General features: G+C 52.1%; 51 protein-coding genes and 1 pseudogene (1 of these 52 running past the window's edge). 27 read left to right on the top strand and 25 right to left on the bottom strand.

Annotated features, from left to right (window positions below; genetic code table 11):
- Both Q1A69_RS10305 and Q1A69_RS10300 read left to right on the top strand, forming a co-directional pair.
- Nucleotides 1–656: the 3' portion of a ferredoxin--NADP reductase gene (locus Q1A69_RS10305; protein WP_299584878.1), read on the top strand. Its footprint begins 121 nt before the window's first position; the window shows 656 of its 777 coding nt (coding positions 122–777); the start codon falls outside the window, past its left edge; it ends in the stop codon at nt 654–656.
- 183 nt (nt 657–839) lie between these two features.
- Entirely contained in the window at nt 840–1,400 is a 561-nt protein-coding gene (locus Q1A69_RS10300) for a lipocalin family protein (protein WP_299584877.1), read from the top strand.
- Here Q1A69_RS10300 and Q1A69_RS10295 read toward each other — a convergent pair.
- From Q1A69_RS10295 to Q1A69_RS10255, 9 genes are all read right to left on the bottom strand, one after another.
- A complete protein-coding gene (locus tag Q1A69_RS10295; protein WP_299584876.1) occupies nt 1,392–3,083 on the bottom strand; it encodes a hypothetical protein in 1,692 nt (563 codons plus the stop codon). The two genes, Q1A69_RS10300 and Q1A69_RS10295, sit on opposite strands and share 9 nt — an antisense overlap.
- Nucleotides 3,084–3,085: 2 nt before the next feature.
- Nucleotides 3,086–5,320, bottom strand: a complete 2,235-nt coding sequence (locus tag Q1A69_RS10290; protein ID WP_299584875.1) for a hypothetical protein — start codon at nt 5,318–5,320, stop codon at nt 3,086–3,088.
- Nucleotides 5,313–6,503 (bottom strand): BatA domain-containing protein, encoded by a 1,191-nt coding sequence (locus Q1A69_RS10285; RefSeq protein ID WP_299584874.1) that lies wholly within the window; start codon nt 6,501–6,503, stop codon nt 5,313–5,315. Before Q1A69_RS10285 ends, Q1A69_RS10290 begins: the two co-directional genes overlap by 8 nt.
- A 1-nt stretch (nt 6,504) precedes the next feature.
- The gene (locus Q1A69_RS10280; RefSeq protein ID WP_299584873.1) at nt 6,505–7,407 is read right to left on the bottom strand and encodes a DUF58 domain-containing protein; all 903 of its coding nucleotides are present in this window, start codon (nt 7,405–7,407) and stop codon (nt 6,505–6,507) included.
- A gap of 5 nt (nt 7,408–7,412) precedes the next feature.
- Nucleotides 7,413–8,423 carry a MoxR family ATPase gene (locus Q1A69_RS10275; RefSeq protein ID WP_299584872.1) on the bottom strand — a complete coding sequence of 337 codons (1,011 nt, stop codon included), beginning with the start codon at nt 8,421–8,423 and terminating at the stop codon, nt 7,413–7,415.
- A 2-nt stretch (nt 8,424–8,425) separates the two neighbouring features.
- The gene (locus Q1A69_RS10270) at nt 8,426–9,151 is read right to left on the bottom strand and encodes a DUF4159 domain-containing protein (RefSeq protein WP_299584871.1); all 726 of its coding nucleotides are present in this window, start codon (nt 9,149–9,151) and stop codon (nt 8,426–8,428) included.
- A gap of 211 nt (nt 9,152–9,362) precedes the next feature.
- Nucleotides 9,363–10,994, bottom strand: a complete 1,632-nt coding sequence (locus Q1A69_RS10265; RefSeq protein WP_299584870.1) for a TldD/PmbA family protein — start codon at nt 10,992–10,994, stop codon at nt 9,363–9,365.
- Between the two features lie 25 nt (nt 10,995–11,019).
- On the bottom strand, nt 11,020–12,351 hold the full coding sequence (locus Q1A69_RS10260; RefSeq protein WP_299584869.1) for a TldD/PmbA family protein: 1,332 nt from the start codon (nt 12,349–12,351) through the stop codon (nt 11,020–11,022).
- 38 nt (nt 12,352–12,389) lie between these two features.
- On the bottom strand, nt 12,390–14,021 hold the full coding sequence (locus tag Q1A69_RS10255) for a TldD/PmbA family protein (protein ID WP_299584868.1): 1,632 nt from the start codon (nt 14,019–14,021) through the stop codon (nt 12,390–12,392).
- Nucleotides 14,022–15,094: 1,073 nt separating this feature from the next.
- Here Q1A69_RS10255 and Q1A69_RS10250 point away from each other — a divergent pair.
- The 8 genes from Q1A69_RS10250 (at nt 15,095) to Q1A69_RS10215 (ending at nt 21,250) form a co-directional block, all read left to right on the top strand.
- Complete coding sequence (locus Q1A69_RS10250; protein ID WP_299584867.1) at nt 15,095–15,553, top strand: hypothetical protein; 459 nt, start codon at nt 15,095–15,097, stop codon at nt 15,551–15,553.
- Between the two features lie 147 nt (nt 15,554–15,700).
- Nucleotides 15,701–16,363, top strand: coding sequence for a PspA/IM30 family protein (locus Q1A69_RS10245; protein ID WP_299584866.1), 663 nt, complete (start codon nt 15,701–15,703; stop codon nt 16,361–16,363).
- On the top strand, nt 16,363–17,016 hold the full coding sequence (locus tag Q1A69_RS10240; RefSeq protein WP_299584865.1) for a YqiJ family protein: 654 nt from the start codon (nt 16,363–16,365) through the stop codon (nt 17,014–17,016). The genes Q1A69_RS10245 and Q1A69_RS10240 overlap by 1 nt, the downstream gene beginning before the upstream one ends.
- On the top strand, nt 17,017–18,726 hold the full coding sequence (locus Q1A69_RS10235) for a flotillin domain-containing protein (RefSeq protein ID WP_299584864.1): 1,710 nt from the start codon (nt 17,017–17,019) through the stop codon (nt 18,724–18,726). It begins immediately after the preceding gene.
- An 89-nt stretch (nt 18,727–18,815) separates the two neighbouring features.
- On the top strand, nt 18,816–19,214 hold the full coding sequence (locus tag Q1A69_RS10230; protein WP_299584863.1) for a DUF4019 domain-containing protein: 399 nt from the start codon (nt 18,816–18,818) through the stop codon (nt 19,212–19,214).
- A gap of 170 nt (nt 19,215–19,384) precedes the next feature.
- Nucleotides 19,385–19,753 carry a hypothetical protein gene (locus Q1A69_RS10225; protein WP_299584862.1) on the top strand — a complete coding sequence of 123 codons (369 nt, stop codon included), beginning with the start codon at nt 19,385–19,387 and terminating at the stop codon, nt 19,751–19,753.
- A gap of 217 nt (nt 19,754–19,970) precedes the next feature.
- A complete protein-coding gene (locus Q1A69_RS10220) occupies nt 19,971–20,924 on the top strand; it encodes a DnaJ C-terminal domain-containing protein (RefSeq protein WP_299584861.1) in 954 nt (317 codons plus the stop codon).
- 2 nt (nt 20,925–20,926) lie between these two features.
- The gene (locus tag Q1A69_RS10215) at nt 20,927–21,250 is read left to right on the top strand and encodes a chaperone modulator CbpM (RefSeq protein WP_299584860.1); all 324 of its coding nucleotides are present in this window, start codon (nt 20,927–20,929) and stop codon (nt 21,248–21,250) included.
- A gap of 6 nt (nt 21,251–21,256) precedes the next feature.
- On the opposite strand, the gene Q1A69_RS10210 is transcribed toward Q1A69_RS10215, so the two are convergent.
- Complete coding sequence (locus Q1A69_RS10210) at nt 21,257–22,243, bottom strand: glycerophosphodiester phosphodiesterase family protein (RefSeq protein ID WP_299584859.1); 987 nt, start codon at nt 22,241–22,243, stop codon at nt 21,257–21,259.
- Between the two features lie 140 nt (nt 22,244–22,383).
- The gene (locus Q1A69_RS10205) at nt 22,384–23,364 is read right to left on the bottom strand and encodes a calcium/sodium antiporter (protein ID WP_299584858.1); all 981 of its coding nucleotides are present in this window, start codon (nt 23,362–23,364) and stop codon (nt 22,384–22,386) included.
- Nucleotides 23,365–23,711: 347 nt separating this feature from the next.
- Here Q1A69_RS10205 and Q1A69_RS10200 point away from each other — a divergent pair, with 347 nt between their 5' ends.
- From Q1A69_RS10200 to Q1A69_RS10185, 4 genes are all read left to right on the top strand, one after another.
- Nucleotides 23,712–23,966: a hypothetical protein gene (locus Q1A69_RS10200; RefSeq protein ID WP_299584857.1), complete on the top strand. Its 255-nt coding sequence runs from the start codon at nt 23,712–23,714 to the stop codon at nt 23,964–23,966.
- A 277-nt stretch (nt 23,967–24,243) separates the two neighbouring features.
- Nucleotides 24,244–25,323 (top strand): 4-hydroxyphenylpyruvate dioxygenase, encoded by a 1,080-nt coding sequence (gene hppD / locus Q1A69_RS10195; RefSeq protein WP_299584856.1) that lies wholly within the window; start codon nt 24,244–24,246, stop codon nt 25,321–25,323.
- Nucleotides 25,324–25,337: 14 nt separating this feature from the next.
- Nucleotides 25,338–25,898: a VOC family protein gene (locus Q1A69_RS10190; protein ID WP_299584855.1), complete on the top strand. Its 561-nt coding sequence runs from the start codon at nt 25,338–25,340 to the stop codon at nt 25,896–25,898.
- On the top strand, nt 25,895–26,902 hold the full coding sequence (locus Q1A69_RS10185; RefSeq protein ID WP_299584854.1) for a fumarylacetoacetate hydrolase family protein: 1,008 nt from the start codon (nt 25,895–25,897) through the stop codon (nt 26,900–26,902). Before Q1A69_RS10190 ends, Q1A69_RS10185 begins: the two co-directional genes overlap by 4 nt.
- Nucleotides 26,903–26,965: 63 nt before the next feature.
- Here the strand turns inward: Q1A69_RS10185 and Q1A69_RS10180 are convergent, their stop codons facing one another.
- Complete coding sequence (locus Q1A69_RS10180) at nt 26,966–27,823, bottom strand: carbon-nitrogen hydrolase family protein (RefSeq protein WP_299584853.1); 858 nt, start codon at nt 27,821–27,823, stop codon at nt 26,966–26,968.
- Nucleotides 27,824–28,607: 784 nt separating this feature from the next.
- Between Q1A69_RS10180 and Q1A69_RS10175 the strand changes: the two genes are divergently transcribed.
- From Q1A69_RS10175 to Q1A69_RS10165, 3 genes are all read left to right on the top strand, one after another.
- Nucleotides 28,608–29,432 carry a hypothetical protein gene (locus Q1A69_RS10175; protein WP_299584852.1) on the top strand — a complete coding sequence of 275 codons (825 nt, stop codon included), beginning with the start codon at nt 28,608–28,610 and terminating at the stop codon, nt 29,430–29,432.
- Between the two features lie 345 nt (nt 29,433–29,777).
- Nucleotides 29,778–30,131 carry a YopT-type cysteine protease domain-containing protein gene (locus tag Q1A69_RS10170; RefSeq protein WP_299584851.1) on the top strand — a complete coding sequence of 118 codons (354 nt, stop codon included), beginning with the start codon at nt 29,778–29,780 and terminating at the stop codon, nt 30,129–30,131.
- A 205-nt stretch (nt 30,132–30,336) separates the two neighbouring features.
- Nucleotides 30,337–32,121 carry a DUF885 family protein gene (locus tag Q1A69_RS10165; RefSeq protein WP_299584850.1) on the top strand — a complete coding sequence of 595 codons (1,785 nt, stop codon included), beginning with the start codon at nt 30,337–30,339 and terminating at the stop codon, nt 32,119–32,121.
- Between the two features lie 102 nt (nt 32,122–32,223).
- On the opposite strand, the gene Q1A69_RS10160 is transcribed toward Q1A69_RS10165, so the two are convergent.
- The 3 genes from Q1A69_RS10160 to rtcR form a co-directional block, all read right to left on the bottom strand.
- A complete protein-coding gene (locus Q1A69_RS10160) occupies nt 32,224–33,003 on the bottom strand; it encodes a TSUP family transporter (protein WP_299584848.1) in 780 nt (259 codons plus the stop codon).
- Nucleotides 33,004–33,136: 133 nt separating this feature from the next.
- Nucleotides 33,137–34,618, bottom strand: coding sequence for a C13 family peptidase (locus Q1A69_RS10155; RefSeq protein WP_299584846.1), 1,482 nt, complete (start codon nt 34,616–34,618; stop codon nt 33,137–33,139).
- A 61-nt stretch (nt 34,619–34,679) separates the two neighbouring features.
- Complete coding sequence (gene rtcR / locus Q1A69_RS10150) at nt 34,680–36,278, bottom strand: RNA repair transcriptional activator RtcR (protein ID WP_299584844.1); 1,599 nt, start codon at nt 36,276–36,278, stop codon at nt 34,680–34,682.
- A gap of 226 nt (nt 36,279–36,504) precedes the next feature.
- Between rtcR and Q1A69_RS10145 the strand changes: the two genes are divergently transcribed.
- From Q1A69_RS10145 to Q1A69_RS20360, 3 genes and pseudogenes are all read left to right on the top strand, one after another.
- Nucleotides 36,505–37,737 (top strand): RtcB family protein, encoded by a 1,233-nt coding sequence (locus Q1A69_RS10145; RefSeq protein WP_299584842.1) that lies wholly within the window; start codon nt 36,505–36,507, stop codon nt 37,735–37,737.
- Between the two features lie 557 nt (nt 37,738–38,294).
- Nucleotides 38,295–39,455 carry a slipin family protein gene (locus Q1A69_RS10140; protein WP_299584840.1) on the top strand — a complete coding sequence of 387 codons (1,161 nt, stop codon included), beginning with the start codon at nt 38,295–38,297 and terminating at the stop codon, nt 39,453–39,455.
- 683 nt (nt 39,456–40,138) lie between these two features.
- Nucleotides 40,139–40,378, top strand: a pseudogene (locus Q1A69_RS20360) (hypothetical protein); the annotation flags it as partial.
- Nucleotides 40,379–40,650: 272 nt separating this feature from the next.
- Here the strand turns inward: Q1A69_RS20360 and Q1A69_RS10135 are convergent.
- Together Q1A69_RS10135 and Q1A69_RS10130 are read right to left on the bottom strand one after the other, a co-directional pair.
- Nucleotides 40,651–41,328 (bottom strand): CHRD domain-containing protein, encoded by a 678-nt coding sequence (locus Q1A69_RS10135; RefSeq protein ID WP_299584838.1) that lies wholly within the window; start codon nt 41,326–41,328, stop codon nt 40,651–40,653.
- 402 nt (nt 41,329–41,730) lie between these two features.
- Nucleotides 41,731–43,581: a histidine kinase gene (locus Q1A69_RS10130; RefSeq protein WP_299584836.1), complete on the bottom strand. Its 1,851-nt coding sequence runs from the start codon at nt 43,579–43,581 to the stop codon at nt 41,731–41,733.
- Nucleotides 43,582–43,912: 331 nt separating this feature from the next.
- Between Q1A69_RS10130 and Q1A69_RS10125 the strand changes: the two genes are divergently transcribed.
- Genes Q1A69_RS10125 through can form a run of 6 tightly spaced genes read left to right on the top strand, consistent with a single transcriptional unit; the run spans nt 43,913 to nt 52,209 of the window.
- Nucleotides 43,913–47,683, top strand: a complete 3,771-nt coding sequence (locus Q1A69_RS10125) for a nitrate reductase subunit alpha (RefSeq protein WP_299584834.1) — start codon at nt 43,913–43,915, stop codon at nt 47,681–47,683.
- Between the two features lie 2 nt (nt 47,684–47,685).
- On the top strand, nt 47,686–49,233 hold the full coding sequence (gene narH, locus Q1A69_RS10120; protein ID WP_299584832.1) for a nitrate reductase subunit beta: 1,548 nt from the start codon (nt 47,686–47,688) through the stop codon (nt 49,231–49,233).
- A gap of 19 nt (nt 49,234–49,252) precedes the next feature.
- Nucleotides 49,253–49,987 (top strand): nitrate reductase molybdenum cofactor assembly chaperone, encoded by a 735-nt coding sequence (narJ, locus tag Q1A69_RS10115; RefSeq protein ID WP_299584830.1) that lies wholly within the window; start codon nt 49,253–49,255, stop codon nt 49,985–49,987.
- 4 nt (nt 49,988–49,991) lie between these two features.
- The gene (gene narI / locus Q1A69_RS10110) at nt 49,992–50,681 is read left to right on the top strand and encodes a respiratory nitrate reductase subunit gamma (protein ID WP_299584828.1); all 690 of its coding nucleotides are present in this window, start codon (nt 49,992–49,994) and stop codon (nt 50,679–50,681) included.
- A gap of 54 nt (nt 50,682–50,735) precedes the next feature.
- A complete protein-coding gene (locus Q1A69_RS10105) occupies nt 50,736–51,560 on the top strand; it encodes a peptidylprolyl isomerase (protein WP_299584826.1) in 825 nt (274 codons plus the stop codon).
- Between the two features lies 1 nt (nt 51,561).
- Nucleotides 51,562–52,209, top strand: coding sequence for a carbonate dehydratase (can, locus tag Q1A69_RS10100; protein WP_299584824.1), 648 nt, complete (start codon nt 51,562–51,564; stop codon nt 52,207–52,209).
- 266 nt (nt 52,210–52,475) lie between these two features.
- Here the strand turns inward: can and Q1A69_RS10095 are convergent, their stop codons facing one another.
- The 6 genes from Q1A69_RS10095 to Q1A69_RS10070 all read right to left on the bottom strand — a co-directional run bounded on the left by Q1A69_RS10095 (nt 52,476) and on the right by Q1A69_RS10070 (nt 56,107).
- Complete coding sequence (locus Q1A69_RS10095; RefSeq protein ID WP_299584822.1) at nt 52,476–52,757, bottom strand: hypothetical protein; 282 nt, start codon at nt 52,755–52,757, stop codon at nt 52,476–52,478.
- A gap of 245 nt (nt 52,758–53,002) precedes the next feature.
- Nucleotides 53,003–53,371 (bottom strand): GNAT family N-acetyltransferase, encoded by a 369-nt coding sequence (locus tag Q1A69_RS10090; protein WP_299584820.1) that lies wholly within the window; start codon nt 53,369–53,371, stop codon nt 53,003–53,005.
- Nucleotides 53,372–53,459: 88 nt separating this feature from the next.
- Nucleotides 53,460–54,290, bottom strand: coding sequence for an MBL fold metallo-hydrolase (locus Q1A69_RS10085; protein ID WP_299584818.1), 831 nt, complete (start codon nt 54,288–54,290; stop codon nt 53,460–53,462).
- A gap of 275 nt (nt 54,291–54,565) precedes the next feature.
- On the bottom strand, nt 54,566–54,955 hold the full coding sequence (locus tag Q1A69_RS10080) for a VOC family protein (protein ID WP_299584816.1): 390 nt from the start codon (nt 54,953–54,955) through the stop codon (nt 54,566–54,568).
- A 153-nt stretch (nt 54,956–55,108) separates the two neighbouring features.
- Complete coding sequence (locus Q1A69_RS10075) at nt 55,109–55,741, bottom strand: class I SAM-dependent methyltransferase (protein ID WP_299584815.1); 633 nt, start codon at nt 55,739–55,741, stop codon at nt 55,109–55,111.
- A 102-nt stretch (nt 55,742–55,843) separates the two neighbouring features.
- Nucleotides 55,844–56,107, bottom strand: coding sequence for a hypothetical protein (locus Q1A69_RS10070; RefSeq protein WP_299584813.1), 264 nt, complete (start codon nt 56,105–56,107; stop codon nt 55,844–55,846).
- Between the two features lie 161 nt (nt 56,108–56,268).
- On the opposite strand from Q1A69_RS10070, the gene Q1A69_RS10065 reads away from it, so the two are divergent.
- Nucleotides 56,269–56,406, top strand: a complete 138-nt coding sequence (locus tag Q1A69_RS10065) for a hypothetical protein (protein WP_299584811.1) — start codon at nt 56,269–56,271, stop codon at nt 56,404–56,406.
- A gap of 316 nt (nt 56,407–56,722) precedes the next feature.
- Here Q1A69_RS10065 and Q1A69_RS10060 read toward each other — a convergent pair whose 3' ends face one another.
- Together Q1A69_RS10060 and Q1A69_RS10055 are read right to left on the bottom strand one after the other, a co-directional pair.
- Complete coding sequence (locus Q1A69_RS10060) at nt 56,723–56,956, bottom strand: DUF5062 family protein (RefSeq protein WP_152452014.1); 234 nt, start codon at nt 56,954–56,956, stop codon at nt 56,723–56,725.
- A 121-nt stretch (nt 56,957–57,077) separates the two neighbouring features.
- Nucleotides 57,078–57,542, bottom strand: coding sequence for an N-acetyltransferase (locus tag Q1A69_RS10055; protein WP_299584809.1), 465 nt, complete (start codon nt 57,540–57,542; stop codon nt 57,078–57,080).
- Between the last annotated feature and the right edge of the window lie 129 nt (nt 57,543–57,671).

Below are 57,671 nucleotides of genomic sequence, written 5' to 3'. Positions count from 1 at the left end.
GTCTGCAGCAGGACAATGGCCGTCCGCTGCTGCGCGCCTATTCCATTGCCAGTGCCAACTACGAGGATGAGCTGGAATTCTTCAGCATCAAGGTACCCGATGGCCCTTTGACCTCGCAGTTACAGAAGATCAAGCCGGGTGATGAGATCTATGTTAGCCGCAAGCCCACCGGCACTCTGGTTGCGGATCATCTGTTGCCGGGTAAGCGCCTGTGGCTGCTCTCTACTGGCACCGGGCTGGCGCCTTTCATGAGCATTATCAAAGACCCTACCGTCTACGAGCGCTTTGACCAAGTGATTCTGACTCATGGTGTCCGCTATGTGTCCGAGCTCGCTTATCAGGCGCATATCGAGCACGAACTGCCCGAGCACGAGTACTTCGGCGAAATGGTCAGTGAACAGTTGCTCTACTACCCGACAGTGACCCGTGAGGCCTACCGCAATACGGGCCGTCTGACCGACCTGATGCTGTCGGGGAAACTCTTTGCCGATTTGGGTGTGCCCAAGCCCAATGTCGAGGAAGACCGCTTTATGCTGTGCGGCAGCCCGGCCATGCTGAAAGACCTCACGAATATCCTCGATGACTGGGGGTTCAAGGAAACCCGCGCGGGTGTGCCTCACGAGTATGTGATCGAGCGCGCTTTCGTAGAAAAGTAAGTGTGAACCGATAGCTAAACTGCGATCTGTAAAAAACCACCTTTTCGGTGGTTTTTTTATGGGGGAAAAGTACTGGCCGGAAACTATCCTGATCTTGGGGGAGAGGTCGCTGTATCCCGGTTAATTTCGGGCTGTACAATGGGTAGCTTTCCAATTGGAATTACCCCAAGGGAGACGACGCCAGTGAAGCTGCTTTCCATGTGTTTGCTGTTATTTCCACTTATGTTGCTAAGCGCCTGCACCCGAGTACCGGAAGGGGTTGAGCCGGTGCAGAATTTTCAGCTGCAGCGCTACTTAGGTCATTGGTATGAGATCGCCCGTTTGGACCACTCCTTTGAACGGGGCCTCACCCTGGTGACGGCGGATTATAGCCTCAACCCCGATGGCTCTGTGGCGGTCGTCAATACCGGTTATTCGAAAGGGCGCGATGCCTGGCAAATGGCGGAGGGGAGGGCAAAATTTGTCGGGGCTGAGGATGTGGCGCACTTAAAAGTCTCTTTCCTCGGGCCTTTTTATTCATCCTATATCGTCATCGCATTGTCGGATGACTATAAATATTCGATGGTATCTGGCTACGATAAATCCTACCTGTGGATATTGTCCCGCACGCCTACGATGCCCAAGCCAGTTTTGGATGAATTTCTACAAAAAGCCAAGGCGATGGGATTCCCTGTAGACCAGCTGATCTTCCCCGCACAGGAAGCCCAGCCGGGGAATAAACCTTCAGTGCAACCCTCAACGTAATAAGGTGCGCTCCCGCCACCAGCTTAAGCACACCAGTAACAGCAGAATTAGGGCGGGCCATTGGCGCCCGATTGGTAACTTGCTTGATTGGGCATTATCGATAGGCCCCAGACGTGCGGTGGTCATCTGTAGGGTTTCAGCAGCGCTTAGAGACTGTTGCCAGAGGGCCCAGTCTTCTTTGGCGAAGATATAAAAATCCAATGCGGGCTCTCTCGCATTTTTCGTTTTTAGCTGGTGCCAGCCAGTACGGCGCGGCCAGAAACTGTAGCACGGGCCTTGGGCGTTGGTACCTGCAGAGACGCCGGTTATGGGCTGAGTCCTATTCCGAGTATCCAACAGATTTGGGCTGCTGTCGGAAAACAGTGGGCTGCATAAGGTGATACGCTCCTGCGTGCGCGGTAATTTACTGGAAAGGGTAATGGCCTGCTGTGTTCCCAGGTGCTTGAGTTGGTAATCGATAATAGATTTCCAGAGGCTTGCGAATTCTGTGGCGAAACCACCGGTTAGCCAGCGGTGGCTGTCGTTAAACAGGATAAATCCAAGGTGCTGCTCTTCGCTCGAGCGCCCCCAGAAAAGAGGGGCTTCTCGGTCGCCCAGTAAGAAATCGTCGCGGCTCAGCGATGCTACTTTTAAGCTGGGAGTTCGCAAGGAGGGAATGGCTGGGTTGCCGGTTTTTTGATAGCTAAAGCTGGCCGAGCTTTTTACATCCGGTTCGGTATTTCCCACTCTTTGCAGTGGCATGGATTGGGTGGCAGTGTATTGGATATAGTCTTCAGAGAGATCGCTGCTCACCAGCCACAAGAGAGATTTTTTTGAGGCCAAAGAATGGAGTTGACGCTTCTGCTGGGGAGAAAGTTGTGGCCACAAATCGCTATCGAGAATCACTAAATCGAAGGGGCTCACCTCGGCAAGTAGATCTTCGGGCTCGGTAACTGGCAGTCCGTTGAGCGTCTCCTTTCTTATAATTTCAGGTGCCAACTGGGTCATCACCTGTGCCGCTACGCCGGACTGGCGCAACCAGCGGGATAGGGCAGCTGTTTCGAAAGAGGGGCGTGCAAGCCACACTAACACCTTGGGTTGGCGCGGTTCCTGCACCAGGGTTGGCAGTGGTTCGGAACGATTGCCACTGAGAGTGCTTTCAATCCGCACGCGGTAGAGCTGGGGGCCAGCACGTTTCGGGGTGACACTGAGTTGTGCCTGCACTCTCTCCCCCGCTTTCAGCTCAAGGCTTTCCTCGATATCGCCGAAGGGATTTAACAGGCTGAGCCGGAAGTTTTCCGCTAATGGTTGATCGCTGTGAATCTGTAATCGCAGAGGATCACCCAGGGTAATTGCTTGCGGCCAGTCGAATTCCCAGCCCGCATTGGGAACCTGGTTATCCGACAGTTCCAGGCGCATCGGAGACAGGTCTCGCAAGGCATCGCGGCTGAGTGGGATTCCATCGAGGGAGATATTTTCCACCCCGGTAAGAGTTACAGGTAGTGCGCTCGCCAACTCTTTGCTATCGAGAGAGATATGGCGCTCGGCTGGAACGATTGCCGGCGATTGCCAGAGTATCCAGGCACTGAGCCAGATGGTCAGCTGCAGACCGTAGTCGAGCGCTTTGGCGTGGCGGCGTCGCCACATTAGAAAAATGGAAGCGGCACAGGCCAATAAGCACAGGCCGGGTATCACTAATTCCATCACTACTGGCTCTCTCCTTGCCCGCGCAGCCAACGGCTGAAATGATTATTTTCTTCAATTTGCAAAGGCAGTGAAGGCGTGGCTACGGGTGTGGGCAGCAGCTGATAGAGCAGCCGATTGAGGGATTGTTCACAGTCGCTACACTCAGGATGTTGGGCTTGCTCTTGCTGGTAGAGACGCAGTTGTTTTGAAAGCTCTAATCCGAGATCTGCTGCCTGTGTTGTGGCGAGCTTGTTTATCTGTCTCACCTGATTGGTGTCGAGCTTGGCACCAGTGTGTACCTGCTCCATCAGCGCGAGCACCTGTGCTCTTTGCGCCTGCTCAAATTCAATACTCACGGTTTCCGGGGCCACGGCTTCCCGTTCACCACTGAGGCGGCGGCCCTCGTCTAAAGGCGGTGCCTCGAAGCCAACTCTCTGCAAGTAAATACGCGAGGCCTGCTGCACTTCCTTGATAAAGCGTAGGGCCCGGTGTTGGTGGGGTAGGGAGGCCTGGGGTTCGATCACCGACAGGTCGCGCCAGGAACGCCACATGGCATTCAGCGCATTGCGCAGCAGCTCCTTGGTTTGCGGGTCGAACAGGGTGGCATGCTCCGAGCTGTCGTGCAGGTGCCCAGCGGAAGCGGCTATGCGTGCTGCCTGCTCGAAGTGGGAATCGCGCTGAGCAAAGGGGGTGGCAATTTCCTCGCTGTGTGCCTCGTGCTTATTCTGCTCTGAATGGTGGCGAGTATCGCTGTGTTCAGCTGCAGAGTGTTGCTCGTCCTCACCCTCAAGGTGTTCTGCTTCGGAGTCCTCCTCACCGAGGAAGCGTCCGTAGCGCATGCGCAGCAGGTTCTGCTCATAGGCGAGGCCTTCGGAGCGCTTGCGAAATTCCCCTGGCTCCAATTGCTCGCGTTCGACCAGCAGGGCTTGGGTATCAATAATCAGCTGGCGCTGGCTGCGGAAATACTCCGGCAATACTTTGATGGCCATACCCTCGCTGTCACTCAGGCCGAAAATTTCTTCCTGCGGCCAGCGCAGAATAAAGTGTTGGCTCTTGGCTGTATTGGCGTTGGGCTCACGGTTATCCCTGGCCTCCAGGTACCAGTAGAGTTCATCACCGGCCTCCATGGAAAAACGGTCGATGGGCAGGATGAAATCGTAGTGAACTTCTTTGCCGTCTGTTGTGGGCGGAGTGGTTGAGGGGTCTGTTGTTAAGGTGGATGAGGGCAAGCTGGCGAGCGCAATGCGCTCCTCGCGAAAGCGCAAATTCTCCCCGGTGCCGCTGGCGAGAGTTACCAGTAAGTCTGCCGAGCTTACCTGGTAATCATCATTAATCGTCACTTTCACTGGAATACTTTTGCTACTCTCAGAAATCGTATCTATACGCAGGCTCGGTGCGGTAAAGGCAAACTCCGGAGCCTTGTCTTTTTGCACACGGATATTGTGAATTTCCGGCAAGAGCTCGAGGGTATCCGCGACTTGTACGGAGAGCTGGTAAAAATCTGCCTTATCGAGAGTGCGCTGTAACTGCCATTTTTTGCTGGGGATATTCCCCTCCGGGCTAAAGGCAAAGTTGTGCGTTTCGGCCAGCATTGTCAGGCCGTCTACCGGCCTATTAAATTCAATAGACCAGTGAACCTGGGCTTGCTCTGGGGCATCGACTTGTAGGGTCTGTTGGTAGCCGGCAAGGCCGGTGTAGGCGGGGGGTTGAATATGGCTTTCTGCTCGCGTTATGGCGAGCTTCTCCGTTGCGGCAATAACGGGGTTTTGTCGAGAGCTGTTAATGTTGCCCTCAGTGAAAAAAGTATCGCTGAGGACCAACAGTAAAAGACCCAGGCAGGCACCAAAGGCGTGTGCCAGGGAACTGCGCAGACGGGGTGGACCGAAGCGCGTTTTATCTCGGTGTTGCAGTAATTGTCGCAGCTCTTTATCGATACGCGCCCGCTGTAGTTTTTGTACAGGGCTGAGCTCGGATTCTCGTTGCCTGAGCAGCTGGCTGCTGTCTTGCAGCCGTGGATATTGCCGATCCAGCTGCCGACACAGGCTGTCCCCGTAGGGGCGCCAGCGGCGATCCAGCAGCAGCGCCAGCACAATAATCCCAAGCCAGGCAGGTAACAGCCACTGTGGCCAATCGAGTACGAAAATGCCCAATCCGGCCAGCAGGCTGAGACCTGTGCCCAGCCAGAGGTAAGGCCGCAGGGCAGTCAGTTGCCAGCGCCTGCGCATGGCGTTGATGGTTTGCTGGCCCCTATCCATGGTGCACCTCCCCAGTTCTGCTGCGTGGAGATCGCGACAGGGCAATCAGGCGCTCAAGGGTCAGCAGTACCAGCAGAGCGGTGATCAGCCAGGGTTGCAACGGTTGGCGTCGGCGGTTTTCCACAGCACTGTCTGCCACAGGGAAACCCATAGCACTTGTGCCGGACCACAGCCCGCGGTTGCGGTGTTGCAGTGGCCAGTCCTGCGTCGACCACTGTTGCCATAAGTCTTTAGGCAGATTTGCACCGCGATAAAATGCTGCGCTGTGCCAATCGCTTTCGTAGCGAAGCCAGCTTCCCCTCTCTAGGGGAGCCGCCTGCACAGAGGGGCTTTTATCTACCCTAGCGAAGCTCAGGTGATCAGGGGGCTGAATACTATGGTCGGTGATCAACAAGCCACCGTCGGCAACAAAATCCACCACTGCCTGGGGCAGGGGCGCGGGGCCTGCGTAAATCAGCCAGTCTGCTTGCTGAGTATTTAGCGCTTCTTCCTGCTCAACAATGTGTACGGATAACCCCGGCATGGTGTTGCGCCAGTCTTCCAATACCGGTGTCCACCAACTGGGCGCACTGCCCATGACTGCGATACTCGGTAATACCGGGTTCTGTGCAGTGACGGGCTTTTTGAGGCTGTGCCACTGCCAGTGGGGACTGGTGCGGAGTGCGCTGTGGGATGTGGGGAATGTATTATTTATCAACAGGATATGGGCCCGACGTAAATCAGCGCGACCAGACAATAATGACAGAGTTTTCCACAGGTCGACATTTTGTGGTGGTGGTGAGGTTACAGAATGTGTTTCTGGGGATAACCACAGGATGTTGGCATCGGCACTAGCAAGTTGTGGCAGGACGTTGTGGATAAATGCATTCGCCGCTTTTGCCTCAATCCGGGGGTCTACCAGTATCACTGCTTTCTGGGGATAAATATCCCGCTCTATCAGTGGCTGAGCCAGTAAAAATGCCAGTAACGCGACAATGAGCAGGCGCAACAACAGCAACCATTTGTTATCCACAATCGGCCGGCGCGCGCGACTCTGTGAATATCTTTGTACCCACTGCAGCGCAGCAAAGGAAATTTTCTGTGGATTACTTCGTCGCAGCAAATGAATGGCAATGGGAAGCGCCAGGGCGGCAAAAAGCCACAACCACTGTGGAGATTGAAAAACACTATTTATCCACAACACCTCAGCACAACCTGCCGTGCAGCTGAATAAATTGGCTCAATGACTTTTCCACAGGCTGCTCGATAAGATCGCTCTGCAGTAAACATTCCTGTACGGCGAAGCGCGCTTTGAGCTCGGCCTGCGCTCGGGCAAAAGCATCCAGGTACGATTGGCGCTGTCGCTCGGCGTCCACCTCCAAAGCTGCTGGGGTACTGGAGTTGGTTTCCGGGTTGAGTAACTTCAGCTCACCCTCAAAGGGGAAAGTCTGTTCCGCTTCGATCAACAATTGCAGCGGCAGGCAGGGGCGGCCGGCGGCGTGCAGGCGTGCGGCGAAATGGCTGATCTCATTGTCCTGTTCAAAAAAATCACTCAGCAAAACCACCTGGCAGGGGCGCTCGAAGTACTGCCATAGCGGAGCCAGTTGGGATTGATCCGGCCAGTGGTTAGAGGCAGTCAGCTGCTGCAATTGCAGGGCGATCTGGCGCTGGTGACTCTCGCCCTGGCCTTCGGGTACATAAACCGTCTGTCGATTGTTTAGGGCCAACAGGGAAAAGCTGTCCCCTTGGGCGTTGAGCAGCCAGCACAGGCTGGCAATCCAGCATTTGGCGTAATGCAGTTTATTCAGGCTGGGTTCTATAAAGCTCGCCTGCCTCAGCGAGGCGCTGGTATCGAGTACAAAGCAGACGTGCATGCGGCTCTCCTGCTCTGTCTCGCGCACATAGTAGCGATCGCTGCGGGCAAACAATTTCCAGTCGATATGGCGAATAGAGTCACCGGCCTGGTAGCCCCGGTACTGGTGAAATTCCAATCCGGTACCGCGGCGCTGGCTGTGTTGTACGCCGAGCATCACGCCCTCGGCAACATGCCGCGACAGCCACACGAGATCGCGGCAGCTGGCGAGGATTTTGGGGGACAGGTATTCCACGTTGATCAGTCCCGGCCCGGTTCCGGCACTGTCGCCAATAATTCATCGATCAGCTGTGGCATCTGCACACCATCGGCCTGGGCCTGAAAGCTCAGCAGAACCCGGTGGCGCAGTACCGGTAGTAACAGGCTGCGGATATCCTCACGGGTTATTGCGAGGCGCCGCTGTAACAGCGCGCGGGCCTTGGCGGCGAGGATCAGTGCCTGGCCCGCGCGGGGGCCGGCGCCCCACTTGATCCACTGTTGCAGGGTTTGCTGAAGGGCATCGCTGCGATTGGTTTCAATACGGGTCGCGCGCACCAGTGCTGCTGCGTAACGGTAGAGGTCGTCGCTCACATGAATTTCCCGCACCAGCTTTTGCATCTCGCGCAGTTGCTCGGCATCTAGGCTGGGGCTGGGTTTGATCCTGGCGACGCCGGTGGTCGAGCGCAGGATTTCCACTTCATCCTGTTCATCGGGATAGTCGATATGAATATTCAGCAGGAAGCGGTCCAGCTGAGCTTCCGGCAGTGGATAGGTGCCGGCCTGCTCGATGGGGTTCTGTGTGGCCAGTACGAAATAGGGATCGGGCAAGGCCAGGGTTTTGCCACTCACGGTGACCGAGCCCTCCTGCATGGATTCCAGCAGAGCGGCCTGGGTTTTTGGGGGGGTGCGGTTAATTTCATCGGCGAGCAGGATATTGGTAAATATCGGGCCGCGCTGGAATTTAAAAAAGCGCTTGCCGGAGCTGTGGTCCTCTTCGAGGATCTCACTGCCGAGAATATCGCCCGGCATTAAATCCGGGGTGAACTGCACCCGCTTGAAATCCAGTGCACTGGCATCGGCGAGGGTTTTTACCAGCAGGGTTTTACCGAGCCCCGGCACCCCTTCGAGTAGGGCGTGTCCCCCGGCCAACAGGCAGATGAGCATCTGCTCCACCACGGGTTTCTGGCCGACAATCACCCGCGCAATTTCCTGTTGCAGATTGTCGAGGTTGTGCAATTGTTGTTCGATACTATTTTCCAAGGTAGTCAGCATAATCAGCTCGTCAGTGCGTAAATAACAATGTTCACCGCAAATTTTGTATTGTCGATGGCGAGCCAGCGCTTGTTGCGGTAGTCGTAGTCCCACTCGCAACCGAAATCCTTGTTGCTGTAGAGCACGGCGATGCGGCCGTTAACAACAATGGCTTTCAGGTAGTCGTGTACCAGATCGTCCCCCCAGCCATTTAATTCAAAACTGGTTACCGGCAATTCATCGAATTGAAAGAAACAGCGGTAGAGATCGTGATCGTCCGGGAGTTTTTGCAGGTAGTCTTCGCCAAACAACTTGGCCATTTGTGCTTCGAAGGATTTGGCAAAGAGGCCGTCGATATCGTGGTTGCAGTCGTCGACAAATACAAAGCCGCCGCGATTGACGTAGTCGCGAAAATTCTTTGCCTCTTCCGTGCTGAACTGCACCAGCTTGTGTCCGGCCAGGTAGCAGAAAGGCGCCAGCAGCATTTTCTTATCGGCCAGCGGCACTATGTGCTCTTTAGGATCAACCCTCAGATTGGTGTACTCCACCAGTGAATTGAGCAGGTTGGAGGGCATGCGCTGATCCACATCCCAGTCACCGGACTCGTACATCAAGCGGGTGAAATAAAAATCGTAGTGCTCCTGCGGACTAGCCGGTGCGGTATTTTGTGCGCGTGTGCCCAGCGGCAGCGCTGCGGCGCAGCCACCCAGGATCAGGCGCTGGAGAAAAGCCTTACGGGTGAGGGACACGGGATAACTCGGTTACTGCGTTGGTTTATTGTTGAGTGCAAAGGAAAGAAGGTGCTCCGTTCGAGACACGCTGTAAATACATCCCTGTACGCTCGTAATCGGCATCCATGCCTCATACGGTCTCGAACGGAGCACCTTCTTTCCTTCTACCCATTTATTTCAATGCTGGGAGCTGATTGGTTTGCTGGCCAGCTCCCGCCTGGATCAATGGCTAGCCCAGTCTGCGCTTGGTATTGATCACATTGATACCGTCGAAACGTGCGGTGGAACTACCGTGGGATACCGCACTGGTTTGCATCGGCTGGCCTTTACCATCAAAGAAGGAGCCGCCCAGGCGATAGTCGCGCTTGTCGCAGACCTGCGAGCAGGCATTCCAGAATTCCTGGGTGTTGGACTGGTAGGCGACGTCCTCCACCATGCCGGTAATCTTGCCGTCTTCAATCTCGTAGAACAGCTGTCCACCAAACTGGAAGTTGTAGCGCTGCTGATCGATGGAGAAGGAACCGGCACCCACAATATAAATGCCTTTTTCCACATCCTTGATCATATCGTCGACGCTCAGCTCTTCCTTGCCGGGTAACAGCGAAACGTTGGACATGCGCTGGAATTGCACACTGGACCAACTGTCGGCGTAGCAGCAGCCGTGGGATTTCTTTTGCCCCAGCATATGTACCTGATCGCGAGTGGCCTGGTAGTTCACCAGCACACCGTCTTTTACCAGATCCCAGTTGCCGGTCTTCACGCCTTCATCGTCGTAGCCGACGGCACCGAGTGAACCGGGCTGTACCTTATCGGCAAACAGATTGACCTTGTCGCTGCCGTATTGGAATTTGCCACTGCGCCATTTATCGATAGTGGCGAAAGAGGTACCGGCAAAGTTGGCCTCGTAGCCGAGTACGCGGTCCAGCTCCAGTGGATGGCCGACGGATTCATGGATGGTGAGCCACAGGTGGCTTGGGTCCAGCACCAGGTCGTACTTGCCCGGTTTGACCGATTTGGCCGTGAGCTTTTCCTTGGCTTGTTGCGCCGCCAGGCGTGCGTCTTCGGCCATATCGTAGGAATCGCGATAGAGCACCGTCTGCGCTTGGATCTTGTCTTCGGCGCGGCCATCCAGGTATTCAAAGCCACGTCCGACCGGCTGGCTGAGGCCCTGACGGGTGCGGAAGCCGCCGGTTTTCTTGTCCACTGCTGTAACCGAGAAGGGCGCCCACAAACGGTGAACATCCTGTTCGATATAGGAGCCGTCGGTAGAGGCAAAATACTTTTGCTCATTCACCAGGTACAACATGGAGTTGATATAGCTGGCGCCGGCATCGAGGGCGGACTTGTTCACATCCATCAACAGATCCACTTTGTCTGCCAGGGGGATCTGCATAGCGTTTTTCTGGATGGGTGTTTGCCAGCTCACCTCGCCGTGGCCTTTTACCGGAGCCAGCTGTACTGGCTCCTGCTGGTACTTGGAGTTGGCCTTGGCGGTGGCGACTGCCTGGCGGGTGGCGCGGGCGACGCCATCGGGCGTCAGGTCGTTGGTGGCGGCAAAACCCCAGGTGCCATTGGCGATTACACGAATCCCCATACCGATGGATTCGGTATTCACCACATCCTGAACCTTCATCTCACGGGTGACCACGTATTGATTCAGGTAGCGGCCAATGCGCACATCGGCATAAGTGGCGCCGAGTTTAGTGGCCGTATTCAGGGCCACATCGGCAAATTCTTTTTTAACGGCGAGATCGATACCACTTTGGGTGAGTTTGCTCTCGGCCACCAGGTTGCCGGATAGCGGCAACATGGACACACCTAAGCCGGCACCGCTGAGCTGGAGAAATTTTCTTCTGTCCATTTCATCATCCTCAATAGGGCGGCTGTTATACGGCGTCGGAAAGGCTGCTGAAGGTAAAGTCGCGGACTTTCAGTGCGGGGATCATGGCGGACATGCCCCACATACCGACACGCTGGGGGATGCCCATATCCTCGATATTGTTGAGCATGATCACCGGGCTTTCGTTGAAGCGGAAGTTCTTCACGGGGTATTTGATTTTGCCGTTTTCGATATAGAAGGTGCCATCGCGGGTGAGACCGGTGAGCAGCATGGACTGTGGGTCGACCATACGGATATACCAGGTGCGACTTACCAGGATGCCGCGGCGGGTGTTCTTAATCAGTTCCTCGGTAGATTTGTCGCCGCCAACCATAATCAGGTTGTTGGGTTCTGGCACTACCTCACCTTTACTTTGTTCCGCCCAATAGCGGTTGCGCGCCAGGTTTTTCACGACACCGTCTTTGATCCAGTCGGTGCGTTCCAGCCGCATAAAGTCATTGTCGGCCCAGGGCTGTGCGGGCACATTGAGATCGGCGGGGTCGGAGTAGAAGTGTACGCGCTTGTCGAACATCTTCTCGCCAATGCGGTTGCCACCGCCTTTTTTACTCATAAAGCTGCGGCCTTCATCGGCGTTGCGCGCGTCGAAACCACTCATCATATAACCCACCAGGCCAGAGACCGCATTGGGTTCCAGGATGACGGTGTACTTGCCCGGCTCCAGGGCGCGGGCTTCCTGGGACAGTACGGCCTTGTCGATCGCTACGGAGGAAGTACTGCCGGTATTCATCGTGCCGAAGTCGGTGACATCGCTTTCGGCCCAGCCGGAACCCAGGCCATCTTCTGTACGCATGGTGACGGTGAAGTTGGCGGACGTGGAAGCGTGGTAGCCGAACAGCCCTTTGCTGGTGGCGACGGCGGCAAAGGCGCGCTCATCTTCCAGGTAGCCGGCAGCGACCACCTTCTTTTCTTTTGCTGCAATGATGGAATCGGCTGCGGCCTTGGCGCGCTGGTCCGGAGTGATATCGGCCGTAGACTTGGCATAGCCATCCACACTCACATACTTCTGAGCACCCAGCGTAGGCATGGCTTCCGGATTTTCGGGGGAGAGCTTGGCCAGTTCCTCTGCACGGCGCATCACTTTTTCCAGGGACGCATCGCTGAATTCGTTGATGGTGGCCACGCCGGATTTCTTGCCATAACGGGCTTCGACGGCCAACTCGATATCGTTGACGATACCGCTGGTGGAAACGCTGTTGCGCGCGTAGCGAATATTGCCGGTTTCGCTGCCGGCTAGCTGCGCGCTGGCTTCATTGGCGCGGCTGAATTTTAATACCTTGTCGAGAATACGCTTCGCTTCACTTCTACTTAGAATTGCCATAATTTTTTCTCCAATTACTTATTCTTGTGCGCAGCCGCTCAGGAAATTTTACGCTTGGTATTGATTACGTTGATTTTGTCGAAACGGGTGGTGGAACAACCGTGGGATACCGCACTCACCTGGCTGGGCTGACCCTTGCCGTCAAAAAAGGTACCCCCCAAGCGGTAGTCACTGCTGTCGCAAATGGCGGAGCAGGCGTTCCAGAATTCCTGGGTGTTGGACTGGTAGGCGACGTCCTCAACCTGGCCGACAATTTCGCCGTTTTTGATCTCGTAAAACAACTGCCCACCGAACTGGAAGTTGTAGCGCTGTTGGTCGATGGAGTAGGAGCCGCGCCCGACGATATAAATCCCCTTCTCCACATCGCGGATCATATCTTTGGCCGAGTATTTTTCCTCGCCCGGTGCCAGGGAGACATTGGGCATGCGCTGGAATTGCACACTGGACCAGCTATCCCCATAGCTGCAGCCGTGGGATTCTTTTTGGTCGATCATATGTACCTGGTCGCGGGTGGCTTGGTAGTTCACCAGCACGCCGTCTTTTACAAGATCCCAGCGCTTGGTTTTTACCCCCTCATCATCGTAGGCGACAGCGCCGAGGGAGCCCGGCTGTACTTTGTCGGCGAATAGAGTGACCTTGTCACTACCGTATTGGAATTTGCCACTGCGCCATTTATCCAAGGTGGCGAAAGAAGTGCCGGCGTAGTTGGCTTCATACCCGAGGACGCGATCCAGCTCCAGTGGGTGGCCAACAGACTCATGGATGGTCAGGCACAGATGCGAGGGCTCCAGTACCAGGTCGTACTTGCCCGGATCGATCGACTTGGCGGATAACTTGGCCTTGGCCTGCTCGGCGGCCAACATCGCATCCTCGGCCATATCGTAGGAGGCTTTGTAGAGCGTGGTCTGACCGCGGATTTTGTCTTTCTTGTGCCCGGCCAGGTATTCATAACCTCTACCCACCGGATCACTCAGGCCATTGCGGGTTTTAAAGACGCCGCTTTTCTTGTCTACGGCCGTTACCTGCATCGGTGCCCACAGACGGTGGATATCCTGATCGATATAGGAACCATCGCTGGAAGCAAAGTATTTCTGCTCATTCACCAGGTACAGGGACGATTGGATATAGCTGGCACCGGCCTTGAGCGCACCGTTGTTCACATCCATCAGAAAATCGACTTTTTCGCTGATCGGCACTTGCAGGGCATTTTTCTGAATCGGAGTCTGCCAGGAGACCTCGCCAATACCTTTCACCGGCGCCAGGCGCACGGGCTCGGTCTGGTATTTGGCGTTGGCCTTGGCTACGGCAACGGCCTGGCGCGCGGCGCGGGCGACGCCATCGGCAGTCAGGTCATTTGTCGCGGCGAATCCCCAGGTGCCATTGGCAATGACGCGGATACCGGCGCCGAGGGATTCGGTATTGACGATATTCTCAACGTTGGTTTCGCGAGTCATCACGTATTGATTGAGATAGCGGCCGATACGCACATCGGTATAGCTGGCACCGGCCTTGCGCGCCGTATTTAGAACCACGTCCGCCAAGTGCCGCTTGTGAGAACTGTGCATGCCCTCGTTGAGCAACTGTTCTGCACTGACTTGCACGCCTTGTAGTGGCAGTAAAAGACCACTGGAGCCGACGCCGGCGATCTTGAGGAATTTTCTTCTTTCCATTGGCTACCTTTGTTCCGCCAGTGCGTAAGAATGCGCTGGGGGGGCTGTTTATTGTTATCGTGCCGGCTATTGTCGAGTACTTGTCCGGCGCATGGGTTCACAGAATCAGGCAACACAAGTAACAGGAGCCTTGTGCACTTGTAAAGTCCGCGCTCGGTAAAGTGAGGTCTAGTGAGGGCAAATTGATAAGCTGGCGCAGGCAGAGCAACGGGGCTCGACGGTAGGAGGGGCCCTATTCAGAGAGCTGCGCGCTCGCGTACCTGTGGGAAAGGGGGCTCTATGCGTAACTTACCACTGCGGTACATGGGGCTGGGTGAGTTAGGACGGGTACGGAGATCTCTCAGGCAAATGGTCAGCAAGGGGCCATCTCCTGTGCGCATCACCGGGCCTGGATTTTTAGAGCCGGTACCTGGATATTGGTGCGCTGTCTATCCGGCTATCAAGGATTTTCATGGCACAGGCCTTTGGGGCAAATCGATTTAGATCGCGATTTACTATTGGAAGCGTTTTCTTCCATACCGAAGGTAATATTCTTTTGTTGTAAGGATTTTGGGCGTGGTAAATCTGAAGATGCCATCGCCTTGAATTATGCGGATTTCGGTAGTACACACTATTCCTTTTGATGGGTGGAAAACGAAAAATGGTCATCCTTCTTAATTCACCGCCGCAGATATTTCACAAGGCAATCCTCAGACCATCGCTATCGCTCAGCAGGGGAAATATCGGGTCTTCTTCTAAAAATTTATCCAGTCTATTTTTTAAGATGGTACTTGCCTGGTGCAGCCCCAGGCGATGATGGTGTTGTACTCAGCTGTGGGTACGGCGTATCCGGGTATTTCGATACGGTGAAATCACCAGAAAAATTAATTGCTGTAAGGGCATGTAATGTAAAAATAAATTCTGTTCTATAGGGTGTAGATTACAAAAAAATTCTTATTTATAGATGGCATAGCTGCCGAGTGTATAACTTTCAATATCAGCTGGTTCTTCCGTACTAATCAGTCGTAGGGATTTTTATTGACCCGATGTATGGCGGTGTGTACTTTTGTATACATGGCAAGCAAGGGATCAATATGCTCAATAAGTCACAATCTATATCGGCGCGATTATCAGCTGATGATTACACCTATTTGATGTCAATCGACCGCAATGGCGCGATCACCCAAAGTGAAAAAGTGCGCGAAGTGATTGCCCTGGCTCGGGAATCATTGAGTGGAAAAAACCTGGCGAGCAGCTACCTATTTGCGGCGGAGGCAATGTTGCCAATAAAGGCGCGCTATGTGGAAGAAAACCAGCGCAGCATATTGGTGGAAGCGGTGATGGAGATCCTGGCCGAGAGTGCTGCCGTTCTACATAGCAATACGGATAGCGAGCCACTGGCTCCAGTATTGGAAAAGGCATTCTTGCCCGCGGTAGAGGCTTTCCTTGAAAAAATATCACTACTAGTGCAGCAAGAAAACCCCAGAAGCATTCATGAGGAGTCAGTACTAAAAATCCGAGAGCGTCTTAACAAAAGCAGGGTCTCCGAGTGAAACAGCTCACTGATTTGATCCATTGCCATAATAGGTGTCGATAAAAACGCAGCTTTTTCCAGGGATAAATGGCGTTTGGAGCAGCCATTGAAAGGCAGTTTTTGAATGGGTCTCAGTAAATAGAAAATACAGAAGCAGGGGAAAATTATGGGAGAAGGATTAATTAAACGTATATCGCGATTGATTTCCGCATCGGCAAGTGCCCTGGTAGATACGGTTGAAAGCAGCACACCGCATCCGGTCATGGAGCAGGCTATTTGCGAGATTGATAAGGCTATAGCCGATGTGCGCGAGCAGCTGGGTAAGGTGGAAGCCGCTAAATATCTCAACAGCAAAGCACTTAATGATGAGAACAAGCGCCACATTACTCTCGCCGAGCAGATTGATATAGCCGTTAAAGAGAGTCGTGATGATTTGGCTGAGGTCGCCATTGCCAAGCAGATGGATATTGAGGTGCAGTTGCCGGTGTTGGAAAAAGCCATTGCCGATAACGATACAGAGATGCAGGAATTAAATACCTATATCAGCGCGCTACAGGGTAAGAAACGCGAGATGCGCGAGCAGCTCAAGGAGTTTATCAAGGCCAACGAACATGTGGCCAATGGCGTAAGTGAGGCAGGGCGCGGAACCAGCCGCAAAACAGAAAACCAGGTGGAGGAGGCGACCGATGCTTTCAATCGGATACTGGATCGCGCCGGGGTATACACATCAAAATCTGGTATAGACGCCAGAAAATTGGCCGAGCTTGAAGAGCTGGCGCGCGGCAATCGTATTAAAGAACGTTTAGCCAAGATTAAATCGGGGTCCTGATGGTATTCCTGTTACAAGATCAAAATCTGATTTTTACCGGTGCTCTGGTATTGATGCTGATGATTGCCCTTCTTGAGGGGGTGATGACATTGATAGGCATCGGTATTTCAGATCTGCTCGACAATTTGCTGCCGGATTTTGATATGGATGTGCCCGACAGCGGATTGTCTGGGGGGCTGACCAAACTGTTGGGTTGGCTCCGTTTTGGTGAGGTACCAGCTTTGATCCTGCTGGTGGCCTTCCTCGTCAGCTTTGGGGTCAGTGGCCTGCTAATACAAATGCTGGTCGAGTCCACTTTTAATCTGCTGTTACCGGGTGGGCTATTAGCGCTGGGGGTGTTTTTTCTGGCGTTACCACAGGTGCGCTTTGTCGGTAATGTGCTGCGGCGTTTTGCCGTTGGCGATGAAAGCCAAGCCGTTGGACGTGATTCATTTATAGGTCGCGTGGCGGTTATTACTATTGGCAGGGCCGAGTCGGGTTCCCCCGCAGAGGCTCGTTTTCGCGATGAATATGGCACTACCCACTATGTGATGGTAGAGCCGGATGAAACTGAAATTTTTAACCAGGGGGAAAAGGTGTTATTGGTCGAAGAGCTTGGCGTTCATTTTCGAGTAACGCGGCCGAGCAGCCAACACCTCATAGAGAACAATTAAATGGAGAACTTAACAGTGATAGGAAACCTTCCCGTCGTAGTATTTATTGCCGGTGCCGTGCTGGTTGGCCTGATTGTGATCGGTAGTATCTTCGCGCGTCTGTATACCCGCGCCTCCAAAGAGCGCTCTTTTGTGCGCACCGGTATGGGGGGGCAAAAAGTGATTATGAATGGCGGCGCTCTGGTGTTGCCCGTATTACACGAAATTATTCCGGTGAATATGAATACCCTGCGCCTTGCGGTATCACGGAAAGAGCACCAAGCGCTGATCACCAAGGATCGTATGCGTGTCGATGTACTTGCCGAATTTTATCTGCGGGTCAAACCGGATACCGATGCCATTGCCAATGCGGCGCAGACCCTGGGCCTGCGCACCCTGGACCCAGAAGCCCTAAAGGAAATGATCGAGGGTAAATTTGTCGATGCCCTACGCTCGGTGGCGGCAGAAATGGAACTGGCCGAACTGCATGAGCAGCGCAGTCAGTTTGTGCAGAAAGTGCAACAGGTGGTCTCCGAAGATCTATTAAAAAATGGATTGGAGCTGGAAGCGGTATCTCTTACAGGTCTGGATCAGACGCATAAAGAATTTTTTAACCAAGATAACGTATTCGATGCTGAAGGCCTCGCCAGTATGACCCGCTCTATTGAAGCGCGTCGTAAGGAAGTGAACGATGTCGAACAGGAAACCATGGTGCAGATCGAGAAGAAAAATCTCGAAGCAGAGCGCCAGAAATTAGAAATCGATAAGGAAAAACGGTACGCATACCTGGAGCAACAACGCGAACTGGAAAATCGTGAGGCTGCTCAAAAAGCGGATATTGCCCGTGAACTGGCTGAACAGGATCGTGCAGCGCGCAAAGCCGAAATTGAAGCCCAGCGTGAAGTCAGCCAATCGCAGATTGCCGCTGAACAGGCCACCAAGCTGTTAGAGATTGAAAAGGAACGTCGCCTGCAAGAACAGGAAATCGAACGCGCGCGTATTTTGGAAGAGCAGCGTATCTCCAAACAAAAATCTGTGGAGATCGCCGAGCAGGAGCGGGCCATTGCGGTTGCAGAAAAGTCCAAGGAGCAGTCCCTGGCGGATCAGCAGGCCAATGTGGCACTGGCTGGATCAGTAAAAGCCGAGGAACAGGTGCGCACTGCCAAAGATGTGGAAGTGGCTGAGCGGGATAAACTCATTGAAATTATCGAAGCACAGAAGGTTGCCGAACGTCAGGCCACGGGTATCAAGGTGATGGCGGAAGCGGAAAAAATGGCTGCGGAAGACAAAGCGGAAGCTTTACGTCTGCAAGCTACCGCCGAGGCCGAAGCGATTCGCATCAAAGTTGAAGCGGACCGCGAGAAGTACGCGGTAGATGCCGAGGGCCAACGCCTGATGAATGAGGCTTACAACAGCCTCAACGAAGCACAGATTGCATTGAAGAAAGTACTCAGCTTGCATGAGAATCTGCCTAATATTATCCGTGAGAGCGTCAAGCCCATGGAGAGTATCGAGGGCATGAAGATTATCTCTGTCGAGGGATTAAACGGTGTCGATGGCAGAGCCAGTACCGGCATCCTAGATGGTGATGCCGAAGCCAAAGGGCAAAGTTTACCTGAAGCCCTGGTGGGCAGTGCCCTCAAGCATCGCGCTATGGCACCTCTGGTAGATTCCTTGCTGAAAGAGGCGGGTGTTGGCAATCTGAGTCATCCAGCGGAAGTTGATTCTTAATCATTTTTTAATTTTCTGGCGGCAACTGAGTTGCTGCCTATTCTAATGAGGTATGTATTACTGGGTAAATTTCAGGAAAAGGAATTCCGATGAAAAATCTCTTGGCCCTTATCTTTTTGACTTTAATTTCCATATCAGTTTGGGCAGACAATACCGGCGCGATAAATGATGCCAAAAACTGGCTACAGGTAATCGATAGAGAAAAGTATCTTGAAAGTTGGGATAACAGTGGACCGCTTTTCCAGCAGTACCTAACTCGTGATAGTTGGTCGGAGAAACTGGCCAGTGTGCGAAAACCATTAGGGAGTTTATTGCTGCGAGAAATGCAGAGTGTTACCGAGACAAATAGCCTGCCTGGGGCCCCCGATGGAAATTATAGTGTTGTGGTCTTTGATAGTCAGTTTGAACATGTGAAAAAAGCGAGTGAAACAGTGACTCTGCAGAAGGTTGGAGGCAACTGGATGGCCATAGGATATTACATCCGTTAACAGAAAAATTTATTAAAAATATTCCAATATAGTCACTATTAACCCGGTTTCATTCTATTGATTCCGGGTTTTTTATGCGTATGAAAGAATAAATTCTGGTGATATGCTCGCTGAGGTTGTTTTTTTAACAGCTGCCTAAAAAAGTAAATAAAAATAGCTAGGTTAGGAATATGAATATCAAAAAAATTTTATTAGCGGGCTCTCTGATAACTGCCTCATCCTTAGCCGTGCCGGCATTTTCTGCTGGACTGGTGTGCCAGCTCAATGTCAAACCTGGAGGGCAAGTAATGGGTAATGGCACTTCCAGTTGTAATGGAATAGATTTTAGTTTCGGAAATTCCACCTCGGGTCGATGGACCATCACAAATATCACCAAGTCCATTGATCGAATTAATTGGGTGAAAGGCTGTAACTCGGGATTATCATGCGGTGTGACGGTTAGGGCTTATGCATTAAATCAAGGTCAGGCATATATTCATTATGTAGATGGTAGTATTGAATATGTGCAGGCAGAAATGTGGTATGAAACTGGACATTAAGTCTGGTGTTTGGCGTCGGTGATCAATCGGCGCCAAATGAATCGATTCCTGTTTAAGAAAATACGTATAAATGACTCGTATTTATACGAGCACTACAGGTGCTAGTTATAAGCTTTTTATTACCAGCCCCCACCAATATCCAGATTCTTTATTGAATTACAGACCCAATCGTCAAGTATGATGGCAAATAGTCCCATCATCGGCTTTTATTAAAGCCATGGAATACAAGGATTACTACAAGATTCTCAGTCTGGAGCGCAATGCTGATCAGGCGGAGATAAAGCGTGCCTATCGTAAGTTGGCGCGTAAATATCATCCAGATGTCAGCAGTGAGAAGGATGCGGAGGAGCGCTTCAAAGAAGTTAACGAAGCTTACGAGGTGCTCAAAGATCCTGAGAAGCGCGCGGCTTATGATCAGTTGGGTGGTGGCTTCCAGTCCGGTCAGGACTTCCAGCCACCGCCGAATTGGGATCAGGGTTTTGAATTCCACGGCGGCGGTTATACCGAGGCCGATAGTGAGGCATTCAGCGACTTCTTTGAAAGTCTTTTTGGTCGTGGTGGCTTCAGTCAGAATTATGGCGGCAGGCAGCGGCGCCAGTATAGCGCGCAAGGTGAAAATACTTATGCGCGTATCGCCATAGACTTGGAAGACAGTTATCGCGGTGGTGCCCGCCAGATCACTCTTAAGCATTCGGTATTGGGCCCTGATGGGCGCCCGCAAATGCAAGAGCGTACCCTCAACGTAAAAATTCCCAAGGGAATTACCGAAGGTCAGCAAATTCGCCTTGCCGGGCAGGGTGAACCGGGCATCGGTGGTGGCAAGCCCGGTGATCTCTATTTAGAAATTAGCTTTAACCCCCATTCTTTGTACCGTACAGAAGCTAAGACGGTCTACTTGGAGTTGCCTTTGGCGCCCTGGGAAATTGCCTTAGGTGCCAAGGTACAGGTGCCCACACCGGACGGCCCGGTTAAGTTGACGATTCCGGCCAACAGTGACAATGGTAAGAGGCTACGCCTGAAAGGACGGGGGATTCCCGCCAAGCAGCCGGGGGATATGTATGTGGTGCTGCAGACGGTAACGCCACCGGCTAATACCGACGCCCAGCGCGATGCTTATCGGCAACTCAGCGAGGCATTCGAATTTAATGCGCGCAAGTCGATGGGGGGCTGAAAATGAAGATCAAAAAATTCGAGCGGGTCACTGGTGTTCTCCTGGATGAAGAGAGCGAACTGAGTCTCAGCGAATTGTGCCGCGCTTGCGGGGTTCCGGCGGAGCGGATTATTGCCCTAGTAGAAGAGGGGGTTATTGAGCCCCGTCAGCGGGAGTCGCAATGGCATTTTAGTGGTATTTGTGTGCGCCGGGTTCGTCGGGCCTACACCCTGGAGAGGGATCTCGGCGTCAATTTGGCAGGCGCGGCCTTGGCTATTGAATTGCTCGAAGAGATTGAGCGACTGCAGGCGCACCTGGCACGATTGGAGCAGCGGCGAAAAAAATAGCTATATCTATCGTCCGGCTTGTAAAAGCGGACCAATCACTTCAATTTTCTCAACCCAGATAACGCCGTTGTAATTCTCAGGCAGGTAATTTAAATCCTCGGGCTGGTAGATAGCGGTAAGACCATACTTGTCACCTCGATGATCCAGCACAATCGCCAAACTGCCGCTGCGGGATATCCGGTCAATAAAGCGGTTGGGCCACCCCCAAAGCGCCCAATGCCAGGTGTTGGGTGCCATGACAATACTGTTGCGACAGGTCTGGGGAATATAGCCACTCCATCCAATCAGCCAATACCCCAGCGCACACTTCTTTGCGCTGTCTCTACTAAAGGCCAGCGCGTCGGGTCGCAGCTCCCGGAGCCTGTGGATTGGCCGAGCGCCGCCGTAGGCCATCAGGCGGGAATTGACGGGTAACTGATACCGGCGCAAGTAGGCATCCAGTTTCTCCGCTTCCGTAGGATCATTGCTTTTAATGTTGAGTAGAAACGGTTTGCCGGGGAATTGCTGCAGGACTTCTTGCAAACTGGGTAGCAGGCCGATGCCCTGGCCGCGAAATGGGAAAGTGATGCCGCCGTCAAAGGTGTAGCCATAGCCGATATCCAAGGTCTTCAGGTTTGCCAAGGAGTGCTCGCGGGTGATGCCAGTGCCATCTGTGCGGCAGTCCAGGGTCCAATCGTGGAATACCGCAAACTCGCCATCGGTGGTGGGGTGGATGTCGATCTCCACAATATCTGCCCCGTTGGCAAAAGCGGCCTCCATCGAGGCGATGGTGTTTTCCAGATAGGCGTGTTGCGGAGGGTAGATACGGGTAGCGGTACATTCGTCCCGCGTCAGATTTTCTCGGTTGTAGGTCTGGTACACGCCTCGGTGGGATATCAAAGTGGGTTTTCCCTGGGGAATTGGGGCCAGCCAGGAAGCATTCATCAGATAGATTATGCCTGCACCGAATAGACCCGCCAGGGTACAGACTTTAAAGATTGTGCTTCGTTGCATTTGAGGAGCCTCGCCACTTATCGGTTATCACCTGCCGCCAATATTAGCTGGCTATAGCCGGTGAAAATGGGCGTGGGGAGGGCAAATTAGGGCGAATTCAGGCGGGAGGGCAGGGTGGCCTGGGGCCACCCCAACTCAAATTACAGGGCGGCCTTAGTAATCGTGCTGATCAGGTAGCCTGTATAGACAAGATAGGCCGTTAAAAGCGCAGCACCCTCCCAGCGGTTGATACGCCCCTGGCCGCGGAAGCCGTAGGCAAAAATGAACAGGGCGATGGTCAGGCCGATGACCATGGGCCAGTCCCTGGAGAGCACTTCAGGCGGTACGCTGGACATGGGGGCAATAGTGCCGGCGATGCCCACTACGGCAAGCAGATTAAACATATTGGAGCCGACCACATTGCCGATGGCGATATCGTGCTCGCCCTTACGTGCGGCCACGATGGTGGCTGCCAGCTCCGGTAGGGAGGTACCCAGGGCGACGATGGTGAGACCAATAATGAGGTCGCTGACGCCGAGTGATTCGGCAATGCTCACCGCGCCCCAAACCAGCATACGAGAGCTGATAATCAACAGTATCAGGCCGGCCACTACCCAGAAGATCGCCCGGCCCAGAGGCATGGAATGTTCTTCCAGCTCACCGGCTACTTCCCCTTCGAGCTGATCGCCCTTGCCGCGCAGGGCGGAGAAAATGCTCCAACCGATAAGAGCGAAGAAGCCCAGAAGAAGGATGATGCCCTCCCAGCGCTCCAATTTGTCATTCCACAGGAAAGCGCCGCTCAACAAAGTGATGGCCAGTAAAAGAGGTAGCTCCTTGCGCACAATCTTTGAGTGTACGGTGAGGGGGATGAGGAGTGCGCTCAGACCGAGGATCAGGCCGGTGTTGGCGATATTGGAACCGTAGGCGTTACCCAGGGCCAGGCCGGGACTGCCGTCCAGGGCGGCGATGGCGGATACCACCATCTCTGGGGCGGATGTGCCGAAGCCAACGATCACCATGCCGATCAGCAGTGTGGGCATTCCGGCGTGCTTGGCTGTGGCTGCGGCGCCCTCAACGAAGCGGTCGGCACTCCAGACCAGCACAATAAAGCCGGCGATAATGGCGAGAGCGGCGAGAAGCATAGGCGATCCTCAATAGATACAGGCGGATTGGGGCATAGCCCGACAAACGGGAGGCGATTGTACCGGCTCTCGGCGCCACAATCAGTGGATTGCCGCGGGGATCGGCGCGATATGTGTAAATAATCGAAAATGTCCCGTCAGTCAGATAGTTCTGCTGCCAGTGTGGGCTACAGTCAATGCATGGCCCGGTAAATCTACGGGATGGCTGAGAGGCTTTGTACCCCGGTGCAAGCTCGCTCAGTTGGTGGAGATGTCGGGTATGTTTACGCGGGTCGCACCGAACCATGAGCGGCGGTTTCCGCGATATCCATGTCACCGGCCACTCGCCGGGTAGTTAGGAGGCCTATATGCAACTCAAAGCTTCAATTGGAATACTGGCCGCTGCGCTGGTGTTGACCCTGTCCGCCTGTGAGCAGAGGAAAAAGGATGAGTCGATGGACAAGAGCGGGATGGGCACTGCCGAAACCGGATGCTGCCAGCATGCGGAAAGCGCCTGTGCCGGCGATGTCACCAAGTCCCAGTGTGACCAGATGAGTGGTAAGTTTCACAAAGACCATATGTGTCGAACGGATAATGGTAAATGTGCCCGTAAAGAGCGCTAGTAATAGCGGGTGTGGCGCGGGGCTAGAGACCTGTGCTGCACCTGCCGTTTCAACTTTCTTTTCACCTTCCCTGTGAATCCTCTCGCTGTCTGCACCCTCAAAGATGTCAAAAACCGGCCTCTCCCTAGATCCTAATGTGACCAGATAATCTCTCTTGGACTGCGGTGCTGGGATACTTGACATTAGTTACATCTGCAACTAACTTCGTTTGCGCTTCAAGTTAACCAGCGTGCAGCCTCGATAATTGGCGCCGCGATGATAAGAGACGGAGGACTGCATGGCCGACTTATTTGAAAACCCAATGGGTCTGAATGGCTTCGAATTTGTAGAATTTACCGCGCCAGAAAAGGGCATTCTCGAGACCGTATTTACGGCAATGGGCTTTGTGAAAGTTGCCCGCCACCGCTCCAAAGATGTGACGCTATGGCGCCAGGGTGACATCAATTTTGTTACCAACTACGAGCCCAACAGTCACGCTTACTATTATGCCCAGGAGCACGGTCCCTCCGCTTGCGGCCTGGCCTTTCGCGTGAAGGACGCCAAGCTCGCCTATGAGGCGGCCCTGGCCAAGGGCGCGCAGCCGGTGGATGTACAGACCGGCCCGATGGAGCTTAAGCTGCCAGCCATAAAAGGTATCGGCGGTGCCACCTTGTACTTGATCGACCGCTACGAGGATGGGAAATCCATCTACGATATCGATTTTATCTGGGAAGAGGGTGTAGACCGCCGGCCCGAGGGCTGTGGCTTCCACACCCTGGACCATCTCACCCACAATGTGTACCGCGGCCGCATGGACTACTGGGCCAAGTACTACGAAGACCTGTTTAATTTCCGCGAGATTCGCTACTTCGATATCAAGGGCGAGTACACCGGTCTGCTGTCTAAGGCCATGACTGCGCCGGACGGCAAGATCCGTATCCCCCTGAACGAAGAGGCGGCCGGTGGTGGCGGTCAGATCGAAGAGTTCCTGATGAAGTACAACGGCGAGGGCATCCAGCATATCGCCTTTGCCTGTGATGATTTGCTGGCTTGTTGGGACCGTTTGAAAGAGCAGGGTATGGAGTTTATGACTCCGCCACCGGAGACCTACTACGAAATGCTGGAAGAGCGTCTGCCAGGCCACGGTGAGCCTACCGAGGAATTCCAGAGCCGCGGTATCCTGCTCGATGGCACCACCGAGGGTGGCCAACCGCGCCTGTTGCTGCAGATTTTTTCTGCCAATATGCTCGGTCCGGTCTTCTTCGAGTTTATCCAGCGCAAAGAAGATGAAGGGTTTGGCGAGGGCAACTTCAAGGCTCTGTTCGAATCCATTGAGCGCGACCAGCTCAAGCGTGGCGTTATTAAAGAAAAGGAATAAAACCGGAGGCTTCAATGGGCATTAAGCGCATTCACCACGTGGCGTATCGCTGCAGGGACGCCAAGGAGACCGTACAATTTTATCGCGATCTTCTCGGTATGGACTTCCAGCTGGCCATTGCCGAAAACGAAGTACCCTCGACCGGTGAGCCGGACCCTTACATGCATGTCTTTATGGATGCGGGTATGGGGAATGTGCTCGCCTTCTTCGAAATTCCCAACTCTCCGGAGATGGGGCGCGATGAGAATACTCCCAAGTGGGTGCAGCACATCGCCTTCGAAGTGGAGTCGATGGAAGAAATGCTCGCGACCAAAGAGCGACTGGAAGCGGCTGGGGTCGATGTACTCGGCCCAACCGATCATACGATTTTCCAATCGATTTATTTCTTCGACCCCAACGGCCACCGCATTGAGCTGGCCGCCAACACCGCCAAGCCCGGTATGCACAGTGAGCTGAAGCGGGTGGCCGAGGATATGTTGGAAGAGTGGTCGCGTACGAAAACCGCCCCGAGGCACGCCGCCTGGATGCACGGGGAAGAAGAATTTGTAGAAAAAATAGAAGGGGAGGCACAGTGAAGTTAGCCAGCCTTAAATCTGGCCGCGACGGCCAACTGGTGGTCGTCAGCGACGACCTTACCCGCATGGTCCCGGCCGGTGATCTCGCACCTAGTCTACAGAGCGCGCTGGATAACTGGGCTGCAGTGAGCGGCGAGCTGGAGAAATTGCACGAACGGTTGCACAACGGTGAAATTGCCGGCGAGCCTTTTGAGCAGAGTCTGTGTGCATCCCCCCTGCCGCGCGCCTACCACTGGGCCGATGGCAGCGCCTATATCAATCATGTGGAACTGGTGCGCAAAGCCCGCGGTGCCGAAGTGCCTGAGAGCTTTTACAGTGATCCACTGATGTACCAGGGTGGCTCCGATACCTTCCTGGCCCCACGCGAGCCGGTCACCATGCCGCAAAGCGAAGGCTTTGGTATCGACTTCGAAGCGGAAATCGCCGTGATCACCGACGATGTGCCCATGGGGGTGTCCGCCGAGGATGCACTCTCCCACATCAAATTGGTGATGTTGGTGAACGACGTTTCACTGCGCGGCTTAATCCCAGCGGAGTTGGCCAAGGGGTTTGGTTTTTACCAGTCCAAGCCCTCCAGTGCCTTCTCGCCGGTGTGCGTGACACCTGAGCAATTAGGTGAAAACTGGCGCGAGGGCAAATTGCACTTGCCGTTGGTTTCGCACTTAAATGGGGAGAAGTTCGGCGAGCCCAATGCGGGTGTGGATATGACCTTCCATTTCGGCCAGTTGATCGCTCACGCGGCCAGAACCCGCCCACTCTGCGCGGGTACCATTATTGGTTCCGGCACTGTTTCCAATAAGTTAGATAACGGGCCGGGTAAACCAGTGACGGAGGGTGGTGTTGGTTATAGTTGTATCGCCGAGATCCGCATGATCGAGACTATCCAGAATGGTTCGCCCAGCACTCCATTTATGGATTTTGGCAATACCATCGCCATTGAGATGTTGGATGGTGAGGGCCAATCTATTTTTGGGCGTATCGAACAGACGGTGGAGCAGATTTAACCCCGCCATTTCGTCAAGGCTAAGATCTTGGAAAAGGACACTCGTTGGGTGTCCTTTTTTTATTTAGACTCCGAGCCGGCGCATGGAGAGCAGCGGCATTTGACGTCGCACCGTGGCCAGTCTTTCAGCATCCAGCCGGGCGGTGATCACAGCCTCCCCCTCGCCGGCTTCAGCGAGCACATCTCCCCAGGGATCAATAATCATAGAATGTCCCCAGGTACGTCTTTTCTCTGAGTGCACGCCGCCCTGGTTGGCCGCAATCACAAAACAGCCATTCTCGATGGCGCGCGCTCGCAATAATGCCATCCAGTGTGCCTGTCCGGTCGCGTGAGTGAACGCCGCAGGCACCACAAAAATTTCCGCGCCAGTTATTGCCAATTGCCGGTAGAGTTCGGGAAAGCGCAGGTCAAAACAGATACTTAGCCCGAGCTGCCCCCAAGGCAAGCTTATTACACAGGGTTCATCACCGGGTTCAATACTGGCGGATTCGCGATAGCTTCCCGTAGCGTCCCCAACTTCCGCATCGAATAGGTGGATTTTATCGTAACGGGCCCGCAACGCACCGCGATCATCATAGAGTAGACACGCCGAGCGACTGCGTCTGCCCTCGGTTGCGGTGCCATTGGCCCGCGTCAATAAAGGCACCGAACCAGCCACTAGCCAGACACCCAGCTCCGCAGCCCAGCGCTGTAGTGCGTGCTGAATAGGCTGTTTGTCTGCGCTGATTTCATCTTTAGGGGAGTAGGGCTCAGCTACGATATAGCTGCTCCCATCTGAGACATGGGCGAAATTCTCCGGTAGCAGTATCAATTGCGCGCCGCGACTAGCTGCTTCCCTAAGTAACTTGTGGGCTTGTGCGAGATTGTCAGAAACATTCTCCCCGCTGGTCATCTGTACCGCTCCGACAGAAAAATCTATCACAGTGCCTTTCCCGATTTTTTTGCAGTTACTACCTCTGCAGTTTCTATAGACTGCAAGGATAGCTAGGATCCGACAGGGGAAAACGCATGTTCACTACCAAGGAAAAGCTATCCATTCGCCAATAAAGCCGAAGAGAACTGTGCGTTGGCCTGATCGTGTAGGCTAAAAACACTTTTATGCTGATATCTTTTAAGCAATTATAAAACTGGATGGTTTTGTATATACAGTTAGCGTAAATAGTAATTACCCTGTTTCTATTGCGCGACTAAAATCTCATTTCATAGTTAAGACGTAACAAGTCTTTCTGCAAATTGACCAAATTTACAAGATGCTGATCAAAAAAGCATTGGTTTAATCAATTAAATTTGACTAGTTGTTCTTCGAGTTTTCTTCCAAACTCAAAGTTTATGCGGCCTATAAAAATAGTGTCAGAGTCGATTTAAAAAGTTCTGGCTTTGCCTTTTTGCTCCGAAACTTTTCTGCTTCAATGCCAGCCATAAGCCAATCTATGGCTTCCACAAAATTCTGTGATGTTTGTTTAAAAGGATTTTCGAATGCCTATCCCTTCTAAAAAATCCTGGAGATAGAAGTGCCAGTTTGGATTGGTAAAACTATTCCTCTTAGGTTTTGCGTTGGTGGGATATAACTTATTGATTTTGTTTGGTTTTTATGGGTTTTCGTGAATGCTAAATTTTCTTGGTTTTGACGTGGGATTGGCTAATAGAGTTTAGCTAAATATTTTAATAATTTTTCAAAAATCTAATAGAAGTTATGGAGAGAAAGCATGCCAATATTAACAGGTAAAAGAGGCGAGCTAACCCGCTCAAAATCCGACATTCTGAAAGCTGGAGGATTGGTTCCCAAGTTAGGCTTGAATGTCCATAAGGGCGGGTTCAGTGGATTTCTCAAGTGTAATAATAAGGTCGACGGTGTAATGGGGTGCAAATGTCCACATATGGATGAAAATTGGCTCTATTACAGGGGCGTAGCCTTGATGCGTGGCTTTGCCTTAGATCCGGGTTTACTTCACGTTCATACAGCATCTAATACCGCTGGTCTTCTTTCGTGGGCTGGGCCGGGTAATCAGAGTTATGCCGGTCAGCAAACTCGATATACTTCACCTGATATGGCTATATTTGGCTGGGAAGATGGTGATGAAGCACTGAAAGAGGTTTATAGAAGGCTCGAGATGCCCAACGCACCTACTAAGCACGCTTTCAATCTCTTTAGACAGCATCAAGTAAAATTTGCCATGAGTCCTGACATGAAAGTGTTGGCAATGGTCGTGAAAAATGGAGTGGAATATAGCTATTTTACACCTATTAAATCAAAAGATATTGAATTTGGTGGCATAGATGAGGGAGGTCTTCAGCCAAAAGAGGATCCAGCACTTAAAATATTGAGATTGAGAAGAATATCGAAAGATTCCATGGAGTATCAAATAGCGCTTGAGAATATTGAGAAGAAGAAGGCGATTGAATCTAAGCCATTTTTAGATCTTGCCCAAAGAGCTCAAGCTGTAAATTTGAAATGGTATCCAGTTAACTTTAGGCTTCCCCAACCATATAGTGGTCTTGGTGTGGGAAGGAAAGAAAAAATAGGACTTTAAAAATTTAATTCAACCGGTCAATGCCTGCCTGAATATTATATTCGGGCACGTTGCCTTCGTTGCTATCGCCAATGTATCGGTTGTTGTGGGGATATAGGCTTAACCTGACAGGAACACGCGTGGGGGCTGTCCAGCAGTCTGTGCTTATTAATAATGAGATTTTTGTCGGGCGATTCAGTTAGTGCTTCGATCCGTAAAAGGTTTGATCACACACACGAAGATAATTCGGGCGGAGTGTGCAAATCCCTATCGGCTTTCTAGAGGAAATATCTCCAGAGGGCGGCGCTGCATGATGACCAGGATAGGATTTCCGAAGCCTGGTTGGGTGTGCAGAACTTCTATGCTGTGAAGCAAAAGTCTTTGGTGGCGTCTTCCCCAATGGGCGCGGTGGCAATACGATTCGTGGTATCAATAACCCACGCAGAGTCAACGGCCAAAGTGGCATTTTCTCTCCGAATGCGCCGGCTCGGGAATTCATTTTGGACCAAACCGGCGGGGCATGCTGAGACAAAAAATTCAGCTTGGGTTACACAAAATATCGCCTTCTTTGATCCCAATGTCGGCGAATTCTGGTTTGAGTCCCGTGCGTCCTTCTTTAACTGGTTCTCCCAGTCATTCTGGTATCAGTCCATGTACGCTGCGGGTTTGAGTGGCAGCTACGCAGTTCGCTCCTATGTCCCCAGAGCTAATAGAAGCTAAGCGATCCGTCATTCCGGGAACCTATATCCGCGTGGTTCCCGGAATCTTTATCTCATTTCATCCCCAGACCCCCATCTATATACCCAGCCCGGCTTTCAATTTGGCCTGATCCGCTGGTCGCTAAAACCCGTATTACGCTGTGCCAGCCGTGTTAAGGTTGGCCAATCGTTTCGAGCACCATTTAGCAGAATTTGTGGAGAGCAGTGTGAAATCTGGCAAGGCCCTTGTGAATCATCTCAAACAGGCATCTGGCTATATTCTGGCCAGCTGGTTACTGGCCCCTATGTCTTGGGCGGCAACAGCAACTGAGCAGCTTCAGGATGTCATTGAAGACCACTGGCAATACAGCTTGCGCGAGGACCCGATTACCGCCGGTCGTATGGGTGTGCCTGATTACAATCGCCAGTTGCCGGGTGTGACTAGCGAGGATAGAACGCGTCGCTTGAAGGCCGAGCAGGAGCTGCTGGAGCGTCTCCAGGCCGTGGACCCCAGAGGATTGAATGATTCCGGTCAGGTCAACCGTGAACTGCTCACTTGGGTATTGGAGAATTCCATCGAGGCTAATGAGCTATTCCTCGAGCGGGTGCCTCTCAATACCTTTTACAGTTTTTATAGTGCGGCCCTGGATGCCAATAGTGGCTTGGCGATGACCCGTGTTGGCGATTACGAGGACTATATTGCCCGTATCCGCGAATTTGGTCGCTTCTTCGATGAGAATATTGCCAATATGCGAGCTGGGATTCGCACAGGCTTTGTCCTACCCAAGATCGTTGTGCAAGGTATTGCGCCTACGGTGCGCGCGCAGGTCTATAAAGATTCCACCAAGAGTAGTTTGTACAAACCCTTCGTGGAAATGCCTTCATCGATCCCGCCCGCAGAGCAGCAACGCTTACGCGATGCCGGTAAAGAGGCCATTCAACAGGTAGCGATTCCAGCTTTTGCCCGCGTGGCGGACTTCCTTGAAGGTGATTACCTCAAAGCCGCTAGTGCAACTATTGGTGCCGAGCAGATGCGTGGCGGTAGAGACTACTATCGCCACAATATTCGCAACTACGTAACACTGGATATGGACCCGGTGCAGATCCACCGTACAGGACTCGCGGAAGTAAAGCGTATCCGTGCGGAAATGGAGGCGCTGATTAAGCAATCTGGCTTCGAGGGGAGCTTTGCAGAATTCACACATTTCTTGCGCACCGACCCGCAGTTCTATGCAAGGACCCCAGAGGAGTTACTGAAGGAAACGGCCTATATCTCCAAGCGTATCGACTATCGGTTGCCGGAATTTTTTAATCTGCTGCCGCGCACTCCCTATGGTGTGGTGCCGGTACCCAGCGAGATTGCCCCCAACTACACCACGGCCTCCTATAATCCCGCGGCGATTGGTGGCACCCGTGGCGGCGCCTACTGGTTGAATACTCACAATCTGAATCAGCGCCCCTTATATGAGCTGCCGGCACTGACACTACACGAAGCCGTACCGGGACATCATTTGCAGAGTGCTCTGTCCCAGGAGCTTAAGAATGTGCCACAGTTCCGCCGCAACCTCTACTTGAGCGCGTTTGGTGAGGGTTGGGCCCTGTACGCCGAACGGCTCGGCAAAGAAATGGGCTTGTATACCACCCCTTACGAACACTTTGGCCGCCTCAGCTATGAAATGTGGCGCGCCGCGCGCCTGGTGATCGATACCGGCATCCACTCCCAGGGGTGGACTCGTCAACAGGCTCTCGGCTTCCTCTCCAGTAATACTTCGCTATCCTCTGCGAATGTGCGTGCCGAAGTGGATCGTTATATCTCCTGGCCGGGCCAGGCCCTCTCTTACAAGATGGGAGAGATTAAGATTCGTCAGCTGCGTGCTCAGGCGGAAAAGGAACTGGGGGATAAGTTTGACCTGCGCGCCTTCCACGATGCATTGTTAAAAAATGGCGCTTTGCCGCTTTCCATGCTGGAAGAACAGATGCAGGGGTTTATTGAAGCGCAGAAGGCTTCTTAAAAATTTATATATAGCCTCGCTCCCTGTAAGGGGCGAGGCTGCGGGGGGTGAACAGGTACTGTCTTGGCAAACGGCTCAGGCAAGTGATTTGAAAGCCTGCTTTTAAAGAAATCCTATCCACCCCATAGAATGGACGTACTTTACTAACATTCCGCCACTCATAAAAACGACTAATCCTCTCAGATAGCCAGGATGTATTTTAAATAGGCAATGTGACCCTAACCATGCGCCTATGACTTGGCCGATCATCATTAGGACACCTACTATCCAAACCACATGCCCGGCAAGTAAAAATACAATTAGAGGGGCTACATTAGTGGAAAAATTTAGTGGTTTTGCTATTGCAGTGGACGTCAATAAATCATGTCCCCGGCAGGTAATCCCTGACAAGGTAAAAAACGAACCGGTCCCTGGGCCGAACATGCCGTCATAGTACCCAATAAATGGAATAACACCATATTTGTATTTTCGACTTGAGACCTTGGGTTCATCATTATGTTGAGTCAGAGAGGGTGAAATGAGAAAGTAAACGGCGATAAATAAAAGCACTAATGGAATTACAAATGACAATATATCAGTATTGATAAATTGTACTGCCCCTGTTCCAAGTGCTGCCCCAATAAAAGCCGACAGCATTAAGCTTTTAATCCCATCCCAGCTTATTTTATTGCTCTTTATCATCATGTAAGTGGCTGTTGCGGTGCCAATACTGCCTTGTAATTTATTGGTACCTAATGCTGCTAAGGGAGGTATACCACTGAGGATAAGGGCGGGCACTGTGATCAGTCCGCCACCACCGGCCAATGTATCAAGCTGGCCTGCAATTACGGCGATAAAAAATAGAATGAACAATAATTCCAATGAGAAGCTCGTCAACTCCAAAAAAGTACTCCCGTTGGTATGTTTCTAAGATTGATGATCGGGTGCGCTTAAGGTTTTTATAGAGTGGCTCCACCGTTGAAATAAATTTCAACGGCATGCTTCTCTTTGAAAGCGCAGTGCGACTATTTCAACTTCATTCATTTCCCTTCCACCACCTCAGAAAATTTTCTCCCACAGAATGTTGGGGCAGGGAGTGCGCGTTTCCTTTAATGCCCTGCTCTTTTTCCATTTCAGTGACTTTTTTATTCGCTGCGCGAAACCAGTTTTCGGGATCTTTGATGCCCTGCAGTAGAGCGTGGCCATAAAGGGCGGAACTGAACCAGGTTCGCTGGGAGTCATCGCTGCAGCCGAAAGAGGTTCTATCGTCGGCGGCGGAAGTGAATACTATACGGTTTGGGGTGCTCAAGGGCTCTATCCACTGGCCCGAATAGCAGGCGGAAATTACTACCCATTGGTACTGTGCATTGAGGTTATCCAGCCATCTCTTAGCGTCTGCTACAGAGAGGTCAATTAACGGCATTTTACCCTCGGCGATGGTCAAATCGCCGTTGCGGGCACCGTGGCTGACAATATGAACGAAAAGTAAGTCCTCTTGTGGATCCAGTAACTGATCCAGGGCGTTGAGACCGTCTTGGATACTGGTGCGGGTGGCGAGGGGAAAACGGTAGCCACCCCCGTTACTGAGGCGCAACACACGCTCGTCAATGTCAAAGGCCTCATCAAGGCGTTCTGCGACCCAGTTTAATTCCCTGGCGAAAACTGGAGAGGTACCATCGCCGCCAACCAGCAGTGTGTATACATCACGCACACCGGGTCTCTGCGAAGCCAGTGTATGAATGGCATTTGTTAAGCGCTCGCTTTCGCTGTACAAGCGGGTTTCCACTTGGGCTGCGGGAATTTCTTTTTGCGCACGCCAGGCGGCCTTATTGGGAAAGTAGTTACCCTTGGCAAAATAGCCTGGCTCTTCAATAGTATTTCCGTCGGTATCGATGCGCACACGCTGGCCTTCCCCGTCCGCTTTTCCGTAGCGGAAGTTGGCCCGGATAATAGTGCCGTCTGGTTGAGTCAGTTCACCTGTACCGGAGTAAAAATTGTACTCAAAGTCACCGGTGTAGCTGTAGCCTTCCTTATCTGAGTAGCTTCCGTGCAGTAACATTCCCTGCTCAAAAGTGCCCTTATAGTGGTTGCCCTCTTCGGTGGTCAGCGCGCCTTCACCGTGGGGTTCCAAGCCCAGGAATTCGCCACGATAAAGCTCACCGTCACCCCACTTTACTTTGCCTTTCTGCAGCCCACCTTCGCTGAATCGACCTGACCATGTGTTTTCACCACAGGTATATCGACCTTCGCCATGACGCACTCCATTGAGAAACTCGCCTTCGTAAACACAGCCATCAGCCTCAGTGAAGAGGCCCTGACCACTTATATGGCCGAGGCGAAACTCCCCGCGGTAGTGATTGCCATCGGGCCACTGCAGCAGGCCCTGGCCGTGGAATAGGCCGTCTTGCAGATCGCCTTTGTATACGGAGCCATCTGGCAGGGCGGTGCCGCCTGAGAACTGTGTCGGCTCGCAGGCGCTGAGAAGAAGAAAAAGCGGGGTTAGACAGGCGTATCTCATTCCGTGATCCATCATTGAGGTTCTGGGCTGAGATTAACAAATTGGCGCCAGCAAAGGTGCCTTAGGTCTTGCTCAGTTGCTCGAATTTAAGCCCGTATTTTTCCAGTAGTTGGCGCACCCGGTGGGAGTCGTTATTGGATTTCTTTGCAGCGCGGCTCACCTGGAAGAGTTTGCGCCCGGCCTCCGCCATGGAGCTGGACGCCTCGCACACCTGAATCAGTCCCGTCAGTTTGATCTGTTCGTAGAAATCCATCTGCTCGGTGCTGCCGGGGCCGAGGAGTGCCTCAATGCGTGCGCGGGGGAGTACGGATTCATCTCGAGGGGCCCGCCATTTGCGTCGCAGTCGCTCGATTTCATCCTCTACCACCGGTGTAGTGATGCGGCCACCGTCGGAAAGGGTGCCCATGCGTAGGATACTGGCATTGAGGTCGCGGAAGTTGGCAGACCAGCTGGCTTCCGCCGAGCGTGCAAAGCTTAAGTAATTCTCCCGCGCCGCTTTGTTGAAACGGATCAGATGGCCGGACTGCCTTGAGAAGGCTTCCAACTCAAAGTCGATATTCGGTTCCAGGTCTTCAATTCGTTCGCGCAGTGAGGGCAGGTGGTAGGTCCACAGATCGATACGGGCCAAAAGGTCCGCGCGAAATTTACCTTCACGGCTGAGCTGTATAAGGTCTCGATTGGTGCCGGCGATCAGCTGGAAGTGACTACTTACCTCTTTATCCGAGCCGAATGGCATAAAGCGTTTGTGCTCGATAGCGCGTAAAAGCATCGCTTGCTCATCCAGCCCCAGTTCGCCGATCTCGTCCAGAAAGAGCAAACCTTTATCGGCTTCCTTCAACAGTCCGGGTCGGTGGGTGGTGGCGCCGGTATAGGCGCCTTTGCGATGGCCGAACAGGGCGGACATGGCGTTTTCACCCCGCAGCGTGGCGCAATTCACCACTACCAGACTACCCTCCAGCTTGCCGCGCTGTTTGCGCAGCTCGAAGACCCGCTGTGCCAGCTGCGATTTGCCCGCACCCGTCGGCCCAGTAATCAGGATGGGCGCATCGGAACGGATGGAGACCTGCTCCAGCTGCTCGATCATCTGGTTAAAAGCCCGGTTGTTGGTCTCAATACCGCCTTTCAGGTAAGTCGTGCCCTCTTGGTGTTCCCGTTGGAAGCGCGAGGCGATCTGGTCGTACTTGGATAGGTCCAGATCAATAATTTGGTATTGGCCAGTTAGGTCACTGTTTTTGTGGGCGGGAGAGGTCTGGAGTAGGCGTCCGGGGAAATATCCCGCCTCGGTGAGTAGGTAGAGGCAGATCTGTACCACATGGGTACCCGTAGTGATATGCACCAGGTACTGCTCTTCATCGGGCCTGAAGGGGTAGGCGCGGGCGAAGTCCAGCAGGTTACTGTAAACACTCTCGAAGTCCCAGGGATCGCCGAAGTTAGCCCTATGGTGGGCGACGTTCGTCTCCGGGGAGACTTGCGCTATATCCGCGGTCACCTGATCGGCCAGACTTTTTGAATGGTTATCGAACAGGAGTTCCAGGCGGTCGATCCGCAGGTCGTGGTGCTGACACATGGAGATATTGGGCCGCCACTTACGCCAGCGCTTGTCGCCCTTGCCGCGCCGGTCCTTGGTGGTACCGAGGATACTGATCACTACTGTCTTCATCTATCTAAAATATTAGAGGACTATCTAAAAAGATAGTTATTAAAAGCCTATCAAGATGCGGAGAATCTCTAAAGCCCCCATCCTTAAAAATATATCTTTTAAAAACAATGGGTTAGAGAATGTTGAGGCACTTGCGTAAAAGTTGGCACCCTATTCGCTATGTTAGTGGTTGGCACCGCGTAGGAAGCGACTGCGCGATTTCATAAGATTTAAAAAGGAGTGCGAGATGAAATCAATGCCGTATGAAGTGATGCAGGAAGGCGGTGCGCCCATCAAATCCTGGACCCTGGGTGTGCCCTTTGAAGAGGAGGCCAAGACACAGCTCAAGAATATTGCGCAGATGCCATTTATTCATAAGTGGGTGGCGGCAATGCCCGATGTACACCTCGGTAAAGGTGCCACCATCGGCAGTGTGGTGCCTACCCTGGGTGCGGTCATCCCCGCCGCCGTGGGTGTAGACATCGGCTGCGGCATGATGGCGGTGCGTACCAGTCTCACAGCGGCACAGTTGCCGGATAATCTGGCGGGCGTACGCAGCGCGATAGAGCGTGCCGTACCCCACGGCCGTACCGGCGGTTTCCGTGGCAAGAGGGCGCGCGATAAGGGTGCTTGGGCAGATACGCCGGATGATGTGCTGGCTGGGTGGACGCCACTGGCAAGCCAGTTTGACGTACTGCAGGAGCAGCACCCGATATTGAAAAATACCAATAATATCAATCACTTGGGAACACTGGGCACCGGTAATCACTTTATTGAGATGTGCCTGGATGAGCAGGGGAGTGTATGGCTGATGCTACACAGTGGGTCCCGTGGTGTAGGAAACCGTATAGGCACCTATTTTATCGAGAAAGCCAAGCGAGACATGGAGCGTTGGCATATCCATCTGCCGGACAGCGACTTAGCGTACTTCCCTGAGGGCACAGAGCATTTTAAGGACTATGTGCAGGCGGTGGGATGGGCGCAGGATTTTGCCCGTATCAACCGTGAGGTAATGATGGCGCGTACCATCGGGGCGGTTAAGCAGGCACTGGGTGTGGAGTTTGAGGCGCGTAGGGAGGCGGTTAACTGCCACCACAATTATGTCTCCCGCGAGCATCACTACGGCAAGGATGTACTGGTGACCCGGAAAGGCGCTGTAAGCGCTCGTGTTGATGAAATGGGCATTATTCCCGGAAGTATGGGGGCCAAGTCTTTTATTGTGAGGGGGCTGGGTAATGAGGAAAGCTTCTGCAGCTGTAGCCATGGTGCCGGCCGGGTGATGTCGCGCACCAAGGCAAAAAAACTGGTCTCCCTGGAGGAGCACCGCGCGGCTACCGCCGACGTGGAGTGCCGTAAAGACGAAGGTGTAATCGATGAAACCCCATCGGCCTACAAACCTATTGAAAAGGTTATGGCAGCACAGAAAGATCTGGTGGAAATCGTCTACACCCTCAAGCAGGTAGTCTGTGTTAAAGGATGATGCAGCAACAATCTGGAGACAGCTTGGCCGGTAATAGGAAGGGCATGCCGCAAGATGGGCCCCAAGAGGCCCATTTTCGGAAGCGGATTTGTGTGTTTTTTGCTTTGTCGGTGGGTCCGCTCTTGAGTGCCGGCCAGGCACTAACATCGCTGCTGACAAGTGTACCCACTGGGTCAACCCTAAAACGCCAGCGTTGTAGCTCAATAAGAGAGAGCAATGGAATCTATCGGTTTGTGGCGAATTCGAATCCCACACAAAGAGACGCTCTTTAGTGAAACCTGCTCGGAGCCCACAGAGCGCCTTAATTCTGGTAACTTGGCGTCACATTGACTGCCAGGGAAGAAGGTACGCTGGTGCCAGCGCCGGTTTGCAGCGCACGAGTAAATGACAAGTTTGCCTTAATTCTTAGGCCAGAAATTATGGCTGACCTGTTTAGGATGGGCATAAAGGAATAGCGCAAAATCGCTGTCTTTCGCTGTCGCCATGTGCAGGTGTTAGACACATTTTGTGGCTGGATGAGCCACTCGAAAAAGATAAAAAGATAAGAGATCGAATAAATGAAATCTTTCTTTAAATTATGGAAGATTGTGAATATAGCAGACAGTGAGCGTGCGCTGCTATTTCGCCGCAGCCGTTTTGACGCGGTATTGCCCCCTGGGCGACATCGTATATCCCTGCTCTCGGGAGATGTTCGGGTGGAAACTTACGATGTTGCAGAAGTCAATTTTGATGCGATCAAGGCGAAATTTCTCCTGGATAATTATGGTGAAATTCTCGGCGAGTACGTAAAATCCTACGAGCTGTCGGATCATCAGGTAGGTCTTTTTTATCGCGACGGTCACCTAGTCGATATCCTCCCCCCCGGTACTTTTCGCGCAGTTTGGAAAGGCGGGAAAGTTGTAAGGGTGGGTATTGTGGATATTGCGAAGGAATATACTGTCGATGAAAAAGTACTGACTTTACTCGGTCGTGGTGTTCGCGCAGGTCAGATGCGTATCGCCGCTCAGGCAATTAGCTACAACGAAATTCCCAACGAACATATTGGGCTGTTGGTTGTTAATGGCAAGCTGAAAAAAATCCTGCAACCGGGTAGTTACGGTTTTTGGAAATATAACCGTTCTATTGCGGTGAAATTATTAGATATGCGCTTGCAGACGATTCAGATCAGCGCTCAGGAAATTTTAACCAAAGATCGAATAAGCTTGCGCATTAATCTGAGTGGCAACTTTAGAATTACTCAGCCACAAAAAGTGGCATTGAAACTTAATGACTATAAGAACTTCATTTATCGGGAATTACAGTTCAGTCTACGAGAAGCGGTAGGTACTCAGACGCTGGACAGCCTGTTGGCGGATAAAGATCGTTTGAACATTGTTATTGCTACCGATATCCGCGAAAGATTGGCGGAGAACGGTATTGATATAGCTAGTGTTGGAGTGAAAGATATTATTTTGCCCGGCGATATGAAGATGATTCTTAGCCAGGTAGCGGAAACGCACAAGGAGTCTGAGGCGAATTTACTCACGCCTCTCGAAGAGACAAAGGCCGTGTGTTCTTTGCAAAATACAGCCAAGGTGATGGATGGCAGCCCCGTCTTACCGCATTTGAAAGAATTGGAGTCTTTGAAAAAAATCAGTGCATGTATCGATAAAGCTTCCGTACATGACGGCCTTGATGGTGAATTTATTGATTCAGTAAAACTTCGCCCCACCGCGTGAATCCAAAGTGGAGGCATTCAAAAAAAGTATTCATTCGTCGCCAATGAATGTCCTGGAGGTTGAGGTGGGCGGCGCCCAGAGGAAGGTTGGCGCTCAGATTTTGCGGATTTTCCTCACTTTGTCCTGGTATCTTGGATATCGTTTCATCTTCAAACTATTCGTGCAGGCTGTAAAAATTCGGTCTATTACGGAAGCACCAACGGAATTTTGGCGTATCGGTAGGTGATCGATAATTTGGTTCTGTCTGTGACCCAAGATGGCTGTGGCCGGTTTTGTAGGCTGGAGTCAAGCCAGAATTTTCTGATAAGTATTCAGGTGAGCCGCTAGAGAATCGGTACCGGAATAAATCTGTGAGCATTGGATGATGGGAATTGAGGGCTATACTAACTGATATCGAAGAAAAGCAATAATGATTATCCCGGATATTATCTAAGCTATTTTTTATGATGTTTCTTTCCTGAAATTATGGCAATCCCTTTGTACGCATAGATAGTCACCAACACTTTTGGCGTTATGATCGCGGCGACTATTTTTGGATTGACGAACAGTTATCTGTGTTGCAACGGAATTATCAGCCTAAAGACTATATGCCATTTATGCAAAAACATGGCATTAAGCATTCGGTACTCATTTAGGCCGCGGAAACAAAGAGTGAAACCGAACTTACGCTTTCAAGGCGTTACCCAGGATTGCACATAGTGATTGATCACGGTGGCAAGCCGGATCTCCACATTAAAAGTCCTACTTTTTGGTTTAGGCAGATAGAGGAACTGGCCAAAAGCCCAAATATTTTTTGCAAATTTCCGACTTGCGAATTCCCGCTGAGCCGCGGGCCATGTCTATTGCTATCGAGCCCTATTTCCAGCATATTCTCCAATGCTTTGTTGCTCAGCGTGTTATGTGGGGCAGCAATTAGCCGGTAGTGAATATCGTGAGCACTTTCTCCGACTGGTTTTGCGTTAGCAAGCAGTTATTGAGCTGTTTAGACCCGGTACAGCAAGATGCGATCTATAGTGGCAGTGCAAAAAATTCTACCCGTTGGATAGCTAAAGAGTGTGTTACGGAAAGGAAATCTCTGGATACTTCTGCAATAGATCGAAGGCTACAACAAACGGCCAAAAAAAGTTGCAGAGATTCCCGTATTATGAACAAGACAAGGTACTCGGAATGATTGTTGCTTTACAGATTGTAAGCCCTACTGGCTTTTTTCTAATAAGCCGGTGACCTCGCCCTTTGGATTAAGTTTGGTGTGCAAATTAACGTAAACTTTTCCATTCATTAAATCTGCACGATACTGTTCTTCCACAAGCCATTGCGCTGTAATAGCCCCACTGGTGCCCATGGAACATTTGGTCTCCAGCCCTTTGCGGCCTTGATTATCCTTAGTTGCCGGCCAGTCTGGTGTGGCGCCTGGTTTCGTCGGCATGCCACAGATGGTTTGAATGACGGGCGCGCTGGGGCTGCCCGGTTTACAGATTGGGGGTTCTTTACCTTCGCCGGCACAGCGCAGGTGAAAATGCGACATGGACATTCCTGATCCAGAGAGATCTTTGTATCCAATCATAAAATTCAACCTATTGGTTTTCTGATTATAAACACCCAAAAAATACCCGCGGGCATTGGCTGGTGTCTGCTTGTCCACAGGGGTGTTGCTGAGTGTTTTCTCTTCCGCTGGAGTGAGTGAAGCTCTGAAAATAGTTAAACTTTCACTATTACCTGCCTCTGACCAGGCGCCATGATCAGAGGACTGTTTGGATGCGGTGGATTTTTTTTCGTTCTTGTTGTGATTATCGGCAAGTGTTATAGCGGGATAGGTGAGCGCGAGTAGCGCCAGTATGAAAAAGTTGGCCCGGAATAATGCGCTGAGCTTCATAAACCTCTCCTGTTTAATGATGATAAGTTCACTTGGTATGGCAAAGGTTGGGGAGCCGGGCCACTAAAATTGCATTTTTGTTGCCACTTTTATCTGCACATAATGGAATTGGCCCGCGATACCTTCGTGAGGCATAAAGACTTTTAGCATATAGGGAGCGTTTTGCCTGTTCGCAGGTAACATTAACAGCGGGATTTCTAGATCCTGGGCATCAATTCAGTCTGAATGGGGTACGCACTTGGAAGCGTGGAGGTTCTGCTATGACTTTATGGGCGAATTGCCAGAATCATCTGCCACTAAAAATTTTTGATAAAACGTTTCAGTCGCTGAACGAGCGAGCATGCGCCAATAGCTCTGTTGCTATCTATTCTTCGCAGGACAATTGAAAATATCTGCGCCCTATTAGCCTGTCTCTCTCCAAACCAGCTCGCGCTCACGGGCATAGAGGGGAATAAAATCGAACTGCACTTCGGTGCCACCCTCCTCGCGTCGGCGAATAGTCATCTTGCCGTTCAAGTTGCTGGCGCGTTCCTGCATGATCGACATGCCGAAGTGATTGCGTTTTTCCGGTGCGTTGCCGATGCCGATGCCGTTGTCACGGATGCGCACATTGAGAGATTGGTTATCGGCCTGGGTCAGGCTGATCTGCACCATGTCTCCTTGGGAGTGGTAGACCGCATTTTGCGAGGCTTCGCGCACCAGCTGTAGCAGATGAATTTCCTCGTGCGGGGTGAGGGGTACCTCGTCCAGGTGGTAGTCGAGCAGAATGGTGATCTGCGGGTGCTGCTCCCGGTAGGCAGAAATGGACTGTTCCAAAATATTGCGCAGGCCGCCGGGACCTATCTGTAGCCGGAAGGTGGTGAGCAGTTCCCGCAGTTGGCGGTAAGAGGAATCCAGACCCTCTTTAAGCTCGGTGATAATCTCCTCCACCTTAGCTTTATCCACCTGCTCGCTGCGGTTAGCGCGATTGAGTCGTGTCACCTGAATTTTTAGATAGGAAAGGGATTGGGCCAGTGAGTCGTGCAATTCCCGCGCGATAATCGCGCGCTCATCCAGCAGGGCCATACGGCGTTCCTGGGCCTCGCGCTCATTGATCGCGATAGCCGCGGTGACACTGTCGGCAAAGGTGGCCAGGCGCTGTTGCTGCTCTTCGTCGAGACTGTTGCCTCTGGGCAGCGTACACATCAGTACGCCGTAGTTGCGTTTGTCCACCTCCAGGGGGAAGCGGTACACGCGGAAATTACCTTCATCGGAGGGACCGCAGGTACTCACACAGACACGGCACTCATTCCCGCTGCACTGTCTGTTGCTGTAACCCTCTACCAAGTGTTCGTAGGGGGCCTCGCCCTCAGGCGTCATCAGGCATAAATCCAGATTGCTGAGGTCGGCCACGTTGGCGAATTCGCCCAGCCACTGCCCCAGTTCTGCGCCGGCCAGGGGTCCCTCGCTGATACGCCGCGCCAAACGGTACTGAAAATCCAGCGCTTCGTGGCTCTTCTGCAGCTGTGCGGTCTTCAGCTCGACACGATGGGCCAGGTCCCGGTGGGTCGCATGGATCTCGTCGCTCATATAATTGATGGTGCGCGCCAGCACCCCCAGCTCATCTTCGCTGTCGATCTCCAGACGATGCTGGTTGAAGTCCCCCTGGGCAATGCTGAGGGAGCGGTTGGTCAGTTGCTTGAGAGGCTGTTCGACGGAGCGGTGCAAAATATAAAGGGAGAGGTACACCAGTGCGACTATGGAGAATAGGGAAGCTACCTGCACCAAGCGCAATAGGCTGATTTTTTCCTCGGCGATGGTCTGGTAGTCGAGTACCAGGGTATCTACATCTGCGATAAAAGGCTCTAAATGTGTCGCCAGTTGCAGTGAGTCCATGGAACTTTGGCCGGCCGCGATGGACTCCAGCAGCGGGCGAATCTCCCCCTCCCAGCTCTCGAGTACCTTGCGGTAGTTGTGCGCTGCGCGCAGGTTGTCGCTGGCGTTGAAGTCGGAAATACTCAGTACCCGCGTCAGGCGCAGAGTGACCTCATTGGCCAATGTGGCTGTGGCCTCACTGTCACCGGATGGGGCTGTTGCTGCGAGCCGGTAATTCATGGCACGCAGAGAGCCGGCCAGATTCACTGCGGCGGCATCGTTTTCGGCGGCGTCAGAGATAATGTATGAGGCCACCATGGAGCTGAGGGCCACGAGTACGGTGAGCAGCATCAGAGTGCCGATGCGGTAGACGATGGATTGTCGTATTCGGTTCAGCATATCTCGTTCACTCGGCCTTCGGGCGATTCTGGGTTGTCCCTATCTGGGTTGTCCCTATTGTGCCGCCAACAAGCGCTCAAATTTGTGAGTACCACTAAAGAACGCCAGTTTTGCACAAAATTTGATCTAACTCCTGCTTTTTAAGCGGAGCCCCAGCCACTCCGGGGGCTGCGCGCTACCTTAGCCATCTGTCGGTGTCATTTCTTTACCTAATCAGGGGTAGCTCACCGCTGTTCTACCCCTTTGTGGTCAGGTGATCCCACGGAAAGGGCCTTTTATATTCCCACTAAACCGATGCTTTAACCGCATTCCGATGCCCTGGGAGTACCGCATGAGCCATTTCCTGGACCGACTGAAATACCTTAAGAAACAAAAAGAACCCTTTTCCGGAGGACACGGGGAAAAGACCAACGACGATCGCAACTGGGAAGATGGCTACCGCCGCCGCTGGCAGTTCGACAAGATCGTACGCTCCACCCACGGGGTGAACTGCACCGGCTCCTGCAGCTGGAAAATCTATGTCAAAGACGGCTTGGTCACCTGGGAAACCCAGCAGACCGACTACCCGCGCACCCGCCCGGATCTGCCCAATCATGAACCCCGCGGCTGTCCGCGCGGCGCCAGCTATTCCTGGTATATGTATTCCGCCAACCGCCTCAAGTACCCGAAGATTCGCAAGCGCCTGGTGAAGCTGTGGCGCGAGGCCAAGTTGAGGTACAGCGATCCGGTGGAGGCCTGGGCCAGCATCGTTGAGGACCCGGCCAAAGCGAACTCCTACAAAGAGCGCCGCGGTATGGGTGGCTTTGTGCGCATCAAGTGGGATGAAGCCAACGAGCTGATTGCCGCAGCCAACGTCTACACCACCAAGAAATACGGCCCGGACCGGGTGACCGGCTTCTCGCCGATTCCCGCCATGTCTATGGTGTCTTACGCCGCCGGTGCCCGTTACTTGTCATTGATCGGCGGTAACTGCCTAAGCTTCTACGACTGGTATTGTGATCTTCCCCCCGCCTCACCACAGGTCTGGGGCGAGCAAACCGATGTGCCCGAATCCGCCGACTGGTACAACTCCAATTACCTGATCGTTTGGGGCTCCAATGTGCCGCAGACTCGCACCCCGGATGCCCACTTCCTCAGCGAAGTGCGTTACAAGGGCGCCAAGACCTGTGTGGTTACGCCTGACTACTCGGAGTGCTCCAAGTTTGGCGACACCTGGCTGGCACCGCGCCAGGGCACCGATGCCGCCCTGGCGATGGCCTTCGGCCATGTCATCTTGAAAGAATTCCACGTCGACAAACCCAGCGCCTACTTCACCGAGTACGTGCGTACCACCACCGATATGCCGATGTTGGTGACCCTGGAAGAGCGCGACGGCAAGCTGGTGCAGGGCCGCTTCCTGCGCGCTTCCGACCTAGCGGAAAACCTGGGTCAGGATAACAACCCGGAATGGAAAACCATCGGCGTCAATCACGATGGCCAGCTGGTGTCACCGCAGGGCTCTATGGGCTATCGCTGGGGAGAACCCTCAGCCAAAGAGGGTCGTGGCAAGTGGAATATTGAACAGCGCGATGGTCGCAGTGGCGAAGAGTTAGAGTTGAAGCTCAGTCTCAAAGACTGCGCCGATGAAATCGCGCAGGTCGCCTTCCCCTATTTCGGCGGCCAGACCCACGAACACAACTATTTCCAGCACACCGATCACGATGAAGTGATCGACTATAAAGTGCCGGTGAAGTTTGTCCAAAACAAAGACGGTGAGATTCTCAAAGTCGCCAGTGTCTATGACCTGACCCTGGCCAACTACGGTGTTGAGCACGGCCTCGACGACCCCAACTGTGCGCAGAGTTACGACGAAGACAAACCCTACACCCCCGCCTGGCAGGAAAAGGTGACTGGCTGTCGCCGTGAGAATGTGATTCAGGTAGCCCGTGAGTTTGCCAACACCGCCGATAAAACCCGTGGACGCTCCATGGTGATTCTGGGGGCCGGTCTCAACCACTGGTACCACATGGATATGAATTACCGCGGCATTATCAATATGCTGATGTTGTGCGGCTGTATCGGCCAGAGCGGCGGTGGCTGGGCTCACTATGTCGGGCAGGAAAAACTGCGCCCGCAGACCGGCTGGACCCCACTCGCCTTCGGTCTCGACTGGCAGCGCCCGCCGCGCCATATGAACGGCACCTCTTTCTTCTATAACCACGCCAGCCAATGGCGTTACGAGAAGTTGGAGATGGAGGAAGTGGTGTCGCCGCTGGCCGACAAGAGCAAGTGGCAGGCTTCCATCATCGATTACAACAGCCGCGCCGAGCGCATGGGCTGGCTGCCCTCCGCGCCGCAGCTGGGGATCAACCCACTGCAACTGACCAAAGATGCCGCCGCCGCCGGTATGTCTGCCAAAGACTACACGGTGCAGCAGCTCAAGCGCGGTGCGCTCAAGTTCGCCAACCAAGACCCGGATAATCCGCAGAACTTCCCGCGCAATCTATTTATCTGGCGCTCCAACCTGCTCGGCTCCTCTGGTAAGGGCCACGAGTACATGCTGCGCCACCTGCTCGGTACCAAGCACGGCCTAATGGGTAAGGACCTGGGCGAAGAAGGAGGCAAGAAACCGGAAGATGTGGCCTGGCATGACGCCCCCAGTGAGGGCAAGGTGGATCTGCTGGTGACACTGGACTTCCGTATGTCCACCACCTGCCTCTACTCCGACATCGTGTTGCCCACGGCCACCTGGTACGAGAAAGACGATCTCAACACCTCGGATATGCACCCCTTTATTCACCCGCTTACCAAGGCGGTGGACCCGGCCTGGGAAGCGCGCAGTGACTGGGACATCTTCAAGGGCATCGCGCAGAAATTCTCCGATCTGACCGACGGCCATTTGGGCGTGGAGAAGGATCTGGTGACCCTGCCGATCCACCACGATACGCCCGGAGAAATTGCCCAGCCCTTTGGGGTGAAGGCTTGGTGGAAAGGCGAATGCGACCTGATTCCCGGCGTTACCGCGCCCAGCATGATCGAGGTGGAACGCGACTACCCCAACATCTACAACCGCTTTACCTCGATTGGCCCGCTGCTGGAGAAACTCGGCAACGGTGGTAAAGGCATCAACTGGAACACCGATGATGAGGTGGACTTCCTCAAGAAGCTCAACCGCACCTGGAAGGATGAGACCGCCCGCGATGGCCGCGCGCGTATCGATAGCGCCGTCGATGCCGCCGAGATGATTCTGTCGCTGGCCCCGGAAACCAACGGCCAGGTCGCGGTGAAGGCCTGGGAAGCCCTGGGCAAAATTACTGGTCGCGATCACACCCATCTGGCCAAACCCAAGGAAGACGAGAAGATCCGCTTTGCCGATATCGTGGCGCAGCCGCGCAAGATTATCTCCTCGCCCACCTGGTCCGGTCTGGAAGATGAACATGTGAGCTACAACGCCGGCTACACCAACGTGCACGAGATGATTCCCTGGCGCACCATCACCGGCCGCCAGCAGTTCTACCAGGATCACGAGTGGATGCGCGATTTTGGCGAGAACCTGTGTGTGTACAAGCCGCCCATTAACCTGAAAACCGTGCAACCGGTGCTCAACCAGAAGCCCAACGGCAACAAGGAGATCCTGCTCAACTGGATCACTCCGCACCAGAAGTGGGGTATCCACAGCACCTATTCCGACAACCTGCTGATGCTCACGCTTTCCCGCGGTGGCCCTATTGTGTGGATGAGTGAATACGACGCCAAGTTGGCGGGGATCGAAGACAACGACTGGATCGAAATCTTCAACGTCAACGGCGCCATTGCCGCCCGCGCCGTGGTGTCCCAGCGGGTGCCGGACGGTATGGCGATGATGTATCACGCCCAGGAGCGCATCGTGAATACACCGGGAGCGGAGACTACCGGAACCCGTGGCGGTATCCACAATTCCGTGACCCGCGCGGTGATGAAACCCACCCATATGATCGGCGGCTACGCCCAGCAGTCTTACGGCTTCAACTACTACGGCACCGTGGGCTGCAACCGGGATGAATTTGTAGTGGTCAGGAAAATGAACAAGGTCGACTGGCTGGATGGCGAAGACGTCAAAGAGCCGACGCGAGAGGAGGTGTAACAATGAAAGTTAGAGCCCAGATTGGCATGGTGCTGAACCTCGATAAATGTATCGGCTGCCACACCTGCTCAGTGACCTGTAAAAACGTGTGGACCTCCCGCGAGGGGGTCGAATACGCCTGGTTCAACAACGTCGAGACCAAACCCGGCATCGGCTATCCGAAAGAATGGGAAAACCAGGACAAATGGAACGGCGGCTGGGTACGCAAGCAAAATGGCAAATTGCAGCCGAAAATTGGCGGCAAGCACCGCGTGCTGGCCAACCTGTTCGGCAACCCCGATATGCCGGAAATCGATGACTACTACGAGCCATTTGATTTCGATTACCAGACTCTGCACAACGCACCAGAGCAGAAACATCAACCGGTGGCCCGCCCGCGCTCCCTGATCAGTGGCGAGCGCATGGAAAAAATCGAATGGGGCCCCAACTGGGAAGAAATTCTCGGCACCGAATTCGAGAAGCGCAAAAAGGACAAGAACTTCGAACAGGTGCAGGCCGACATTTACGGTGAATTTGAAAACACCTTTATGATGTACCTGCCGCGCCTGTGCGAACACTGCCTCAACCCGGCCTGTGTCTCCGCCTGCCCTAGCGGCGCCATCTACAAGCGCGAAGAAGACGGTATCGTTCTGATCGACCAGGACAAGTGTCGCGGCTGGCGTATGTGTGTATCGGCCTGCCCCTACAAAAAGATTTACTACAACTGGAAAACCGGCAAATCCGAGAAGTGTATCTTCTGTTACCCGCGCATCGAAGCGGGCCAGCCCACCATCTGTTCCGAGACTTGTGTAGGCCGTATCCGCTACCTGGGGGTGTTGCTGTATGACGCCGACCGCATCGAGGAAGCTGCATCTGTAGAAGATGAAAAGGCGCTCTACCAAGCCCAGTGCGATATTTTCCTCGACCCCACTGACCCCAAGGTTCAGGAAGCCGCCCGCGCCGAGGGTATCCCCGAAGCCTGGCTCGAAGCTGCGCAAAACTCCCCGGTGTACAAAATGGCCATCGACTGGCAGATTGCCCTGCCGTTGCACCCCGAGTACCGCACCCTGCCCATGGTTTGGTATGTGCCACCCCTGTCACCGATCCAGAACGCCGTTCAGGCCGGCCAAATGGAAACCGTTACCGTGGGTCGCGGCGCCGAGATCCCCGATCTCTCCACCCTGCGAATTCCCCTCCAGTATCTGGCCAACCTGCTCACCGCTGGCGATGAGAAACCGGTGGCCCGCGCCCTGGAGCGCATGATCGTAATGCGCGCCTATATGCGCGGTATTCATGTGGATGGCATACAGGAGCGTGAACTACTGGAAGAGGCGGGTATGACCGTCGCCCAGGTGGAAGAAATGTACCGCTATATGGCCCTGGCCAATTACGAGGACCGCTTCGTGGTGCCCTCCAGCCACAAGGCCTACGCCGAAAATGCCTACGACATGAAGTCCTCCTGTGGCTTCAGCTTTGGCAACGGCTGTAGCACCGGCAACGACAGCACCAATATTTTTGGTGGCAAGCAGCAGGCAGTGCGCGAAGTGATACCGGCCAAAGTAGTCGACTGAAGTCGAGCGGAGAAAACCGATGAAAGTATTAAACCTGATCGCCCGCCTGCTGGATTACCCGTCCGATGAGCTGGTGGCACACCTGGATGAACTGACCAATTGGGTCGCGGAATCCGATGATCTGGATGCCCCTCTGCGGGACAAGCTGCTGGCGTTTATCTCCCACTACGAGCGTATGGAAGCGCTCGATTGGCAGAGTGAATACGACGGCCTGTTCGAGCGCGGCCGGGCCGTATCCCTGCACCTGTTCGAGCATATCCACGGCGAATCCCGCGATCGCGGCCAAGCCATGGTGGACCTGATGAACCGCTACCGAGCCGCCGGTCTGGAGCTGAATGAGCGGGAACTGCCGGATTACCTGCCCACGTACCTGGAATTTTGTGCCACTCAAGGCGAGGAAGCTTACGGCTGGGTGCACGATATTACCCATGTGATCGCCCTGCTGAGCGCGCGCTTATCCAAGCGTGAAAGCCCCTATCACCTATTGATGGATGCGCTGTTGCTGCAGGCCGGGGTCTTTGTCGATTTGGCTGCGCTCAAGGAAGAGGTGGCCAGTGAAGCGCGCGACGACACTCCCGAGGCCCTGGACAAAATCTGGGAGGAAGAGGTGGTCAGCTTTACCGGCGCCAACTCGTGCGACCAGTCCATCACACGGCCCAGCGCCACCCAGTTCCGCGATGGTCAGCCCCTAACCTGGGCCCCCAGTGCTAAAGATGCCGCGCAGAATTCTGCCCAGCCCGCCCCACAGGAGTAACAAGATGAACTATCTGAATACGCTGCTCTTTGCCATTTACCCCTTCGTTGCGCTCACGGTGTTTCTAGTGGGGAGCCTGATTCGCTACGACCGCGACCAGTACACCTGGCGCACAGGCTCCAGCCAGTTACTGGAAAGTAAACAGTTGCGCATTGGCAGTTACCTATTCCATATCGGGGTAATCGCGATACTTATGGGCCACTTTGTTGGCCTGTTGACCCCCAAGGCGGTGTGGCACTTCCTGGGTATTGAAGCCCCCACCAAGCAGTTGATGGCCATGGGGATCGGCGGTTTCTTCGGGGTGATCTGCTTTATCGGCCTCACTATTTTGGTTAAACGCCGCCTCACCAACCCGCGGGTGCGCGCCACCACGTCCAAAATGGATCTGGCCATTTTGCTGATGCTCTACGCCCAGTTAATCCTCGGCCTGATCAGTATTGTGGTATCCGCCGGCCATATGGATGGCGCCGAGATGCTCAAACTGATGACCTGGGCTCAGTCCATTGTCACCCTCGATGGCTCCGCAGCCGCAGCGGCTATCGCCGACGTAAATATCATCTACAAGCTGCATATTTTCCTCGGCATGACCCTGTTCCTGCTGTTCCCTTTCAGCCGTCTGGTACACGTGTGGAGTGTTCCGGTGCAGTACTTCCGCCGCAATTATCAGGTAGTGCGCGCCAAGGCTGCGCGCTAATCCCTGCAAACATTAACCCGGCCCGCTGCCTGCGGGCCTGTGAGGAGTTGAGTCATGAATGCACTACTGGCCTCCGACGCCGCCGGGCATGAATTTGAGTTGGCCGAAGCGGTGGCCGTCAACGGCAGTGAAATCCCCGCAGACCTGATCTACCAGGAAATGCAGTACCAGTCTGCGGATTCACCGCGCCAAGCGATTTATCGCGCCGCACGGGCCCTGGTGATCGGCTGGCTTTTGCGTGAGCGCGCTGCCGGGCAGGGCCTGTGTGAAGCTGATGAGGATCTACACAGCGAGGCCTTCGATCGGGCAGTGGCCGACCTGCTCAAAGGCGAGCTACAGGTGAACCCGGCCACTGAAACGGAGTGCCGTGCCTATTTCGAAGCCCACCCACATAAATTCCGTTCCGACCCCCTCGCCGAAGTGCGCCATATTCTGATCCCGGCGGCGCCGGACGACGCTGACGCCTGTGCCAAGGCACGCGCTGGCGCCGCAGAGCTGCTGGAACAGATACGCGCCGATGCCAACCCGCTGCAAGCTTTCGCCCGGTTGGCCCAATCTCACTCCGCCTGTTCCTCCGCCGAAGCCGGCGGCAGCCTCGGCCAGGTGGGGCGCGGTGATACCGTCGCGTCCTTCGAGCGCGCAGTATTCGAGCAGGGCACCGGTTTGGTAGAGGAACCCGTGGAGACCCCTTACGGAGTACACCTGATTTTTGTGGAACACTGTGAACCGGGCCGCCCGCTGGAATTCGAATATGTTTCGGAGCGAATCGAGGAATACCTAACTGAAAAACGCCGCCGCCAGATGACTAGCGACTACCTGCAAAAAATGGTGCAGGCCGCGCAAATCTCCGGCCTGGATTTATCGGGGGAGACCCACTGAGGTGGCAGAGATTCGCCAACTGTTCGCGCGCAATCGCGCCTGGGCTGAGGCGCAGACGGCTCAGGACCCGGAGTTCTTCCAACGTCTGAGTCGTCTGCAAGTACCTAAGTATTTATGGATCGGCTGCTCCGACTCTCGCGTACCGGCCAACGAAATTGTGGGCATGGCACCGGGTGAGCTGTTCGTACACCGCAATATCGCCAACGTGGTGATACACACAGACTTTAATTGCCTCTCGGTGCTGCAATACGCGGTTGAAGTACTCAAGGTGGAACACGTAGTGGTCTGCGGCCACTACGGTTGCGGCGGCGTACAGGCCGCCATGGGTCACAGCGAATGCGGCCTGGTGGGTAACTGGCTGCGTCATATCAAGGATGTCTACGCTCACCACCAGCAAGAGCTGGAATCCCTCGATGAAGAATCGCGCGCAGCGCGCTTGTGCGAATTAAATGTCATGGCGCAGGTACAAAACTTGGCCATGACTAAAATAGTCCAGCACGCCTGGGACCGAAACCAGCGCCTCAGCCTACACGGCTGGATCTACGATATTCGCGATGGCCTGATTCGAGATCTGGGTATGCGGATGGATGATCGCGGCCGGGTGCCGGAGATTTATCATGTTTATGGTGGGGTGTCGGAGGAGGGGTGAGGCTTCACTGCGTATCTTAATCAGAGAAGCCCTAAGTTATTTTCTTTTCAAGTTTCTAATAATTTTGCGCAGCATACCACCCGAGGTATACACGGCTTTGAAATGAAGGCAAAGTCGCAATGGAAAAGCCGATACCGAGCCTAAGAGTGTTATGTGTCTAGCTCGCCCCTGATCTGCACCTCAGGTGCAATTTTATGAAAATCAATAAAAATCTCAAGCATTGGTCTTCAGCTATACTCATATCAGTTACAATTTATAGAAATTAACTACTGCTCATCAGCTTGTATTTGTTCCTTGGCCAGAATTTTTTGACGCTTCCGTTTGGCAAGCTCTTCGCGCAGTCTGTTAGACTTTACAACGAAATTACCATCAATAAAGTCATAATTTTTTGTAGAAATAAGCGTATATAAATCGTCTTTTTCACCAGAGCCCTCTGTGATAAAGACAAAAAATTTTCTCCAAACTTGGTCACCCGGTATTATTGAGGTGCAGTTATTATCATAATCATGTACTGCTGAAATAAAATCCTTCTTTTCCCCTTTATACACTTTTATCACTTCAAAATTGGCGGCCCGCAGGTATGCTGAGACATACATTAAAGATAAAAGTTTGCCTTTAAATACAGATTTTGAACGTTTAATAATTTTCTGAGGATTTTGAAGAGCAACCGTTCCAGGGGAAATTATACAAGCTGATATATTCAGGCTAATCAGTATAAAAAAGAGCTACAAGAATTTTCATAAAAAAACGTCATTAGCAATTGTAAATTAATGAGTCGAAGTGATTTTTCCGCTCACCTAAATTTATTAATTTTATCAAACTCCATATGCAGTAGAGGATACGGCCTTCCTTGACCGTCTAGGGGAGATTTACCGACTACCGTAAAACCTAAATGCTTATAGAACCCTAGGGCTTGCAGGTTCTGTTCGTTGACGTCTACTTTTGTAGCACCTAGATTATCAATGGCATACCTTGTTAAAAAAGTTCCAACACCTGAGCCTCTTGATTCAGGCGAAATGAACAGCATTTCAATATTCCCATTAAGAACTCCACAAAATCCGAGAATCCTTCCATCTTCATTCTTTGCACATATCAGATCTACTGAGTCGAAGTATTGTTCTAAGATGAGCGGTTTAAGAATGAGAATATCTTCTTCCTGCAAAAAAAACGTGAGAAGCTCGAACAGAAGCCTCCCATATTTCAATCAGCGTTAAATAATCGTTTTTGCTTGTTGTATCTACTTTCATCTATTATTCTGATAGATATTTAATACCATGAGAGCCGGCATTTCGTATACTCTTCTCATCATTAATCACTGAAATAGTTCTTTCTATAAATCTTTTATAAGCTTTATGGGGTAGAAATGGAGATTTATTATTTATATTGAACTTCTCCAAAATATCCTTAACTTGTGTGTCAATCATTATTTGTCCCACACCCAGCCCTTTATGATGAAGCTCTCGAATTTTATTTATCCATGTAAAAGTATTTTTTCTGAATTCAAGCAAAGATGACTTTTTTGCTGGAGAGCCATGCCCAGGTATTATCAAACTCTGATCATCACCCAGATTTAAAATGGCCTCAATGGCTTCATTAAAACCTTTAATTCCGCCGGCATAAAATGTTGGATGCCAGCTGGTATCGAATACATCACCAACAAATATAGAATTACTTTCCTTATGGTAATAGATATTGTCGATTGTTGTATGAGACTTGACTTTAATGTGAGTGAGTTCATCTAAATTGAAGCTGCTCTCTATCAGTTTTCCACCTTGCTTTTCAAAGTGCGCGTTTCCACCTGTGTGGTCAGAATGCGCGTGTGTATTTAAGATGAAAGAAATTGGTTTATCGTAAATTGACCAAATTGCTTGATCTAACGCACTTAACTGATTATTTCCTGGCATAGGATCAATAAGTACCAATCCATTTTCCGTTGCTACTAAGCCAATATTCGTTCCGTACTCTTTTCCACTCAAGATATGTAGGTGTTCAGATACTTTTTGCACACTAATGCTACTTGATAAAGCGATAGAGCTGGTGAGTAGAAATAAAGTGGAGGTCAGAATTCTAAATCCTTTCAAAACTAATCCTCTTGCACTGTGATAAATGGTTCTCTAGTGTGTAACGGCTTTGTCAGTTGCACTTTGGATAAGGTATGGTATTGGGCTACTTTGGTAAGGCTAGCCAAAAACGTTAACTGCACAAAATTGCTAGCCGTAGCTATTCCACGCTAATTTTAATTTCATAAATAGGGTAAGCCGGCTTAATTTTGAGCACAACTTAGTGCCTTGATGAAGGAAATGTACGATATTTAAGTAACCAGTTTTGTGAATTAATGTTTGCTGGTGAGAACTAGCTATTTCATTGAATGAAAACCGATATTATTTCCTTCGGTATCTTGCGCTATTGCGATAAAACCATGCTCTCCAATAGACATTTTAGGCACTACTACCTTCCCACCTGCTGGCTCGACTCTGGTCAGTTCAACAGAACAATCTTCGCTATCAAAATACACTAGAGTGCTATTACCTCCAGCTTCAACCCCATCCATTTTACAAATTGCTCCGCTTGCCCCCGGCTCTTGTTTCATTGGAAATGCCCACATCTCGGGCTGAGGAAAATCTTTTACTTCGTCAGGATTGTCTAGTCGAGTTAACTCCTGCTTGAGAACAGCTTCATAAAAGGACTTTGCGCGTACCATATCATTTACATAAATTTCAAACCAACAAACTGCATTTGTATTCATTTGAGTATCCTCACTGTTAAGTATCTAGGTATGGTTTGTATTTCTGGAGACATAACGAAGTTTTAGAAAGATGATTCATATTTTACGTTGGCGCGGAGCTAGTCTCTATTTGGCAAGTATGGCCAATATACCCGTCGCCTTCAGCCCACCCTATTATAAGTCAATTTTACGCGCAATAATGAAAATTACCATATTATGCATTCCATGGCGCCATTGGACTTCAATGGTAAACCCAGCATCTTGAATTTCTTTCGCTAATTTTACTTCTGTTAGAATGAATACATCAGGCATTAGGCCCATGAATTTTCCCAGAGGTACCAAGTGCTTAATAAACCGCATATAGGAATTACCTAGACAAACGGTACTGCTCACGAAAACACCACCGGGCTTGAGAATTCTAGCAACCTCTGTCAGAACATCTCTTCTATCTGGTAATAAGTGAATAACATTTAGACCCAATACGGCATCAAAATTCGCAGGCTCAGCATTGAATTCGGTTAAAGTACTTTTGGTAAATTTAATATTATCGATACAGGCTTTCCTGGCCTTAGTTCGGCCAATCTCAAGCATATTTTCAGATATATCTACCTCTTCAATATGTTGTACATGCGGAGCGTGGTGAATCGCTGTAGTCCCTGTTCCGCAACCAAATTCCAAAATATTCCTATCAGGCGTAAAGAATTTCTGAGTATCTGAGAGCTTCTTCTGATAAGTTGCCTCATCAGAAATAGGGCTCCTAGCATACCCCTCTGCTTTTCTATCCCAGAACTTACCAGATCTATCCATATCCGTTCCTATATAAATGCCAAGGCATGATCGCGCTGACTCGTGACTCATAAAGCCTCAGCTGCAGCCCGAAGCGCACGACAACCTTAGATTTTTATGTTTTTACAACCCATTAAGGACACCCCACAACTTATCCCAACGTTCGATTTTTCCACCGGCACTCAACAGTCTTGGCTGAATTTGAATAGGGTTGCCAAGTTGATTCACGTCTTGCAATAAATTGGGATTTACTGCTCCGCGAAGCTGACCATTTATAGTGCAGCCTACGGCTAGTAGTTCATTACAAGTTCTACAATGGTAGAAATTAGCAAGCTGATCACCATTTTGTTTAGTTAAAATCCCATCACCAATGAAAACCACTAACATATTTGGATCACTTATAATACGTGATGGGTTGGCTTGGCAATAATTACAATCGCAAACGCGCGGGTTCAAACCTTCGAGCGGTCCAGCTAACTGAACTTCAACCCGCCAACGGTTACATTTACACGATCCCTTAAAGAGCATAATAATTAGTGCCAATTACGATGAAAGATACAATCGCCTCAATTGCCGGAGGCTACTGGCGTCTTTTTTGCCGGGATTTTGGTAAAAAGGTGACAGTGGCCGGAGATCAGGTTGTAGGCGCTTGGTACGCCCAGCATGGGCGTGAACTAATGGCGTGAAAATCTCCTGTAGGAAGATCATCATTTAATGGCTTTCATTAAATGCTAACTACTAGCGAATGGCAACTGCAACACCGTGAGGAGGAAGCCGTTGGCAAAACTACCAGCTGATGGACAGAAATATCCTATAAGGCTTAGCCTAGAGGCGGGGTTGAGGTGGGGTGGAGTTTAACGCCGTAATTATCGGAAAATTTGGAGTGACCTATTTGTGCTAACGTAGTGTTAAAGCACAAAAAGGTCACGGAGAATTTGTCCAGTACTAGCAACCTTAGTGCGCGCTACATTGCCTTGTATGGTGAAAACCTTATTAAAGCGCTCATTGCTTTGAAGCCCAAATTGCCAACCGATGCATGATAGCCTTCTGTGATATTTTGTCTTCTTGAAGCGGTTGAATTACTTTATCGTGAACTAAAAGACGATAAATATATTCGAGTTTCTCGTGAGCTGAATCGGTAGCTTCGAATTCGACCACCCCTCGCTTGGTACCATATGCAGTACCGAGCGCTATAGCCTTTTTTACTAACTCTTTTTCATTTTTGAGTTTCTTCATTATCATGTCTCAAAGAGGTCGTTGATATTATACACCTAACGCTTTGCACAGCGGCGCGAGGTACGAGTGTCCGGCCCCGAAGGGGAAAACTGCTGCAACTTATTAGAAATTATTTTAGGCATTACGTATCTATCGAAATATAATACGTCGTAAACCACTGTCCTAATAGCTCTGTTTTATGAACTTTGGTGGCGATTCTATTAAGAGCTTTATATTCAGGCCTACTTCCGAGTAGGTGAAATACTATTTCTTTATGCCCTAGCTCTTTAGCCCAACACATTAATGTTTTGAATATTGTGCGTCCAAAACCCCAGAATTTTTGAGATATTACAATTGCAAACTCGAAGCCATTATTATCTGGCTGAATTCCACACCAACCAGCAAGCATTCCGCCTATATAGATCGCTCGAACACGACAACCAGACATTGACTCTATTTTAATCTTGGCTTCCATCCAGTCTCTAATACTGATGGAATCAAAAAGCGCATGATCAATTAGATGCTTTCTCAATGCTTTTTCATTAACAACCGCCAAGAAATCTTCTGGATCTACATCGTTGAAACTCAAATATTTAATTTCGCTCATATCTCGCTACTTCTAACAGGATATTCAAAAGAAGCTGCATCATATCATTTGTTATTAACCCGGCGGACAAATAGTTCCATTATGCTGCATATTTAATCGATTCATGCCGGAAGTAGGATGCTACACGCG

This window comes from uncultured Microbulbifer sp. (genome assembly GCF_947498635.1).
Taxonomy (GTDB): domain Bacteria; phylum Pseudomonadota; class Gammaproteobacteria; order Pseudomonadales; family Cellvibrionaceae; genus Microbulbifer; species Microbulbifer echini.
Note: the sequence above shows the minus strand (reverse complement) of the source record. Positions and strands in the feature narration are given on the sequence as shown.

Bases quoted from the DNA above. Each gene is read 5' to 3' on its own strand.
- Q1A69_RS10295 (WP_299584876.1), bottom strand. From the start codon at position 3,083: ATGGAATTAGTGATACCCGGCCTGTGCTTATTGGCCTGTGCCGCTTCC.
- Q1A69_RS10290 (WP_299584875.1), bottom strand. From the start codon at position 5,320: ATGGATAGGGGCCAGCAAACCATCAACGCCATGCGCAGGCGCTGGCAA.
- Q1A69_RS10275 (WP_299584872.1), bottom strand. From the start codon at position 8,423: ATGCTGACTACCTTGGAAAATAGTATCGAACAACAATTGCACAACCTC.
- Q1A69_RS10265 (WP_299584870.1), bottom strand. From the start codon at position 10,994: ATGGACAGAAGAAAATTTCTCCAGCTCAGCGGTGCCGGCTTAGGTGTG.
- Q1A69_RS10260 (WP_299584869.1), bottom strand. From the start codon at position 12,351: ATGGCAATTCTAAGTAGAAGTGAAGCGAAGCGTATTCTCGACAAGGTA.
- Q1A69_RS10255 (WP_299584868.1), bottom strand. From the start codon at position 14,021: ATGGAAAGAAGAAAATTCCTCAAGATCGCCGGCGTCGGCTCCAGTGGT.
- Q1A69_RS10250 (WP_299584867.1), top strand. From the start codon at position 15,095: ATGCTCAATAAGTCACAATCTATATCGGCGCGATTATCAGCTGATGAT.
- Q1A69_RS10245 (WP_299584866.1), top strand. From the start codon at position 15,701: ATGGGAGAAGGATTAATTAAACGTATATCGCGATTGATTTCCGCATCG.
- Q1A69_RS10240 (WP_299584865.1), top strand. From the start codon at position 16,363: ATGGTATTCCTGTTACAAGATCAAAATCTGATTTTTACCGGTGCTCTG.
- Q1A69_RS10235 (WP_299584864.1), top strand. From the start codon at position 17,017: ATGGAGAACTTAACAGTGATAGGAAACCTTCCCGTCGTAGTATTTATT.
- Q1A69_RS10230 (WP_299584863.1), top strand. From the start codon at position 18,816: ATGAAAAATCTCTTGGCCCTTATCTTTTTGACTTTAATTTCCATATCA.
- Q1A69_RS10225 (WP_299584862.1), top strand. From the start codon at position 19,385: ATGAATATCAAAAAAATTTTATTAGCGGGCTCTCTGATAACTGCCTCA.
- Q1A69_RS10220 (WP_299584861.1), top strand. From the start codon at position 19,971: ATGGAATACAAGGATTACTACAAGATTCTCAGTCTGGAGCGCAATGCT.
- Q1A69_RS10215 (WP_299584860.1), top strand. From the start codon at position 20,927: ATGAAGATCAAAAAATTCGAGCGGGTCACTGGTGTTCTCCTGGATGAA.
- Q1A69_RS10210 (WP_299584859.1), bottom strand. From the start codon at position 22,243: ATGCAACGAAGCACAATCTTTAAAGTCTGTACCCTGGCGGGTCTATTC.
- Q1A69_RS10205 (WP_299584858.1), bottom strand. From the start codon at position 23,364: ATGCTTCTCGCCGCTCTCGCCATTATCGCCGGCTTTATTGTGCTGGTC.
- Q1A69_RS10200 (WP_299584857.1), top strand. From the start codon at position 23,712: ATGCAACTCAAAGCTTCAATTGGAATACTGGCCGCTGCGCTGGTGTTG.
- hppD (WP_299584856.1), top strand. From the start codon at position 24,244: ATGGCCGACTTATTTGAAAACCCAATGGGTCTGAATGGCTTCGAATTT.
- Q1A69_RS10190 (WP_299584855.1), top strand. From the start codon at position 25,338: ATGGGCATTAAGCGCATTCACCACGTGGCGTATCGCTGCAGGGACGCC.
- Q1A69_RS10175 (WP_299584852.1), top strand. From the start codon at position 28,608: ATGCCAATATTAACAGGTAAAAGAGGCGAGCTAACCCGCTCAAAATCC.
- Q1A69_RS10155 (WP_299584846.1), bottom strand. From the start codon at position 34,618: ATGAGATACGCCTGTCTAACCCCGCTTTTTCTTCTTCTCAGCGCCTGC.
- rtcR (WP_299584844.1), bottom strand. From the start codon at position 36,278: ATGAAGACAGTAGTGATCAGTATCCTCGGTACCACCAAGGACCGGCGC.
- Q1A69_RS10145 (WP_299584842.1), top strand. From the start codon at position 36,505: ATGAAATCAATGCCGTATGAAGTGATGCAGGAAGGCGGTGCGCCCATC.
- Q1A69_RS10140 (WP_299584840.1), top strand. From the start codon at position 38,295: ATGAAATCTTTCTTTAAATTATGGAAGATTGTGAATATAGCAGACAGT.
- Q1A69_RS10135 (WP_299584838.1), bottom strand. From the start codon at position 41,328: ATGAAGCTCAGCGCATTATTCCGGGCCAACTTTTTCATACTGGCGCTA.
- Q1A69_RS10130 (WP_299584836.1), bottom strand. From the start codon at position 43,581: ATGCTGAACCGAATACGACAATCCATCGTCTACCGCATCGGCACTCTG.
- Q1A69_RS10125 (WP_299584834.1), top strand. From the start codon at position 43,913: ATGAGCCATTTCCTGGACCGACTGAAATACCTTAAGAAACAAAAAGAA.
- narH (WP_299584832.1), top strand. From the start codon at position 47,686: ATGAAAGTTAGAGCCCAGATTGGCATGGTGCTGAACCTCGATAAATGT.
- narJ (WP_299584830.1), top strand. From the start codon at position 49,253: ATGAAAGTATTAAACCTGATCGCCCGCCTGCTGGATTACCCGTCCGAT.
- narI (WP_299584828.1), top strand. From the start codon at position 49,992: ATGAACTATCTGAATACGCTGCTCTTTGCCATTTACCCCTTCGTTGCG.
- Q1A69_RS10105 (WP_299584826.1), top strand. From the start codon at position 50,736: ATGAATGCACTACTGGCCTCCGACGCCGCCGGGCATGAATTTGAGTTG.
- Q1A69_RS10080 (WP_299584816.1), bottom strand. From the start codon at position 54,955: ATGAATACAAATGCAGTTTGTTGGTTTGAAATTTATGTAAATGATATG.
- Q1A69_RS10075 (WP_299584815.1), bottom strand. From the start codon at position 55,741: ATGGATAGATCTGGTAAGTTCTGGGATAGAAAAGCAGAGGGGTATGCT.
- Q1A69_RS10070 (WP_299584813.1), bottom strand. From the start codon at position 56,107: ATGTTAGTGGTTTTCATTGGTGATGGGATTTTAACTAAACAAAATGGT.
- Q1A69_RS10065 (WP_299584811.1), top strand. From the start codon at position 56,269: ATGAAAGATACAATCGCCTCAATTGCCGGAGGCTACTGGCGTCTTTTT.
- Q1A69_RS10060 (WP_152452014.1), bottom strand. From the start codon at position 56,956: ATGAAGAAACTCAAAAATGAAAAAGAGTTAGTAAAAAAGGCTATAGCG.
- Q1A69_RS10055 (WP_299584809.1), bottom strand. From the start codon at position 57,542: ATGAGCGAAATTAAATATTTGAGTTTCAACGATGTAGATCCAGAAGAT.